The organism is Methyloceanibacter caenitepidi (assembly GCF_000828475.1).
GTDB classification, from domain to species: Bacteria; Pseudomonadota; Alphaproteobacteria; order Rhizobiales; family Methyloligellaceae; genus Methyloceanibacter; species Methyloceanibacter caenitepidi.
The window spans coordinates 57672-113445 of the sequence record NZ_AP014648.1; the positions used below are offsets into that span (position 1 = coordinate 57672).

The 55774-nt window shown below is 64.1% G+C and carries 61 protein-coding genes (2 of these 61 only partly in view); 46 read left to right on the plus strand and 15 right to left on the minus strand.

Annotation, left to right across the window (positions count from 1 at the left end; translation table 11 throughout):
- Nucleotides 1-430 carry the 3' portion of a DsbE family thiol:disulfide interchange protein gene (locus GL4_RS00300; RefSeq protein WP_244462726.1) on the plus strand. The gene continues 269 nt to the left of window position 1, outside the view, so 430 of the gene's 699 nt are visible here — the last part of the coding sequence; its start codon lies off the left edge, out of view; its stop codon occupies nt 428-430.
- On the opposite strand, the gene GL4_RS00305 is transcribed toward GL4_RS00300, so the two are convergent.
- The 6 genes from GL4_RS00305 to GL4_RS00330 form a co-directional block, all read right to left on the minus strand.
- Nucleotides 427-870: a MarR family winged helix-turn-helix transcriptional regulator gene (locus tag GL4_RS00305; RefSeq protein WP_045363297.1), complete on the minus strand. Its 444-nt coding sequence runs from the start codon at nt 868-870 to the stop codon at nt 427-429. The genes GL4_RS00300 and GL4_RS00305 overlap by 4 nt on opposite strands.
- Before the next feature lie 252 nt (nt 871-1122).
- Complete coding sequence (locus GL4_RS00310) at nt 1123-1749, minus strand: septation protein A (protein ID WP_082025362.1); 627 nt, start codon at nt 1747-1749, stop codon at nt 1123-1125.
- Nucleotides 1733-2698 (minus strand): signal recognition particle-docking protein FtsY, encoded by a 966-nt coding sequence (gene ftsY / locus GL4_RS00315; RefSeq protein ID WP_052463993.1) that lies wholly within the window; start codon nt 2696-2698, stop codon nt 1733-1735. Before ftsY ends, GL4_RS00310 begins: the two co-directional genes overlap by 17 nt.
- Entirely contained in the window at nt 2695-3969 is a 1275-nt protein-coding gene (gene mtaB / locus GL4_RS00320; protein WP_045363299.1) for a tRNA (N(6)-L-threonylcarbamoyladenosine(37)-C(2))-methylthiotransferase MtaB, read from the minus strand. Before mtaB ends, ftsY begins: the two co-directional genes overlap by 4 nt.
- 50 nt (nt 3970-4019) lie before the next feature.
- Nucleotides 4020-4892 carry a diaminopimelate epimerase gene (dapF, locus tag GL4_RS00325; protein WP_045363301.1) on the minus strand — a complete coding sequence of 291 codons (873 nt, stop codon included), beginning with the start codon at nt 4890-4892 and terminating at the stop codon, nt 4020-4022.
- Nucleotides 4893-4961: 69 nt separating this feature from the next.
- Nucleotides 4962-6161, minus strand: coding sequence for an MFS transporter (locus GL4_RS00330; protein ID WP_045363302.1), 1200 nt, complete (start codon nt 6159-6161; stop codon nt 4962-4964).
- Between the two features lie 111 nt (nt 6162-6272).
- Between GL4_RS00330 and GL4_RS00335 the strand changes: the two genes are divergently transcribed.
- From GL4_RS00335 to GL4_RS00400, 14 genes are all read left to right on the plus strand, one after another.
- A complete protein-coding gene (locus GL4_RS00335; protein ID WP_045363304.1) occupies nt 6273-7469 on the plus strand; it encodes an amidase in 1197 nt (398 codons plus the stop codon).
- Between the two features lie 48 nt (nt 7470-7517).
- Nucleotides 7518-7859, plus strand: coding sequence for an SMR family transporter (locus tag GL4_RS00340; protein ID WP_045363306.1), 342 nt, complete (start codon nt 7518-7520; stop codon nt 7857-7859).
- Nucleotides 7860-8079: 220 nt separating this feature from the next.
- On the plus strand, nt 8080-8505 hold the full coding sequence (locus tag GL4_RS00345; RefSeq protein ID WP_244462650.1) for an SH3 domain-containing protein: 426 nt from the start codon (nt 8080-8082) through the stop codon (nt 8503-8505).
- On the plus strand, nt 8505-10025 hold the full coding sequence (gene ffh, locus GL4_RS00350; RefSeq protein WP_045363308.1) for a signal recognition particle protein: 1521 nt from the start codon (nt 8505-8507) through the stop codon (nt 10023-10025). The genes GL4_RS00345 and ffh overlap by 1 nt, the downstream gene beginning before the upstream one ends.
- Nucleotides 10026-10071: 46 nt before the next feature.
- Complete coding sequence (gene rpsP, locus GL4_RS00355; protein WP_045363310.1) at nt 10072-10563, plus strand: 30S ribosomal protein S16; 492 nt, start codon at nt 10072-10074, stop codon at nt 10561-10563.
- A gap of 27 nt (nt 10564-10590) precedes the next feature.
- Nucleotides 10591-11124, plus strand: a complete 534-nt coding sequence (rimM, locus tag GL4_RS00360; protein ID WP_045363312.1) for a ribosome maturation factor RimM — start codon at nt 10591-10593, stop codon at nt 11122-11124.
- A 41-nt stretch (nt 11125-11165) separates the two neighbouring features.
- Entirely contained in the window at nt 11166-12464 is a 1299-nt protein-coding gene (locus GL4_RS00365; protein WP_045363314.1) for an adenylate/guanylate cyclase domain-containing protein, read from the plus strand.
- Nucleotides 12465-12477: 13 nt separating this feature from the next.
- A complete protein-coding gene (trmD, locus tag GL4_RS00370; RefSeq protein ID WP_045363316.1) occupies nt 12478-13182 on the plus strand; it encodes a tRNA (guanosine(37)-N1)-methyltransferase TrmD in 705 nt (234 codons plus the stop codon).
- A gap of 60 nt (nt 13183-13242) precedes the next feature.
- Complete coding sequence (locus GL4_RS00375) at nt 13243-13566, plus strand: c-type cytochrome (protein ID WP_052463994.1); 324 nt, start codon at nt 13243-13245, stop codon at nt 13564-13566.
- Between the two features lie 138 nt (nt 13567-13704).
- Nucleotides 13705-14454 (plus strand): 50S ribosomal protein L19, encoded by a 750-nt coding sequence (gene rplS, locus GL4_RS00380; RefSeq protein WP_425283177.1) that lies wholly within the window; start codon nt 13705-13707, stop codon nt 14452-14454.
- Nucleotides 14455-14639: 185 nt separating this feature from the next.
- A complete protein-coding gene (leuC, locus tag GL4_RS00385) occupies nt 14640-16046 on the plus strand; it encodes a 3-isopropylmalate dehydratase large subunit (RefSeq protein ID WP_045363318.1) in 1407 nt (468 codons plus the stop codon).
- 41 nt (nt 16047-16087) lie between these two features.
- A complete protein-coding gene (locus GL4_RS00390) occupies nt 16088-16846 on the plus strand; it encodes a class I SAM-dependent methyltransferase (RefSeq protein ID WP_045363319.1) in 759 nt (252 codons plus the stop codon).
- 347 nt (nt 16847-17193) lie between these two features.
- On the plus strand, nt 17194-17601 hold the full coding sequence (locus tag GL4_RS00395; RefSeq protein ID WP_045369110.1) for a metallopeptidase family protein: 408 nt from the start codon (nt 17194-17196) through the stop codon (nt 17599-17601).
- A gap of 99 nt (nt 17602-17700) precedes the next feature.
- Complete coding sequence (locus GL4_RS00400) at nt 17701-18309, plus strand: hypothetical protein (RefSeq protein WP_052463995.1); 609 nt, start codon at nt 17701-17703, stop codon at nt 18307-18309.
- A 30-nt stretch (nt 18310-18339) separates the two neighbouring features.
- Here the strand turns inward: GL4_RS00400 and GL4_RS00405 are convergent, their stop codons facing one another.
- Together GL4_RS00405 and GL4_RS00410 are read right to left on the minus strand one after the other, a co-directional pair.
- Entirely contained in the window at nt 18340-18660 is a 321-nt protein-coding gene (locus GL4_RS00405) for a hypothetical protein (protein ID WP_045363320.1), read from the minus strand.
- 39 nt (nt 18661-18699) lie between these two features.
- The gene (locus GL4_RS00410; protein WP_045363321.1) at nt 18700-19092 is read right to left on the minus strand and encodes a PH domain-containing protein; all 393 of its coding nucleotides are present in this window, start codon (nt 19090-19092) and stop codon (nt 18700-18702) included.
- Between the two features lie 123 nt (nt 19093-19215).
- On the opposite strand from GL4_RS00410, the gene leuD reads away from it, so the two are divergent.
- Nucleotides 19216-19821: a 3-isopropylmalate dehydratase small subunit gene (gene leuD, locus GL4_RS00415; protein ID WP_045363323.1), complete on the plus strand. Its 606-nt coding sequence runs from the start codon at nt 19216-19218 to the stop codon at nt 19819-19821.
- A 6-nt stretch (nt 19822-19827) separates the two neighbouring features.
- Here leuD and GL4_RS00420 read toward each other — a convergent pair whose 3' ends face one another.
- Complete coding sequence (locus tag GL4_RS00420) at nt 19828-20283, minus strand: hypothetical protein (protein WP_156137326.1); 456 nt, start codon at nt 20281-20283, stop codon at nt 19828-19830.
- Nucleotides 20284-20368: 85 nt separating this feature from the next.
- On the opposite strand from GL4_RS00420, the gene leuB reads away from it, so the two are divergent.
- The 3 genes from leuB to GL4_RS00435 all read left to right on the plus strand — a co-directional run bounded on the left by leuB (nt 20369) and on the right by GL4_RS00435 (nt 23450).
- Nucleotides 20369-21475, plus strand: coding sequence for a 3-isopropylmalate dehydrogenase (gene leuB / locus GL4_RS00425; RefSeq protein WP_045363327.1), 1107 nt, complete (start codon nt 20369-20371; stop codon nt 21473-21475).
- Nucleotides 21476-21480: 5 nt separating this feature from the next.
- The gene (locus GL4_RS00430) at nt 21481-22305 is read left to right on the plus strand and encodes a hypothetical protein (RefSeq protein WP_052463996.1); all 825 of its coding nucleotides are present in this window, start codon (nt 21481-21483) and stop codon (nt 22303-22305) included.
- Between the two features lie 116 nt (nt 22306-22421).
- Complete coding sequence (locus GL4_RS00435; RefSeq protein ID WP_045363329.1) at nt 22422-23450, plus strand: aspartate-semialdehyde dehydrogenase; 1029 nt, start codon at nt 22422-22424, stop codon at nt 23448-23450.
- Nucleotides 23451-23511: 61 nt separating this feature from the next.
- Here the strand turns inward: GL4_RS00435 and GL4_RS00440 are convergent, their stop codons facing one another.
- On the minus strand, nt 23512-24150 hold the full coding sequence (locus GL4_RS00440) for a carbonic anhydrase (protein WP_045363331.1): 639 nt from the start codon (nt 24148-24150) through the stop codon (nt 23512-23514).
- Nucleotides 24151-24596: 446 nt separating this feature from the next.
- On the opposite strand from GL4_RS00440, the gene GL4_RS00445 reads away from it, so the two are divergent.
- From GL4_RS00445 to GL4_RS00495, 14 genes are all read left to right on the plus strand, one after another.
- A complete protein-coding gene (locus GL4_RS00445; RefSeq protein ID WP_045363333.1) occupies nt 24597-25802 on the plus strand; it encodes an NAD-dependent formate dehydrogenase in 1206 nt (401 codons plus the stop codon).
- Nucleotides 25803-26117: 315 nt separating this feature from the next.
- Complete coding sequence (locus GL4_RS00450) at nt 26118-27521, plus strand: L-lactate MFS transporter (protein ID WP_045363335.1); 1404 nt, start codon at nt 26118-26120, stop codon at nt 27519-27521.
- Nucleotides 27522-27659 (plus strand): MFS transporter small subunit, encoded by a 138-nt coding sequence (locus GL4_RS17660; protein WP_172653257.1) that lies wholly within the window; start codon nt 27522-27524, stop codon nt 27657-27659.
- A 174-nt stretch (nt 27660-27833) separates the two neighbouring features.
- Complete coding sequence (gene pqqA / locus GL4_RS17050; RefSeq protein ID WP_045363338.1) at nt 27834-27923, plus strand: pyrroloquinoline quinone precursor peptide PqqA; 90 nt, start codon at nt 27834-27836, stop codon at nt 27921-27923.
- A 211-nt stretch (nt 27924-28134) separates the two neighbouring features.
- On the plus strand, nt 28135-28224 hold the full coding sequence (gene pqqA, locus GL4_RS00455; RefSeq protein WP_045363338.1) for a pyrroloquinoline quinone precursor peptide PqqA: 90 nt from the start codon (nt 28135-28137) through the stop codon (nt 28222-28224).
- A gap of 190 nt (nt 28225-28414) precedes the next feature.
- Complete coding sequence (gene pqqA / locus GL4_RS00460) at nt 28415-28504, plus strand: pyrroloquinoline quinone precursor peptide PqqA (RefSeq protein ID WP_045363338.1); 90 nt, start codon at nt 28415-28417, stop codon at nt 28502-28504.
- A gap of 271 nt (nt 28505-28775) precedes the next feature.
- Nucleotides 28776-29099, plus strand: coding sequence for a DMT family transporter (locus tag GL4_RS00465; protein WP_045363342.1), 324 nt, complete (start codon nt 28776-28778; stop codon nt 29097-29099).
- Nucleotides 29096-30166: a MaoC family dehydratase gene (locus GL4_RS00470; RefSeq protein WP_045363344.1), complete on the plus strand. Its 1071-nt coding sequence runs from the start codon at nt 29096-29098 to the stop codon at nt 30164-30166. The genes GL4_RS00465 and GL4_RS00470 overlap by 4 nt, the downstream gene beginning before the upstream one ends.
- A gap of 127 nt (nt 30167-30293) precedes the next feature.
- Nucleotides 30294-30815 (plus strand): superoxide dismutase family protein, encoded by a 522-nt coding sequence (locus GL4_RS00475; protein ID WP_045363346.1) that lies wholly within the window; start codon nt 30294-30296, stop codon nt 30813-30815.
- A 98-nt stretch (nt 30816-30913) separates the two neighbouring features.
- Nucleotides 30914-31069 (plus strand): hypothetical protein, encoded by a 156-nt coding sequence (locus GL4_RS17345; protein ID WP_156137327.1) that lies wholly within the window; start codon nt 30914-30916, stop codon nt 31067-31069.
- A 155-nt stretch (nt 31070-31224) separates the two neighbouring features.
- Complete coding sequence (gene sdhC, locus GL4_RS00480) at nt 31225-31629, plus strand: succinate dehydrogenase, cytochrome b556 subunit (protein ID WP_045363348.1); 405 nt, start codon at nt 31225-31227, stop codon at nt 31627-31629.
- Nucleotides 31630-31631: 2 nt separating this feature from the next.
- Nucleotides 31632-32006 carry a succinate dehydrogenase, hydrophobic membrane anchor protein gene (gene sdhD, locus GL4_RS00485; protein ID WP_045363350.1) on the plus strand — a complete coding sequence of 125 codons (375 nt, stop codon included), beginning with the start codon at nt 31632-31634 and terminating at the stop codon, nt 32004-32006.
- A 6-nt stretch (nt 32007-32012) separates the two neighbouring features.
- Nucleotides 32013-33854: a succinate dehydrogenase flavoprotein subunit gene (sdhA, locus tag GL4_RS00490; RefSeq protein WP_045363352.1), complete on the plus strand. Its 1842-nt coding sequence runs from the start codon at nt 32013-32015 to the stop codon at nt 33852-33854.
- Nucleotides 33855-33918: 64 nt separating this feature from the next.
- A complete protein-coding gene (locus GL4_RS00495; protein WP_045363353.1) occupies nt 33919-34707 on the plus strand; it encodes a succinate dehydrogenase iron-sulfur subunit in 789 nt (262 codons plus the stop codon).
- Between the two features lie 93 nt (nt 34708-34800).
- On the opposite strand, the gene GL4_RS17665 is transcribed toward GL4_RS00495, so the two are convergent.
- A complete protein-coding gene (locus tag GL4_RS17665) occupies nt 34801-35298 on the minus strand; it encodes a hypothetical protein (protein ID WP_045363355.1) in 498 nt (165 codons plus the stop codon).
- Nucleotides 35299-35419: 121 nt separating this feature from the next.
- On the opposite strand from GL4_RS17665, the gene GL4_RS17670 reads away from it, so the two are divergent.
- A complete protein-coding gene (locus GL4_RS17670) occupies nt 35420-35905 on the plus strand; it encodes a cupin domain-containing protein (protein ID WP_052463997.1) in 486 nt (161 codons plus the stop codon).
- 45 nt (nt 35906-35950) lie between these two features.
- Here GL4_RS17670 and GL4_RS00510 read toward each other — a convergent pair whose 3' ends face one another.
- Nucleotides 35951-36451: a hypothetical protein gene (locus GL4_RS00510; protein ID WP_045363358.1), complete on the minus strand. Its 501-nt coding sequence runs from the start codon at nt 36449-36451 to the stop codon at nt 35951-35953.
- A gap of 193 nt (nt 36452-36644) precedes the next feature.
- Between GL4_RS00510 and mdh the strand changes: the two genes are divergently transcribed.
- The 6 genes from mdh to lpdA all read left to right on the plus strand — a co-directional run bounded on the left by mdh (nt 36645) and on the right by lpdA (nt 45514).
- On the plus strand, nt 36645-37613 hold the full coding sequence (gene mdh / locus GL4_RS00515; RefSeq protein WP_045363361.1) for a malate dehydrogenase: 969 nt from the start codon (nt 36645-36647) through the stop codon (nt 37611-37613).
- 32 nt (nt 37614-37645) lie between these two features.
- Entirely contained in the window at nt 37646-38812 is a 1167-nt protein-coding gene (gene sucC, locus GL4_RS00520; RefSeq protein ID WP_045363364.1) for an ADP-forming succinate--CoA ligase subunit beta, read from the plus strand.
- 58 nt (nt 38813-38870) lie between these two features.
- Entirely contained in the window at nt 38871-39743 is an 873-nt protein-coding gene (sucD, locus tag GL4_RS00525; RefSeq protein WP_045363367.1) for a succinate--CoA ligase subunit alpha, read from the plus strand.
- 78 nt (nt 39744-39821) lie between these two features.
- Nucleotides 39822-42710: a 2-oxoglutarate dehydrogenase E1 component gene (locus GL4_RS00530; RefSeq protein WP_045363375.1), complete on the plus strand. Its 2889-nt coding sequence runs from the start codon at nt 39822-39824 to the stop codon at nt 42708-42710.
- Between the two features lie 72 nt (nt 42711-42782).
- Entirely contained in the window at nt 42783-44087 is a 1305-nt protein-coding gene (gene odhB / locus GL4_RS00535) for a 2-oxoglutarate dehydrogenase complex dihydrolipoyllysine-residue succinyltransferase (RefSeq protein ID WP_045363378.1), read from the plus strand.
- A gap of 23 nt (nt 44088-44110) precedes the next feature.
- The gene (gene lpdA, locus GL4_RS00540) at nt 44111-45514 is read left to right on the plus strand and encodes a dihydrolipoyl dehydrogenase (RefSeq protein WP_045363381.1); all 1404 of its coding nucleotides are present in this window, start codon (nt 44111-44113) and stop codon (nt 45512-45514) included.
- 33 nt (nt 45515-45547) lie between these two features.
- On the opposite strand, the gene GL4_RS00545 is transcribed toward lpdA, so the two are convergent.
- Nucleotides 45548-46522, minus strand: coding sequence for a tyrosine recombinase XerC (locus GL4_RS00545; protein WP_045363384.1), 975 nt, complete (start codon nt 46520-46522; stop codon nt 45548-45550).
- 96 nt (nt 46523-46618) lie between these two features.
- Between GL4_RS00545 and GL4_RS00550 the strand changes: the two genes are divergently transcribed.
- The 6 genes from GL4_RS00550 to GL4_RS00575 all read left to right on the plus strand — a co-directional run bounded on the left by GL4_RS00550 (nt 46619) and on the right by GL4_RS00575 (nt 53957).
- On the plus strand, nt 46619-48838 hold the full coding sequence (locus GL4_RS00550; protein WP_045363387.1) for a primosomal protein N': 2220 nt from the start codon (nt 46619-46621) through the stop codon (nt 48836-48838).
- Between the two features lie 225 nt (nt 48839-49063).
- Nucleotides 49064-49624, plus strand: a complete 561-nt coding sequence (locus tag GL4_RS00555) for a F0F1 ATP synthase subunit delta (protein ID WP_045363390.1) — start codon at nt 49064-49066, stop codon at nt 49622-49624.
- Nucleotides 49624-51153, plus strand: a complete 1530-nt coding sequence (gene atpA, locus GL4_RS00560; RefSeq protein WP_045363393.1) for a F0F1 ATP synthase subunit alpha — start codon at nt 49624-49626, stop codon at nt 51151-51153. Before GL4_RS00555 ends, atpA begins: the two co-directional genes overlap by 1 nt.
- A gap of 8 nt (nt 51154-51161) precedes the next feature.
- On the plus strand, nt 51162-52049 hold the full coding sequence (locus tag GL4_RS00565) for a F0F1 ATP synthase subunit gamma (RefSeq protein WP_045363396.1): 888 nt from the start codon (nt 51162-51164) through the stop codon (nt 52047-52049).
- Between the two features lie 19 nt (nt 52050-52068).
- Complete coding sequence (atpD, locus tag GL4_RS00570; protein ID WP_082025368.1) at nt 52069-53556, plus strand: F0F1 ATP synthase subunit beta; 1488 nt, start codon at nt 52069-52071, stop codon at nt 53554-53556.
- A complete protein-coding gene (locus tag GL4_RS00575; RefSeq protein ID WP_045363399.1) occupies nt 53556-53957 on the plus strand; it encodes a F0F1 ATP synthase subunit epsilon in 402 nt (133 codons plus the stop codon). Before atpD ends, GL4_RS00575 begins: the two co-directional genes overlap by 1 nt.
- Nucleotides 53958-54057: 100 nt before the next feature.
- Here the strand turns inward: GL4_RS00575 and GL4_RS00580 are convergent, their stop codons facing one another.
- Both GL4_RS00580 and GL4_RS16445 read right to left on the minus strand, forming a co-directional pair.
- Nucleotides 54058-54564 carry an RNA pyrophosphohydrolase gene (locus GL4_RS00580; protein ID WP_045363402.1) on the minus strand — a complete coding sequence of 169 codons (507 nt, stop codon included), beginning with the start codon at nt 54562-54564 and terminating at the stop codon, nt 54058-54060.
- A gap of 84 nt (nt 54565-54648) precedes the next feature.
- A protein-coding gene (locus GL4_RS16445) for a divergent polysaccharide deacetylase family protein (protein ID WP_082025369.1) crosses the window boundary here: on the minus strand, nt 54649-55774 show its 3' portion. It continues 101 nt past the right edge of the window; 1126 of the gene's 1227 nt are visible here — the last part of the coding sequence; its start codon lies off the right edge, out of view; its stop codon occupies nt 54649-54651.

Genomic DNA, 55774 nt, shown 5'->3' on the forward strand with positions numbered 1-55774 from the left:
CACGTCCGCCACGCTCGGCAAGGGCAAGCCCGCCGTCGTCCATTTCTTCGCATCCTGGTGCGGGCCGTGCCGAGAGGAACATCCGGACGTCATGGCGCTCTCCAAAGCGCTGCACGCTCAAGATCCGGACATTCCGTTCTTTGGCATCAACTACAAAGACGACGCGACCGCCGCCCGCCGCTTCCTCGGTGGCTACGGCGATCCGTATACGGGCATCGGGGTCGACCGCTCAGGGCGGACGGCCATCGATTTCGGTGTGTACGGCGTTCCGGAGCTCTACGTGATCGCGAGCGACGGAACGGTTGCGTTCCGCCACGCGGGGCCGCTGACCCGAGAGGTCGTCGAGACGAAAATCCTACCGCTCATCCAAAGCGGCGCGGCGTCCGCGCAGTCAGATCAACGGCAGGGTGAGGACGAGCCGTCAGGCTAGGCGTCGTCTCCCGCGGCCACGATCGTGGCCAGCGTAGCCAGAAACTCGTTCCGTTTCGTCGCGCTGAGGCCCGCCAGAAGCCGCGAATCTGCCGTGCTTGCGGCAGGCTTCGCCTTTGCCAAGGCTTTCGTCCCCTTCGCGCTCAGCTTGATGGCGTAGGCCCGGCCGTCCTCCTTGGCGCGCTTGCGCTGAATGAGACCCCGCCCAAGCAGCCGGGCGACGATGTCGGCCAAGGTCGAGCGATCGATGCCGGTGCGCGCAACAAGCTCCGCCTGCGGCAAGCCCTCTTCCTGAGAGACGGCGGTGAGGACGGCGTACTGTCGAGGCGTGAGTCCGCTCTTCTTCGCCTCTTCGGCAAAGATGTCTGCCGCCCGCTGACCCGCGCGGTGCAACAGATGCGTCGCCGAGCTCTCGAGCGGATTCTTAGATTTCGTCGTCATATGGACGTTCCCCGTGTGAAACGACGCCTCGTCCCAAGTCCACTGACCTCGGACCTTCCGGCGCCTGATGTTTTAGATCGCAAGCACACACCCGGTTGCACCATGCGGCAACGGGACATGCTGTCACCCCGCAACAAACCTCAGAGTACGGTCCCTACCAGAGACAAGCCGCACACTGAGCGCCTCATATCGGCACCGCGCGCGCATCCTGCAAGAGCCAATCTGGGCCGGATTCGCGCGAAATGTGCCACCTCAATGCTGTTGCGAGTTCTCTTCCACCCCGTAGCGCTGCATCAGCGGCACTTGGAGCATGGCAAATAGAAACGTGATCGGGAGAAATCCGAAGGCTTTGAAACTTACCCATGTGTCGGTCGAGAAACTGCGCCACACAAATTCATTGAGGACCGCCATGGCTACGAAGAATATCGCCCACCGTATTGTCAGTTTACGCCAACCCTCCTGCGTCAGATTGAACACGGGACCGAACAAAAGGGCGAGCACGGGCTTCCGCGCGAACAAACCGCCGATCAGCAGTATGGCGAACATCGTGTAGACGATCGTCGGCTTGAGCTTGATGAACGTGTCGTCGTGCAGGTAAAGCGTCAAACCGCCGAACGCGAGAACCAGACCCGCACTGACGACCGGCATCACCGGAATCTTCCGGTATAGCCACCAGGCAAGACCGAGCGAGACGATCGTCGCCACCATGAACGCCGCGGTGCCGGCAAAAATGCCATAAGCCGCGTTCACACCGAAAAACACAAGCAGCGGCCCAAGCTCGATCAGGAGCTTTCCGGCGACGGATTGCTCCGACTCCTTGCCCTTCTTGATCTCGGTCTTCGTCACCGGCTCCGTTGTGGCGTCAGGCGGCTGCGTCATTCTCTTGGTCTGCTCCTGCAATAGCGCGCGCATAGTCATGCGCATCGAACGGCTCGAAATCTTCGATACCCTCGCCGACTCCGATGGCATTTATGGGGAGACCGAACTTCTCTGCGATCGCCACCACGATGCCGCCGCGCGCCGAACCATCGAGCTTGGTTACGACGAGATTGGTGACGCCTGCGATCTCGCGAAACGTTTGGACCTGGCTCAATGCGTTCTGTCCGGTGGTGGCATCCAATACGAGCAGGACCGTATGCGGCGCGTCCGGATCGAATTTCTTCAACACGCGAACAACCTTTGCCAGTTCGGCCATGAGGTCGCCCTTGTTGTGCAACCGCCCTGCCGTATCGATAAGCAGGACATCCGTGCCGGCTTCCTTCGCCCGCTCGAGCGCTTCGAAGGCGACGCCGGCCGGATCCGCGCCGACATCCCGTGCAACCACTTCGGCCCCAACACGTCCGCCCCAGATCTTGAGCTGATCGATGGCGGCGGCGCGGAACGTGTCCCCGGCGGCGAGCAGGACAGTCTTCCCGTTCTTGACGAACTGGTGGGCAAGCTTGCCGATCGTGGTCGTCTTACCCGTTCCGTTGACACCGACGACCAGGATCACGTGCGGCTTGGCGTCCGCGTCGAGCTCGAGCGGCTTCGCGACCGGCTCCAGAACCTGCGCGACTTCTTCGGCCAGAACGGCGCGCACATCGGCGGCGGTGATGTTCTTGTCGTGCCGCCCCATCGAGAGGCGATCGCGGATGCGATCGGCCATGGCGAAGCCGAGATCGGCCTTGAGCAGAACTTCCTCGAGTTCGTCCAGTGTCTCCTCGTCGAGCTTGCGCTTGGTGAGTACACCGGTGAGGTTTTCACCCAGCGCGCTGGACGTGCGCGATACGCCTGCCTTGAGCCGCGCGAACCATCCCTGCTTCTCTTCGGGCCTCTCCTCGCCGCTCACCGCAGCGCCTCCGCAATCCACGCGGCGCCGTCGTCGCCCGCAACGACACAGTCGACGAGAGCGCCCGCGCCTATCGTGCAAGGATCGACACGGACCGGCGTGAAATCGGCGGAGCGGCCCTGGTTGTCCGTCTCCATGAGAACCTGGATGCGGCGGCCCTTCGCGCCTTCGAGATGGACGTGCAGTGCGGCCGCGCCCTTCTCCCGCAGCGCCCGGGCCCGCTCAGCGATGACGGTGCCGTGGACCTGGGGCATGCGCGCGGCGGGCGTACCCTCGCGCGGCGAAAACGGAAAGACATGCAGGAAGGTGAGGCCGCAATCGTCCACCAGCGACAGCGAGTTCTGGAACATGTCGGCGGTTTCCGTGGGGAACCCGGCAATGATGTCGGCGCCGAACACGATATCGGGACGCACGCGTCGCATCGCTTCGCAAAACGCAACGGAGTCGGCCCGCGCGTGGCGGCGCTTCATCCGCTTCAACGTGAGATCGTCGCCCGCCTGCAAAGACAGGTGCAGATGCGGCATCAGCCGTTCTTCTTCGGCGATGGCCGCGATGAGGTCCGGGTCCGCTTCGACGGAATCGATGGAGGAGAGCCGGAGACGCGGCAGCTCGGGCACGAGCTTGAGCACGGTCCGCACAAGCTTGCCCAGCGTCGAGACGCCAGGCAGGTCCTTGCCATAGGCTGTCATGTCGACACCGGTCAGCACGATCTCCTGATAGCCGTTCTCCACAAGGCGGCGAACTTGCGCCACCACTTCGCCCGCAGGCACCGACCGCGACGGCCCGCGTCCATACGGGATGATGCAGAACGTGCAACGATGATCGCAGCCGTTCTGGATCTGCACATAGGCGCGAGCGCGGCCGCCGAAGCCGTCGATCAGATGGCCCGCCGTCTCCGTGACCGCCATGATGTCGTTGACCGAGACCTTTTCCGTGTCCTCCGTCCCGAGACCTGGCATGCCGAGAGACTGGAACGTCCGCGCCTCAAGCTTTTCCTGGTTGCCGATGACGCGATCCACCTCGTCCATCTGCGCGAACTGATCCGGATCGATCTGGGCTGCGCAACCGGTCACCACGATCTTCGCATCGGGGCGCTCGCGACGCGCCTTGCGGATCGCCTGGCGCGCTTGGCGGACAGCCTCGCCGGTCACCGCGCAGGTGTTGACGATCACCGCGTCGGCAAGGCCGGCGGCGTTCGCGTGCTCGCGCATGACTTCGGACTCGTAAGAATTGAGCCTGCAGCCAAAGGTGATGATGTCCAGATCCGACATGTGGCGGCTTCTAACAGAATTCATCCAGTGTGTCAGACACCATAAGTGTCTCAGACGCCTTGCGCTTCTGAGCCAAGCAGCTCGGGCGGCAACGTACCCTCGAAATCCAGCGCGTAGGGGCCCGTCATCAGCACGTGACCATCGCCCTCGCGCCATTCGATCACGAGATCCCCGCCCGGCAGCGACACCGTGACCTTCCGATCGGTGAGCCCGCGCCGGACCGCCGCAACGGCGGACGCGCACGCGGCCGTGCCGCAGGCGCGGGTGAGCCCCGCACCCCGCTCCCAGGTGCGAAGGCGGATATGGCCCTCGTCCAGAACCCGCGCGACCGAGATATTGGCGCGCTCGGGAAACAGGGGATGGTGCTCAAGCATGGGCCCGATCCGGCCGAGATCGATGGCTTCCGCGTCGTCGACGAAGAAGATCGCATGCGGATTACCCATGCTGACCACGCCCGGCGAATGCAGCACCGGCGCATCGATCGGCCCGGCCTGCAACTCGATGCAGCTCGTGTCGTGAAACTCCTCGGTCAGAGGAATCTCATCCCAGGCAAGACGCGGCTCGCCCATGTCGATGGTGACGAGACCGTCCGGACCCGCATACGCGCCGAGCACCTGATCTTCGGTTTCGATGGTCACCGTAGGGCGGCCGAGCTCACCGGCCACGACGCCCGCCACGCAGCGTGCCGCGTTGCCGCAGGCGGCCACTTCGCCCCCGTCGGCATTCCAGATGCGCATGAACACGTCCGCCTCGGACGAGGGATCGAGCGCGATCAGCTGGTCGCAGCCGATACCCGTCGCTCGGTCCGCGATCGCGCGCACCGCATCCGCCGGCAAGGAAAGATCGTCGTGACGGCGATCGATCACGACAAAGTCGTTCCCGAGACCGTTCATCTTGCGGAAGCTGTGCGTGGTGGCGCTCATCGTCTTCAATCCCAAAGGTTCGGCTCTCTATAGCGCCGTCCTCGGCGGTGCCGCTAGGCCTGCTCGCAACTACGCCTGCTCGACCGGTCGCAGCGCCAGAAAGGCCACTAGGGCCGCGCCGGCGAACCCCGCGCCTGTCAGGAACGTGGCTTCCGGCGACACGGCATCCCACAGAATGCCAGCAACCAGGCTCGCCGCCAGCGTGGCGACCCCGACGGTGAGGCCGAAGACGCCGAAGGCCGTGCCGCGAAGCTTGGCGGGCGCCGCATGGGCCACCAGCGCCGACAGCACGCCCTGTGTCAGTCCCAAATGGAGACCCCAGAGCCCGATGGCAAGGAACACGGTCACGAGACCCGAACCAAACGCCAGCAGCAGGTCCGCGGCGATGAGGGCGGTCAACCCTGCCAAAAGTGGCGGCCGCGCGCCGAATTTGTCCTGGAGCCGGCCCACCGGATAGGCGGTGACCGCGAAGACAATGCTCATCACGGCGATCACCGCCGGCGCGAGCGCGAGAGGAAGACCTGCTCCATAGGCCCGGATCACCAGGAACGCCTCGCTGAACCGGGCCAGGGTGAACACGGCTCCCGCGCCCACCACGAACCAGTAGAACCCGCCGAGACCGCCCAAGTCCCGCAGTTTGATGGGCACACGTTTGGCGCCGTCCGCCGACAGGTGCTGGGGTCCGGGATCCCGGACAAAGATCAGAAGGATCGCGACAGAGATTACGGCGGGGATGACTGCGAACCACAACACGGTGCGGATGTCGTCGTTGAACAGAGCCATGAGCCCGATGGCCAGCAGCGGCCCGAGCGTCGCGCCGACCGTGTCGAGCGATTGCCGCAAGCCGAAGGCGGCGCCCCGTTGCGCCGGCGGCGTCACATCCGCGACCAACGCATCGCGTGGAGCCCCGCGAATGCCTTTTCCGATCCTGTCCACCAGGCGCGCGAACGCCACCAGCGCGACCGTGCTCGCCAAGGGAAACAGCGGCTTGGTCACGGCCGCGAGGCCGTAGCCCGCGACCGCCAGGGCCTTGCGGCGCCGGAGCGTGTCCGAAAGCCAGCCCGAGAAGACCTTCACGATCTGGGCGGCGGCTTCCGCGATCCCCTCCACAAGGCCGAGCACCGCGGCGCTGGCACCGAGATTGACGACCAGGAACAGGGGCAGCAGTCCGTGGATCAGCTCCGAGGACACATCCATGAAGAGGGATGTGAAGCCCAGCGCCCACACCGTCGGCGGGAGCGCCTTGCGGGTTGTCGTCGTTGCGCGCACCGGACCTTGGCCTTCGGCTGATCGGGGGTTTCAAGCGTTGCGGTGGGGGCACTTCTATGGCGTTGTGTCCGTCGCTGCACCTTCTTTTCAAAAGACGGAGGCAAATAAGAAATGCTGGGCATTCCGAAACACGACCCCGTTCATGCGCTCGTTCCCCATACGCTCGAAGAGCCGCTTGCGGGAGCCGAGGACGGACCCCTCGCGGGACGCAGCTTCATGGTGAAGGACCTCTTCGCCATCGAGGGCCGCAAGACAGGGAACGGCAATCCGGAATCCTATGCTGCCGCGACGCCCGCCCTTGCGACGGCGCCCGCCGTGGCGACGCTCCTGGACGCGGGCGCGACCCTGACCGGCATCACCATTTGCGATGAATTCTTCTACAGCGTGCTCGGCACCAACGCCCATTACGGCCAGCCGGTGAACCCGCGCTCGGGCCGCTACGTGACCGGCGGCTCCTCTTGCGGCTCGGCCGCCGCCGTGGCCGCGCAGATGTGCGATTTCGCACTCGGCTCCGACACGGGCGGCTCGATCCGCGTCCCGGCCTCGTTCTGTGGGCTGTTCGGGCTCCGTCCGACCCACGGCCGCATCGCCATGAACGGTGTGACGCCGATGGCCCCAAGCTTCGACACCGTTGGTGTCCTGGCGGCGGATGCCGAGCTGTTCCGGACCGTCTCCCGTCTCCTGTTGCAGGGAGACGGCCGCGAGGCACCGATCGAGCGGCTCATCCTCGCGAAGGACATCGTCTCCGAATGCGAGGCCAGCGTGGACCAGCTCGTCTGGCGCACCCTCGATGCGCTCGCGCCCGCCCTTCCGGACGTCCAGCAGGCCGACATCGCGGGAGAGACCATCGTCGCTTGGCGGTCGGCCTTCGCGACGATCCAAGGCTTCGAGATCCAGTCGACGCTCCTGCCCTTCGTGAGGGACAACGACGTCGAGCTCGGGCCCGGGATCAAGGAGCGCTTCGAGATCGCCGCGGGCATTCGTCCGGAGGACGCCGAGGAGGCGCGCCAAGTCCGCCAGACCGTGGCCGCCCATCTCAAGTCCATCCTCCAGCCCGGAACCGCGATCGTCCTGCCCACGACGCCCACCCAGCCTCCCGAGCGCAACATTCCGGACGGCGCCTCGTTCGCGGAGTACCGCACGCGCACGCTACAGAATACGTGCATGGCGGGCCTCGCCGGGCTGCCGCAAATTTCGGTTCCCGTGGGCGAAGCGTCAGGCTGCCCGGCCGGGCTATCCTTCATCGGCTGGGAAGGCGGCGACGAGGCCCTGTTGGACTTCGCGGTCGGCCTGTCGGATATGCTCTAGGACGGCAGCAAGAAGACACATCGCAAGGAGCAAGGAACAGACCGCGCCGTGACCTCACTCAAGCCATTTCTCTATCTGGCCCTTGCCATCGTGTTCGAGGTGATCGGCACCACGGCCCTCAAGGAGTCGAATGGCTTCACCCGGCTTTGGCCGAGCGTCGTCACGGCGCTGGCCTACACGGTCTCCTTTACCGCGCTCGCGTTCACCCTCAAGTCGATTCCCGTCGGGCTCGCCTACGCGATCTGGTCCGGCGTCGGCATCGTCCTGATCGCGGCGATCGGCTGGTTTCGGTTCCGGCAGACGCTCGACACGCCGGCCATCATCGGGCTCGCCCTGATCGTGGCGGGCGTCGTCGTCATCAACGCCTTCTCGAAGTCGCTGCCGCACTAGGGCGGCGTCCGGGCGCTTGACTTCTAGGGCGCCCTGACCGACATTCCGCGCGAAATTCATGGCAGCTCGATCCCGAGCCGCCGCCCTTTCCGGGGTCTTGGCCGTGCCGAGATTAGGAAAGGGGGGTCAACACCCGTCAGCGCGATGCGCCCACGGGTGCTTTTTTGGTTGCGTACTTGGCTTCGGACCGAGAACGCAGCGCCAGACCTTGATCCGCAAGATGGAGGCGGACGCAATGGTGTCGATGTTCAATAGCCGGACTTTTGGCTTGGCGGCGGCCCTGACGCTGACGGGACTGTCGGCGACCGCACTGGCCCAGCAGCCGCAGGTCCCGGTTTTGGTCGGCGGCGAGGCGGATTACGACGCCTGCGGCTCGCAGGGTGTGGTGCGGGGCCTCGACCCCAACGGCGACGGATTCCTTGCCGTGCGCGGCGGACCCAGCTCCAAGTACGGCATGCTGGATAAGATCTACAACGGCATGATCGTCAATCTTTGCGATCAGCGCGGGAGTTGGCTCGGTGTCGTCTATTCGCACGAGACCAGGGATTGCGGCGTCGGGACGCCCTGGCCGCGCCGGCAAGCCTATTCCGGCCCGTGCCGCTCCGGCTGGGTCTACAAGAAATTCGTAACGGACTACGCCGGCTGATGTTCGAGACCCTTTCCGATCGCCTTTCCGGCATTTTCGACAAGCTCACGCGCCGCGGCGCGCTAAGCGAGGAGGACGTGTCCGAAGCCATGCGCGAAGTGCGCCGGGCCCTGATCGAGGCCGACGTCGCGCTCGACGTGGTGAAGTCGTTCACGGACCGGGTGAAGGCCAAGGCCGTGGGCCAGGACGTGGTGAAGTCGGTGACGCCCGGCCAGATGGTGGTCAAGATCGTCAACGACGAACTCGTCCGCATGCTGGGCTCCGAGGCCCAGGGCATCGATCTCGCGGCCACCCCGCCCGTCGTCATGATGATGGTCGGGCTGCAGGGCTCCGGTAAAACCACCACCACGTCGAAGCTCGCCCATCGCCTCACGACCCGCGACAAGCAGAAGGTCATGATGGCCTCGCTCGACACGCGCCGTCCGGCGGCGCAAGAGCAACTTCGCGTGCTCGGCGAACAGGCCAATGTCGCCACCCTGCCGATCGTCGAGGGCCAGAGCCCGACCGAAATTACCGAGCGGGCCGTCAAGGCGGCCCGGCTCGGCGGCTTCGACGTGCTGATCCTCGATACCGCCGGCCGCACCCATATCGACGAAGAGCTGATGGCCGAGACGGCGGCGATCGAGAAGATCGCCCAGCCGCACGAGACACTGCTCGTCGCCGATGCGCTGACTGGTCAGGACGCGGTGAACCTCGCCAAGAACTTCGGCGAGCGGGTCGACCTGACCGGCATCGTTCTGACTCGCGTCGACGGCGACGGCCGTGGCGGCGCGGCGCTTTCCATGCGTGCGGTGTCAGGTAAGCCCATCAAGCTGATGGGTGTCGGCGAAAAGCTCGACGCCCTCGAAGATTTCCATCCAGATCGCATCGCCGGCCGCATTTTGGGCATGGGCGACGTGGTGGGCCTCGTCGAGAAGGCCATGGAGACGGTCGAGGCCGACAAGGCCCAGAAGATGGCCGAGCGCATGAAGAAGGGCGCGTTCGACCTCAACGACCTCTCCGAACAGCTCGGACAAATGCAGAAGCTTGGCGGCATGGGCGGCGTGCTCTCCATGCTGCCCGGCATCGGCAAGGTGAAGAAACAGCTCGACGCTGCCAATCTCGACGACAGTGTTCTCAAGCGCCAGCAAGCGATCATCAGCTCGATGACGAAGGGCGAGCGCAAGAATCCGAAACTGCTGAACGCCTCGCGCAAGAAGCGCGTCGCGGCGGGCTCGGGGACGAGCGTGCAGGACATCAACAAGCTCGTGAAAATGCACCGCCAGATGGCCGACATGATGAAGGCCATGGGCAAGAAACGCGGCGCGCTCGCGGGCCTGTTCGGCGGCGGCATGCCGCAAATGCCGGCCGACATGCCCGAGGGCGGAAGCCTCCCTAAGGGCGCGGAACTGCCCGCCAATTTTCCGGGCCTACCCGGCGGCGGACTTCCCGGCGGCTTGCCGGGGCTCCCGGGTACAGGCCTCCCAGGCGGCCTACCCGGACTTCGAGGACTTCCCGGACAGCGCAAGAAGAAGCGCTGACCCGAAACTCACCACCAATTCAACGATCACCTAGGAGTAAGAAACCATGTCACTGAAGATCAGACTGTCGCGGGGCGGCGCCAAGAAGCGCCCGTTTTACCGCATCGTCGTTGCCGACTCGCGCAGCCCGCGCGACGGCCGCTACATCGAGAAGGTCGGCACATTCAACCCGCTGTTGCCGAAGGACTCCGACGATCGCATCAAGCTCGACACCGACCGTGTAAAGCACTGGCTCTCCAACGGCGCGTTGCCGACAGACCGTGTGCTTCGCTTCCTGGACGCCGAAGGCCTGATGAAGCGCGAGCCGCGCAACAACCCGGAGAAGGCCAAGCCGGGCAAGAAGCGCCTCGAGCGCGAGGAAGCCAAGCGCGCCGCCGAAGAGGAAAAGGCCGCCGCGGCTGCCGCTGAGAAGGAAGCTGCCGAGCAGGCCGCCGCCGAGGCAGAATCCGCCGACGCAGATGCGGCCACCGAAGAGCAGGCTGACGAAGAGGCGACCGACGAGGTTGCCGCCGAGGAAGCCAAAGAAGCTTCCGAGTAGGCGTCCGAGCACGGGCGCGCACGCACGGTGGGCGGCGACACAAATCTGGTTCTCCTTGGCGAGATCGGCGCGGCACAGGGCCTGAAGGGCGAAGTGCGCGTGCGGTCCTACACGGAAGAGCCGGCCGACATCGCCGCCTACGGCCCCTTGCGCAATGAGGCGGGCACGAAGACGATTGAGATCAGCCACGTCCGCGTCACGCCCAAGGCGCTGATCGCACGCATCAAGGGCGTGACCACCCGCGAAGCCGCCGAGGCGCTGAACCGCACCAAACTCTATGTCGCGCGTGACGCGTTGCCCGAGGCGGCCGAAGACGAATGGTACGTTGCGGACCTGATCGGCCTTCTGGCGGTCTCGCCCGACGGCGCGCCGCTCGGCACGGTGGCGGCGATCCACAATTTCGGCGCGGGCGATATCATCGAAGTCGATCGTACCGACGGCGGCCCGTCTATGCTCGTCGCCTTTTCGGACGATACGGTTCCCGAGATCGACATTGCTGCGGGACGCCTGGTGCTGGTCCCGCCGGAAGAGATCGAAGCCTCCGAAGACGGCGACGCTTAGCGTCATGCGATACGGGCGTGTTACACGGTAGAGTGCTTCCCATGACACCCGGCCCCTCCCCGCAAAAAGATCGCCCGGCGCAGCGAAGCGCATCCGATCTGCCGATCCTAAATCGGCTCGGGCCGCTGCGGCGCTTCGCCGAGATCGGCATTGCGGGCTACCCGCGCGAGATCCGCATCCGGCTCGCGATCATCAACGTGATGGCCCTGCTGATCGCCTTCACGTCGATGACCTATGTGGCGACCTACGCAAGTTTCGGGGTCGTGAAATACTGGCCGCTGATCGTGGTCAATCTCGTCCTGGTCGCCATCGCACTGCTGGCGCCGTTGGCGCATCGCGTAAACGACTGCGCGGCGATGATCGTGATTTGGGTCGCCGAATATGCGGCGCTGTTCTTCTTCGTGCGCGAACTCGGTCACAACTCGGGCATTCAACTGAACTACATCATCGGCGCGGCGGTCGCCTTCGCGATCTGCGGCATGGGGCACATCCGGCTGGTCGTTGCGGCGGTACTGTCGGGACTCGCGCTGCATCTCGCCGCGTGGTTCCTGTACCCGCCCGGCAGCGCGCGCATCGTGGCCGACCCCGCGCTGCTGCATAATCTCTATGTCTCCTCTGCCGTCACGACGTTCGGCATCGTGGCGCTGGTCGTGGGCTACGCCCTCAACAAGGCCGACCGCGCCCGGGCAGAAGCCGACCGGCTGCTTGCGAACATCCTGCCCGAGCCCATCATCGACCGGTTGAAGTCAAACCCGGCCGAACGCATCGCCGACACCGTGCCGGACGCATCGGTGCTCTTCACCGACCTCGTCGGGTTCACAGGGCTCTCGCAGAAGCTCGGCGCGGCCCGGACCGTCGAGATTCTCGATGCGCTCGTGACCGAGTTCGACCGTCTGGCGGCCGCGTATGGCGTTGAGAAGATCAAGACCATCGGCGACGGCTACATGGCCGTGGCGGGAGTCAGCCGCGCACAGGCCGATCATTGCCAGCGCATCGCTCGGTTGGCGCTCGCTCTGCCGAAAGTGGTGGCGAAACTGTCGGAGGCCCACGATGTCGAACTGCGTATCCGTATCGGCATCGCCCGGGGCCCGGTCATGGCCGGGGTGATCGGCGCGGACAAATTCTCCTACGATGTCTGGGGCGAGACGGTGAACTTCGCTGCCCGGCTGGAATCGCACTCGCTCCCGGGGGAGATTCAGGTCTCGGCGGCGGTCTGCGACGCCCTTGGCGACAAGTTCCTGCTGACCGAGCGCGGGCCCGTCTCCATCAAGGGCGTGGGGACGCGCGAAACATGGTTCTTGATCGAAGAGGCCGGCCCGGCCCCTGAAGCCACGGCATAACTTGGACAGCGCTATGACCTGGAAGGCGACCGTGCTCACCCTGTTCCCGGAGATGTTTCCGGGACCGCTCGGTCATAGCCTGGCGGGGAAGGCGCTTGCCGACGGCGTTTGGCAGCTTGACGCGATCGACATCCGGGACTTCGCCCACGACAAGCATCGCTCCGTGGACGACACGCCCGCCGGCGGGGGCGCGGGCATGGTAATGCGCGCCGACATCGCCGCCGCCGCCATCGACACCGCAAAGGCGAAGGCCCCGGCAGGCACGCCCACAATCTACCTCTCGCCCCGCGGCACGCCGCTCACGCAGGCCGGTGTCGAGATGCTGGCCCACGGCCCCGGCGTGATCCTACTCTGCGGCCGGTTCGAGGGGCTGGATCAGCGCGTGCTCGATGCGCGCGAGATCGAGGAGGTCTCCATCGGCGACTATGTGCTTTCGGGCGGGGATCTGGCCGCACATGTGATTATGGACGCCTGCGTGCGCCTGCTCCCCGGCGTGGTCGGGAACGCGGGCACCCATGACGAGGAGAGCTTCGCCGCGGGCCTCCTCGAATACCCGCACTACACGAGGCCCCGGGAGTGGGAAGGCCATGCCATTCCCGACGTGCTTCTCTCCGGCGACCACGAGAAGATCGCGGCCTGGCGCCGCGAACAGGCCGAAGCGCTCACGAAGACGCGCCGGCCGGACCTTTGGGAAAAGCACGGCAAGGCCAAATCTTGATCGAAGTCAGGGCGTAACGGGCCCTACGGTTGAAGCTTCCCGAAAAACGAGGAGTTGGGCATGAAATCGATGATGTTGCTTGCCGCCGTGTTGGCGCTGGGACCGACCAGCGAAATTCACGCCCAGGACGCCGACATCGCAGCCGGAAAGGCCTATGCCGAAGCCGTCTGCGCCAAATGTCACGCAGTGCTGGCGGGCGAGGACCTCTCCTCCGAGTTCGGCGCCACGCCCTTCCAGGAGTTGGCCGAAAGACCCGGCATGACTGAATACGCGCTGTCGGTGTGGCTCCAGACCTCCCATCCGACCATGCCGGATATCGTCTTGGAGCAGGACGAAATGCGCAACGTCATCGCCTATATCCGGAGCCTCGACCGCAGGCCTTGAGGGCGCCGATCCCGCCCAAAAACCATCGACAAACCCCACATCCTGGGGTAGGACACCTCCGCTGGCTGCCGGGTAAACGCCTTGGGTGGCCTCGAACGTCTGGAAATTTCAAGTCCGGACACCGACCAATCAAAAAGAATGGCGTTCGCTCATGGGCCCCAAGTGACCCGGCAGGCGCCCGTGAAAGGTACCGAGATGAACATTATTGCCGAGCTCGAAAAGGAGCAGGTCACCGAGCGCCTCAACAAGCGTAGCGTGCCGGAATTCGGCCCCGGTGACACCGTCCGCGTCAACGTGAGGGTTGTGGAAGGCGAGCGCAGCCGCGTTCAGGCCTATGAGGGCGTGTGCATCGCCCGTGCCGGTGGCGGCATCCACGAGAACTTCACGGTCCGCAAGATTTCCTACGGCGAAGGCGTGGAGCGCGTGTTCCCGATCCACTCGCCGCTGATCGAATCCATCGAAGTGGTACGCCACGGTCGTGTTCGCCGGGCCAAGCTCTATTACCTGCGCGGACGCCGCGGCAAGTCGGCCCGTATCCCGGAGCGCCGCGATACACGCACCGACGCCAAGGGCAAGAAGGCGCACGGCTTCAAGGGCTTCACCAAGCCCAAGGGCGAGCCGGACGATCTGAAGCTCATCGCCGGCATTACCGAGGACATCGAGAAGAAGCTCAACAAGCTCGGCGTCACCAAGTTCGATCAGATCGCCAATCTCAGCGACGACGGCATCGCCTACATTGCCGAGAAGCTCTCGCTCGGCACCCAGATCGAAGACAACGACTGGAGCGCCAAGGCCGTCGCGCTTCTGGCCGAGACCACGGCCGACGAAGTCCCGGCGATTGAGGACGAAGCGGCTGAGTCCGACACGGCTGATAAGAAGGACGCATAGCGTCCCGAACGAAGGACCGGCCGGGTTCCGACCCGGCCGCCCCTCTGAAACAAGCCGATGCTTCCTCGGGCGGCTCTCCTGGGCGCCCCTGACGGGTGCCGTCCCAAGGTTTGTCGCGCAACTGGAATTTCCGGATTTCAATCGCCATCTGAGGCTTGGAAGTCCGAAAGGTTGAGTTCAGATCAATGGCAAAGCCCCGCACGCTCTACGACAAAATCTGGGACGAACATCTGGTCCACGAGGCCCCCGACGGGACCTCACTTCTCTATATCGACCGTCACCTCGTCCATGAGGTCACGAGCCCGCAGGCATTCGAGGGCCTGCGCATGGCCGGGCGTAACGTCCGCGCGCCCGAGAAAACGCTCGCCGTGGTGGATCACAACGTTCCGACCACGGACCGCTCCAAGGGCATCGACGATCCAGATTCGGCCACCCAGGTCGCGGCGCTCGCCAAGAACGCCAAGGACTTCGGCATTGACTATTATCACGAGCTCGACGAGCGTCAGGGCATCGTGCACGTGGTCGGCCCCGAGCAGGGCTTCACCCTGCCCGGCACCACCATCGTCTGCGGCGACAGCCATACATCGACCCATGGCGCGTTCGGCGCGCTGGCCCACGGCATCGGCACGTCCGAGGTGGAGCATGTGCTTGCTACCCAGACGCTGATCCAGCAGAAGGCCAAGAACATGCTGGTGCGCGTGGACGGCAAGCTGCCCGAGAACGTCACTGCGAAGGACATCATCCTCGCCATCATCGGCAAGATCGGCACCGCCGGCGGCACCGGCCATGTCATCGAGTATGCGGGCGAGGCTATCCGCGACCTTTCAATGGAAGGCCGCATGACCGTCTGCAACATGTCGATCGAAGGCGGCGCCCGCGCCGGTCTCATCGCGCCGGATCAGAAAACGTTCGACTACATCATGGGCCGCCCGCGTGCGCCCAAAGGCGCCGCGTTCGAAATGGCGAAGGCCCATTGGGAGACGCTGTTCACGGACGATGGCGCCCATTTCGACGCCGAGATCGTTCTGGACGCGGCCAACCTGCCGCCCATCGTCACCTGGGGCACGAGCCCCGAACAGGTGGTCGCCGTCGACGGCCGCGTGCCGAACCCGGCGGACATCGCCGACGAAACGAAGCGTCAGGCTGCGATCCGCGCGCTCGATTATATGGGTCTCAAGGGCGGCGAGAAGGTCACCGACATCGCGCTGGACCGCATCTTCATCGGCTCCTGCACCAACGGCCGCATCGAGGATCTGCGCGCCGTGGCGAAGGTTGTCGAAGGCCAGCACGTCAACGAGAACCTGAACGCGATGATCGTGCCGGGCTCTGGCCTCGTGAAGCTGCAGGCCGAGGAAGAGGGGCTCGACAAGATCTTCCTGGACGCAGGCTTCGAATGGCGCGAGCCAGGCTGCTCCATGTGCCTTGCCATGAACCCGGACAAGCTGGCCCCAGGCGAGCGTTGCGCGTCGACCTCGAACCGCAACTTCGAAGGCCGCCAGGGCCGTTTGGGCCGCACTCATCTGGTCTCGCCCCAAATGGCCGCCGCCGCGGCCATCGCCGGCCGCTTCGTCGACATCCGCGATCTGCACTAACGCAGCCGCTCGACTTCACCGCAGCTTTTTGGAGACACGGCATGACATCGCTGGTCCAGAAGAAGTTCGGTGAGGCGGCAAGCGACTACGCGGCCTGCGCCGTGCACGCGGAAGGGCCTTCGCTCGCCCGTCTCACGGAGCTGATCGAAACCAAGCCCACCTGGCGGCAGCTCGACATCGCGACGGGCGCCGGCCACACGGCGCTTGCCTTCGCGCCCGGCATCGCCAAGTCCACCGCGTCCGACATCACGCCGGAAATGCTGGCGCAGGTGAAGCGTCTGGCGAAGGAGCGCGGCTTGACGAATGTCGTCACGCGCAAAGCCAACGCCCAGGACCTGCCCTTCCCCGACACGAGCTTCCACCTCGTGACGTGCCGGCTGGCGGCGCATCATTTTCCGAAGCCCGAGAAATTCGTTGCGGAGTCCGCGCGCGTGCTGATCCCCGGCGGCATCTTCGCCCTGGTGGACAATGTCTCCCCGGACGATGCGGACACGGCCGCGACCTACAACGGCTTTGAGAAGCTACGCGACCCCAGCCATGGCCGGGCGCCGTCGCTCAAAGAATGGTGCGCGCTGATCGACGAGGCAGGCCTGGAGCTCCGGTCCGCCGAGGTTATGGATCAGGACATCGGCTTCGAAGCTTGGGTGGAGCGCATGCGCTGCACCCCGCAAACGGTGGCGCGCTTGCGCGAGATGCTCGGCGAGGAGCCGTTGCAGACCCTGCTCCGCCCGCGCGAGACCGCGGACGGACTCACCTTCACCTTGCGCGAAGCGATCGTCCTTGCGGGGAAGCCGGTCTAGCCGCGCTGGTCCATTTCGGGTCGGCGAAGAAGCTGCGGGGCTGTAGCCCCAGAAGCGTGTCCGGCAGAGACCGGGGCCCCGCGCAATACCCGTTCCAATCGCCGCAAGGCGGACGGCACCAATTGTTCCAGGCGCCGCAATCGGACGAGCATTCCGCCCCGGCCGGGCATTTCTGCTTGGCGTGCGCCGTCCCGGCGGCCGCGAGCGCCAGCAGCGCCAAGCCAAGCCATGCCGATATGTTGCGGGCGGCCATGGTGGCCAATCTACCACACCGCGCCGATTTGCCTCGCCGGGCCCGCGCCATCCCCTTGCCTTGGGCCCGCGGCGCCCTAAATGCACGAAGAACCATGACGCAGTCACACCAACATCGCATGCCGGACCTCGGCGATTTCAAAGCGATCGCGAACAGGACGTTCGCGCAGCTCCCCGCCACGTTCCGCGACATGACCCAGGACGTGGTCATCCGCGTCGAGGATTTCCCGGCATCCGAGGTCCTCGAGAGCCTCCATATCGACTCTCCCTATGGGCTTTTGGGCCTTTATCACGGTATCGATCTCACCCGGCAAAGCGTGCTCGACGTCTCGCCGCTGCCGGAGATGATTTTCCTCTACCGGCGTCCGATTCTGGCCTATTGGCAGACCCACGACGAAGCGCTCGAGGACATTATCGCTCATGTGCTGATCCACGAGATCGGGCACCATTTCGGCCTGTCCGACGACGACATGGAACGAATCGAGTCGGAGGCCGCGAACTAACGCATGCGCAGGCCGGTGCCGAACTTGAGCGAGGGCAAAGCGCCGCGGCAATGCGTGGTCATTGTCTAGACACCATTACACATCTAAACTGGGCGAAGGATGGGGTTCAAAGCGACAATATCGGGGTACCTGCTTTTGGCTGCCGCCGCATTTGCGGTGGCTGTCGGCTGGGGCCATGCAGCAAGCGCGCAGGAGTTCGTCTTCCGCGGCAATCGCGCCCAGGCGCCTAGCGTCAGCCAATATATGAAGCAGGCGGGCCCGCAGACCAAAGAGGTGCCGCACGGCGCGCTCAAGATCGACGGCGTGCCGGTCAACTGCGGCACGCGGCCGACCGTGCTGAACCCGGAATTCGATAGCTGGGGCGGCGCTTTTCCTGGCTTCCTCATCATGAACACCGCCAAGATTCAGGGGCTTTCCACACAGGTGAAGCTCTACATCTACTCCCATGAATGCGGGCACCAGTTCATTGGCGCCAGCGAAACGAAGGCGGACCTGTTCGCCATCCGCCGCGGGGTGAGATGGGGCTGGCTCGATGCCCAAGGCATGGAAGAGATCTGCACCTTCATCTCGAAGCTGAAGGGCGACGCGGTGCATCCGGCGGGCCCGAAACGCTGCACGACCATGCGGAACTACTACCGCGAATTGGTCAACGGCAGCCAGCAGGCAAGCTCCGGCTTGCAGCCCAATACGCTCGGACCGTCCAACTGACGGAACGCCTCTCTTGAGCCGCAACGGGTCCTAGAAGATCCAGGCGATCATCAGCCAGAAAATCACGAAGAAGATCAGAAAACCGAGAATCGTGAACGGCAGTTCGCCGAGAATGGCATCCCCACCGGACGCCACCGCCATCACCAAAATGACGGCCAGGGACACCGCAAACGAGATCAGCGCGGCGTTCTTCAGTCCGAGCCCGGCGGAGAACGGATCGGTCGAGCCCATCGCCGCGCCCAGATAGTAGAGCGCGCCAATCCCGACGAGTACGAGCAGGGCCAGCGCGACCGCGACCGCGACGAACAGCTTCGTCGCCTCTTTTCGGTCCTGCCGGTCACCCTCGCCCATAGGCCCTCCGATACGGTCGCCGATGCCCTCGCCCGCGTTCTAGTCCACCCCCATGGCCTGCGCCCGGCTGATCGCCTCGCGCACCTCATGGGGATCGGGCAATTCGCCGACGGAGAATTCCGGCTCGTCGCCCGCGGTGGCGATGATGACTTCGCCCACGCCGAAAATGCGGTTGAGAAAGCTCTGATTGACCTGGACGGAGCGCACGTGACGCAGCGCGACCGCGAGCCGCTCCTTGCTCAAAATGCCCTGCTCGTACAGCAACTCGTGGTCGGTGATGGTGAGCGATGTGGCCTGGCATTTGAGATACCAGTAGAGCAACAGGATGATGCCGAGGCCGAACACGGCAATCAGCAGCACGCAGAGGATGAAATAGAAGGGGCTGGCCCGGAACATCGCCGGATGGGCCTCGTAAATCACCGTGCCTGCCATGCGCTCGATCTCCCGTTAGGCCCTCGAAGTTCGGTCACACCATGCCCCGAACACAGTGCGGGACTGTGACAGTAGAAACTCGGTCCGGAAAGCTCTATATGGCTCAGCGAATAGAGGTTCATCATGGAAAAATTCACGACACTTACGGGCATAGCCGCCCATTTGCCGATGATCAATGTCGATACGGACATGATCATCCCCAAGAACTACCTGAAGACGATCAAGCGCACCGGCCTGGGCGAGGGCCTTTTCGCCGAGCTGCGCTATGACGAAAAGGGCACGAAGGATCCCGATTTCGTGCTCCACAAGGAGCCCTATACGAAAGCGCAGATCCTGATCGCGGGTGACAATTTCGGCTGCGGCTCCTCCCGCGAGCACGCGCCTTGGGCCCTGCTCGATTTCGGCTTCCGCTGCATCATCGCGCCGTCCTTCGCGGACATCTTCTACAACAACTGCTTCAAGAACGGCATCTTGCCCATCATCTTGCCGCAGGAGGAGATCAACAAGCTGATCGACGACGCCGAGCGCGGCGACAATGCGCGGCTGACCATCGACCTCGAGGCTCAGGAGATTTCCGGGCCCGATGGCGGCAAGATCCATTTTGACGTGGACCCGCATCGCAAGCACTGCCTGATCGAGGGGCTCGACGATATCGGGCTCACGCTGGAGAAGGCGGCGAACATCGATGCCTACGAGCAGAAGATCGCCGCCGGGAGACCCTGGGTCTAATCCGACCTACTCGAACGGGATCGGATCGGTTTCCTGCTCGGCAACCGTCTCGCCGTCGCGGGTGACGGTCACCTTCGCGGTGTACTGCCCTTTGGGCCAGCCGCCCGCGGGGACGCCCGTCTTGCCTGCCTGAATCAGCACGTCGGTGTCGTCCTCGGTGACCTCGTTGACGTTGTGCATCAAGGACTCGCCATCCAACGTAAGGTGGAGTTCAACGCGGTCGCCCTTCTTGGCGTGAGCAACCCAGCCGTACGCGACCCCGGGCGAATTGAAGCGGGGCTTGGGCAGGAGCATGCGCTTCATCAGCTCCGGCTTGTCCACCTTGTGATCGGTGATCCCGATGCTCACGACCGTGGTCTTGGCCTCCGCTGTGGCCGCCGAATCTTCCGTCTCATCCGCGGCAGCGGCCAGGCCGGAGCCGAACGCCACCATAACAACAGTCAAGAGTACCCTTGTCAGCATGTCCTACTCCCGCTACCCAAAGCGCCGCCGGACTGTTTCCGGCCTTTCCTCGGTGGCTGCTTTAGCATAGGGCGGACGTAAATTCATGGCTTCATTCAAACTCTTACTTCTTCCTGGCGACGGTATCGGCACCGAGGTGATGGACGAAGTCACCCGCCTCATCGAGTGGGCGAACGGCACCGGCGCCATCTCGATCGAGACCGAGACCGATCTCATCGGCGGCTGCGCTTATGACGAGCATGGAGAAGCCATTTCGGAAGCGGCGATGCAGACCGCGCATGCGGCCGATGCGGTCATGCTGGGCGCCGTGGGCGGACCGAAGTGGGACGGCGTGCCTTACGACAAGCGCCCCGAGGCCGGCCTCTTGCGCCTCCGCAAAGACCTTCAGCTGTTCGCCAATCTGCGGCCCGCAATCTGCTATCCGGCCTTGGCCGAGGCCTCCTCGCTGAAGCGCGAACTGGTCGAAGGCCTCGACATCATGATCGTGCGCGAACTGACCGGCGGCGTCTATTTCGGCGAACCCAAGGAGATCACCGATCTCGGCAACGGCCAGAAGCGCGCCGTAGACACGCAGGTCTATGAAACCTACGAGATCGAGCGCATCGCCGCCGTCGCCTTCGATCTGGCCCGCAAGCGCGGCAACCTGGTGCACTCCGCCGAGAAGCGGAACGTGATGAAGACCGGCGTGCTGTGGAACGAGGTGGTCACAAAGGTGCACAAGGACAGCTACTCGGACGTGAAGCTCGAGCACATCCTCGCCGACAACTGCGCCATGCAGCTCGTCCGCGCGCCCAAGCAGTTCGACGTGATCGTGACTGACAATCTGTTCGGCGACGTGCTCTCCGACGAAGCGGCCATGGCCACGGGGTCCCTCGGCATGCTGCCCTCCGCCTCGCTGGGCGCCGCCGACGAAAATGGCATGCGGCCGGCCATGTACGAGCCCGTACACGGGTCGGCGCCGGACATCGCCGGACAAGGCAAGGCCAACCCGATCGCCACCATCGCCAGCTTCGCCATGTGCCTGCGCTACTCGTTCGACCAAGGCGAACTCGCCGACAAGATCGAGGCCGCCATCGCCAACGTGCTGGACCAGGGCCTCAGGACCGGCGACATCGCGCAAAAAGGCTGCAAGACGGTCGGGACCCGCGAGATGGGCGATGCCATCATCGCGTCGTTAAACAATGCCAGTTAGGTGACATGAGACACACTTCCGTTTGGCTGCCCCTCACCCTCATCGTGTTGCTCGCGGCGCCGGCTGCCTGGGCAGCCGACGAGCCTGACGCCGCAGAGGCTGCACCCTCTGCATCGGACAATACAGCGGAGACCGGCGCGGCGGCCGGAACGGAGAGCGACAATGCCGGCGACAGGGCGGACGCCCCCGATCCCGAGGCCACGGAAACGGTGCCCGAAGACGAGACCGCGGTCCCGGATGCGCCCGTGCTCGGTCCGCAAGTCAGCTCCAAGGTCGAGCTGACGCCCGAGGAAAAGGCGGAGAAGGAGGCCCGCAAGGCCTGCAAGATCGAGATCTGCGATATCATCGCGACCCGCGAGCCGATGGGCGAAGACATCGCCTGCGACATCAAGAAGACGTGGCGGGCCGAAAGCCTGACGAAGATGCTCGGCGATCAGTTCTCCTGGCCCTGGGGCAGGGCCGTCTGCCAATCTAAGCTCAACCTGTCGCGCGCGGACTTGGCCGGCGCCATGCTCGAGCCCAACGCCACGATCAAGATGGAGAAGTTCGCGGTGTCGTGCGAGCTGCATACGGGCGAAGGAGAGCCCTATGTCGTCGAGGCGGAACTGTCTCCCGAGGTGACCTTCAAGAACGGCAAAGCCGTTTCTGCGAGCATCAATTGGGGCGACGTGTCGGCCCCGCTCATGATCTACCCGGTCCTCTATGCGGGCACCGGCCTCGACAACAGCTCGAACCTCCTCGGGTCGGAAGTGGTCGAGATGGTCAACGAGTTCACATACAAGAAATGCGCCGAGGTCAAGGACGAGCTGCCGGGCCGCCGGGTGAACTAGGGCGCCTTCCCGCGGGCTCTCGGCGGCTTTGACTTTCGCCGCGCCTTCACATACATCCGCGCCAATACTGCGCGCACGCCCCAGCGAACGGCCGTCGCGCCATCAGGAGTTCCGGAATGGGTTACAAAGTCGCCGTCATCGGCGCGACCGGCAATGTCGGGCGCGAGATGTTGAATATCCTCGAGGAGCGGGAGTTTCCCGCCGACGAGGTCATCCCTATCGCCTCGCGCCGCTCGGTCGGCCGGGAGGTGTCCTACGGCGACGCCCGCCTGAAGTGCCGCGACCTCGAGAATTTCGATTTCACCGGCGTAGATTTCGCGCTGATGTCCGCGGGCTCTGCAATCTCCAAGGAATGGTCGCCTCGTATCGGCGCGACCGGCTGCGTCGTGATCGATAACTCGTCCTGCTGGCGCTACGACCCGGACGTGCCGCTCATCGTGCCCGAGGTGAACCCCGACGCTATAGCCGGCTTCACCAAGAAGAACATCATCGCGAACCCGAATTGTTCGACGGCCCAGCTCGTGGTCGTGCTGAAACCGCTGCATGACGCAGCCAAGATCAAGCGTGTGGTCTGCTCGACCTATCAGTCCGTGTCCGGCGCGGGCAAGGAGGCGATGGACGAACTCTGGAACCAAACCAAGGGCATCTTCGTGACCGATCCTCCGTCGCCGGAGAAATTCACCAAGCAGATCGCCTTCAATGTCATTCCTCACATCGACGTCTTTCTCGACGACGGCTCGACCAAGGAGGAATGGAAGATGATGGCCGAGACCAAGAAGATCCTGGATCCCAAGATCAAGCTCACCGCGACCTGCGTACGCGTGCCCGTCTTCGTGGGCCACGCCGAAGCCGTGAACATCGAGTTCGAGAACCCGTTGAGCACCGAGGAAGCGCGGGACATCTTGCGGGATGCGCCGGGGGTCCTCCTGGTCGACAAGCGCGAGGATGGCGGCTACGTGACGCCGGTCGAATGCGTCGGCGACTACGCTACGTTCGTCAGCCGCATTCGCGACGATCAGACGATCGACAACGGGCTCACCCTCTGGTGCGTCTCCGACAATCTGCGCAAAGGTGCCGCGCTCAACACGATCCAGATCGCCGAGACCATGATCGAACGCGGGCTGCTTCAGAAAAAGGCGGCCTAGATTCGGGCCTCCCAGGCCCACATCACGATGGGGCGCCGGGCCTCGGTAGGACCCCGCGCACTCAGACCTCGACGGTCTCGGGCAGCGGCGCGAACGTGTCGGTATCCTCGTCGAGCGCAAGGACCACGCCGCTGCCGATGTCGAAATGCAGCCCGTGCAGGGCGAGCATGCCTGCGGCTTCCTTCTCGCGGACCGCGTCGAACATGCGCAGGTTCGACAGCGACTGGCGCACACCGGCGAGCTCGAAGGCCGTCTCCTCCCCGTGTCTTTCGATGTCGCTTTTCTTGACATCGAGCCCGTCTAGCTGCGTCAGCCATGTCCCGATGAAATCGGTGTCGTCCGGCTTTCCTTTCAGCTTGTCGCGGTAGGCAGCCATTCCGCCGCAATGGGAGTGACCCAGCACAATGATGTTGGGAACCTTGAGCACCGTCGCCGCATATTCGACAGCCGCGCTCGTGCCGTGGAACTTCCCGTCGGGCTGAAACGGCGGAACGAGATTGGCGACATTGCGGACAATGAAGAGATCGCCGGGCCCTGCGCCGAAGATCGCCGACACGTCCACGCGCGAGTCGCAGCAGGCCACGACCAGCGCGGTCGGGGCCTGCCCTAAACTAGCGAGTTGCTCGTAGCGTCCCTTGTCCGCCGGATGACTGTCGTTCCGAAACCGCCAATATCCATCGAGAAGTTTTTTGGTGAGCACGTTCGCTATCCCTGTCTTGTCCTAAGGCAACTCTTACTTTGGATCGGAATTGTCTAACCGGAGAACTGCGTCTGTTTAATTGATATTTTCTATCACGAGCGACGCTCAGTTTAGAGAAAGCTCGAAACCTCGGATCGCTCACGAAAACGTGCCAACGCGGGAGAGCGCTCTCAGCAACGTCGATAGAAAAAGCCGAACGGCCCTTTCGGAATGCCGGCTTGATCGGTCCAGCCGGAGCGCGCGTAATGCGCGTGTCGGCACCTTAGAAGCGCACCCGAAAACCCGCGCCAGCCGACAACAAGGAAACGCGGTCCCCAACCGAACTTCAGTTCGGGTTTTGGGACCCCCAACGCGCGACATGCCTGGCGCGTCGCACATCTCCGCTTGTGGGCGCTTGCGGGACGTCCACGAGCGCCCAGTCATGTCGCCACTAAAGGAGTGCCGATATGGCAAAAGTTCTCTGTGTACTCTACGACGATCCCATCGACGGTTTCCCGCCGAAATATGCCCGCGACTCCATCCCCCACATCGCGGGCTACGCGGACGGACAGACCGCCCCGACACCCGATGCCATCGACTTCACACCTGGGGAACTGCTCGGCAGCGTCTCCGGTGAGCTCGGATTGCGCGAGTTCCTGGAGTCCAACGGCCATGAACTCGTGGTCACGTCTGACAAGGACGGCGCGGATTCGACATTCGAGAAGGAACTAGTCGATGCCGACGTGGTCATCTCCCAGCCTTTCTGGCCCGCTTATCTGACGGCGGAGCGGATCGCCAAGGCGAAGAACCTTAAGCTGGCCCTGACGGCGGGCATCGGGTCCGATCATGTCGACCTGCAGGCAGCGATGGACAAGGGCGTCACTGTTGCCGAGGTGACCTTTTGCAACTCCATCAGCGTGGCAGAGCACGTGGTCATGCAGATCCTGTCGCTCGTTCGGAACTACATCCCGGCCTATCGGTGGGTAGTGAACGGCGGCTGGAATATCGCCGACTGCGTCGAGCGGTCCTACGACCTGGAGGGCATGGACGTCGGCACGGTTGCCGCGGGCCGCATCGGCCTTGCGGTGCTGCGCCGCCTGAAGCCATTCGACGTGAAACTGCACTACTACGACAAGCACCGCCTGCCTGTTGATGTGGAGGAGGAACTCGGGCTGACATTCCACCCGAATGTCGAATCCCTCGCCAAGGCATGCGACGTCGTCACTATCAACTGCCCACTTCATCCAGAGACGGAGCATCTGTTCGACGATGCCATGATCGGCAAGATGAAACGCGGCAGCTACCTGGTGAACACCGCGCGCGGCAAGATCTGCGATCGCGACGCCGTGGTGCGCGCGCTCGAGAGCGGCCAGCTCGCGGGTTATGCGGGCGACGTCTGGTTCCCGCAGCCGGCGCCCAAGGATCACCCGTGGCGTACCATGCCGCACCATGGCATGACGCCCCATATCTCGGGGACCTCGCTCTCGGCCCAGGCACGCTATGCCGCCGGCACGCGCGAGATCCTGGAGTGCTTCCTGTCCGGCAAGCCGATCCGCGATGAATATCTCATTGTTCAGGGCGGCGCGCTGGCCGGCGCCGGCGCGCATTCCTACACCGCCGGTGACGCCACCGGCGGCTCCGAGGAAGCCGAAAGGTTCAAGAAGGCAAGCTAAGCGCCTCCGATCGACGCAATCGGGGCGTGGCCCCGCGCTCTTCTCCCTGGTGCAGGCATTCCCCCTGACACCGTTCCGAGCGCGGGGCCTCTCTATTTTGGGCAAGTCCGGTCATTTTGGGCAAGCCCGGTTGTCGCCAAGTGTCGCCGTGGCGAAGTCCCGGGCCCCGTTGGCGATCTCCGCCGCGAGCGGCGTTGGCCAAGCCGTCCTTTTTGCTCTGCGGCGCCAAGAGCCTTGCGATGCGGCGCAAGCCCGTTCAGAGTAGCCCCCAATAAGCGCACAAATGCGCCATTCAAATGGGGGGAGTGTCCACTTATGACGACCGCAGTGAGCGCGGATTCTGGAGGCTTGTTCGGCTGGCTCGACCGGTCGCACACGGTGGCGAAACCGGGCTTCAGCCGATGGCTGGTGCCGCCTGCCGCACTTTGCGTCCATCTTTGTATCGGCCAGGTCTACGCGTTCAGCGTGTTCAACCTGCCGATGACCAAGCTGATCGGCATCACCCAATCCGCGCCCGACGATTGGAAGCTGACCCAGCTCGGCTGGATCTTTTCCCTCGCCATCGTCTTCCTGGGGCTCTCCGCGGCCTTCACCGGCACCTGGCTCGACCGCGTGGGCCCGCGCCGCGCCATGTTCACCGCCGCCTTGTGCTTCGGCGGCGGCTTCCTGATCTCGGCGCTCGGCATCCATCTGCACCAGCTCTGGCTCATTTATCTGGGCTATGGCGTGCTCGGCGGTTGCGGCCTCGGGCTCGGCTATATCTCCCCAGTGAAGACGCTGATCACCTGGTTTCCCGACCGGCCCGGCATGGCCACGGGCATGGCCATCATGGGCTTCGGCGGTGGCGCGATGATCGCCTCGCCCCTGTCGGTGTTGCTGATGAAGTATTTTTCCAGCCCCACCAATGTGGGCGTCATGGGCACCTTCATCACGCTCGGCATCGTCTATCTCGTCTTCATGATGATCGGCGCGGCCCTCGTGCGAGTCCCCCCGCAAGGCTGGCTTCCGGAGGGTTATAAGCCCCCCGCGCAACCGAAAAAGATGGTCACCACCGCCCATGTCCACGTGGACGAGGCGCTGAAGACCCCGCAGTTCTACCTGCTATGGGGCGTGCTCTGCCTGAACGTGACGGCCGGCATCGGCGTGCTTGGCCAGGCCTCTGCCATGAGCCAGGAGATGTTTCCGGGTCAGATCACGGCAGCGGCCGCGGCCGGCTTTGTCGGCCTCTTGAGCCTGTTCAACATGCTCGGGCGCTTCTTCTGGGCCTCGTCTTCCGACTACATCGGGCGGCGCAACACCTACATGATCTTCTTCGCGCTCGGCATGGTGCTCTACGCCCTTGTGCCCTGGACGGGTCGGATCGATTCCATCGTCCTCTTCGTCGCACTGTATGCCGTGATCCTGTCCATGTACGGGGGCGGGTTCGCCACCATCCCCGCCTATCTCCGGGACGTCTTCGGAACGCGTTATGTGGGCGCCATTCACGGGCGGCTGTTGACCGCCTGGTCCGCGGCCGGTGTGTTCGGGCCGGTTCTGGTAAACTACATCCGCGAATACCAGATCAATCACGGTGTGCCGAAGGCGGACGCCTATTCCGTCACCATGTACATCATGGCGGGACTTCTCTTCGTCGGCTTCATCTTGAATTGGCTGATGACGCCTGTGGACCACAAGCACCACATGACCGAAGAAGAACTGAAAGCGTCGATGGAGGCCTAAATGACCGAACCGACCCATCACGAGACCGTTTCAGGCGCCAACAAGGTCAAGCTGGTGCTGGCCTGGACGTTCGTGGGTGTTCCGCTTCTTTGGGGCGTCTACAACACCCTCGAAAAGGCGTCGCTGCTGTTCAAGTGAGCCGCAGTTTCTGACAAATTGCCGCAGATGACGATCTGCGGGAGATCGTAACTATCTGTTTTGCAAAGGTAATTCGTGTAACAATCTGTTAATGCGCCAGTCATGCGGTTCTCATCCGCAATCGCCATTATCTAGGGACGATAACGTTCACCGAACGAACCTAAGGAGACGACCATGAAAGAGTGGCTGAAGCCTGAGATCACCGAGTCCGAAGCTGGCATGGAAGTTACTTCCTACCTTCCGGCTGAGCTCGACCGCGCTTAATTCGCGCTGATCTAGCCTAGTTTTCGAAAATGGCGGTCCTAGCGATTTGCGGGGCCGCCATTTTTGTATGCGCGCTCCGTTGCCTTTCAGCGCGCCGCTTGACCGCGAGCGCCGCGCGTTAAATCTGTTCAGATTGTTTTCATTGACGCGTCATGCGCCGCTCATCCAAATTGTCGCACCCTAGGGTATCGTTTAACGAAAGGAGACGACCATGAAAGAGTGGCTGAAGCCCGAGATCACCGAGTCCGAAGCTGGTATGGAAGTGACTTCCTACCTTCCGGCCGAGCTCGACCGCGCTTAATCAGCGCTGATCTAGCAATCCATGAATGGCGGCTCTCGCGATGGCGGAGCCGCCATTTTCATTTGTGCATTTCTGCGGGCGATAGGCCCGCACTCCGTTCAGATAGTTTTCATGAGCGAGTCATGCGGTTCTCATCCGCCATCCCCATTATTGTAGGATGACTTCATTGATTGAACCGAAGGAGACGATCATGAAAGAGTGGCTGAAGCCCGAGATCACCGAGTCCGAAGCTGGCATGGAAGTGACTTCCTACCTCCCGGCCGAGCTCGACCGCGCTTAATCAGCGCTGATCTAGCCTAGTTTTCAAAAAATGGCGGTCCCAGCGATGTGCGGGGCCGCCATTTTTGTATGCGGCGCCAGGTCTTGTGCGGGCCGCTGCCACACAACCCTCTATGGAGGGTGACAGAGCCTCCCCCCGAAATTATGGTCCCACGGCGCTGAACGCCTCTCGCAGCCCAAGGCTTGCAGGCTCAAGGCTTGCAGGCTCAAGGCCCGAGAGGGCGCCGTCGCGGCGCGCGATTGGTCGCAAGCAGCAGAAGGGACCCCCTGCCATGCCCTGGGTGTATCTTGTCGCCGCCGGTCTCTTCGAGGTCGGCTTTGCCTCGACGCTCAAACTCACCGAAGGCTTCACGAAGCTCTGGCCGACCCTGATCTTCACCGTCTGCATTGTGCTTTCGTTCGTTCTTCTCAACAAGGCGGCCAGGGATCTGCCGATCGGCACCGCCTACGCGATTTGGACGGGGATCGGCGCCGCGGGCACTGCCATTGTCGGCATCCTCGTCTATAAGGAGCCCGTCACGGCGCTGCGCCTGTTCTTCATCGCAACGCTGATCGGTTCCATCATCGGATTGAAACTCGCAACAACGACCACATGACCCAGACACCAAAGATCGACCGCACCGTTAACGGCAACTATTTCGAGGACTTCAAAGTTGGTGAGGAGATCGTGCACGCCACGCCGCGCACCATCACCGTCGGCGATGTCAGCGTCTACACGGCGCTCTATAGCGGCCGCTTCGCCGTGCAATCCTCGGACGCCTTCGCCCAGAGCATCGGCTATCCGCGCTCGCCCATCGACGACACGCTCGTCTTCCATTTCGTGATCGGCAAGACGGTGCCCGACGTGTCGCGCAACGCCATCGCCAATCTCGGTTACGCGGAGTTCCGCTTCCTCGCGCCGGTCTATCCGGGCGACACCATCGCCTCGACCTCGGAGGTTATCGGCGTCAAGCAGAACTCGAGCGGCAAGAACGGCACGGTCTATGTGCGCACCACGGGCCGCAACCAGAACGGCGAGCCGGTTCTGTCCTTCGCGCGCTGGGTCATGGTAGTGAAGAAGGATCTCGACCTGCCCGCGCCGGAGGCGGTGATCCCGGAACTGGACAAGGAAATTTCGCCCGAGACGCTCGGCAAGGCGCTGCCGCCCCTGAAGCTCACGGTCTACGACTACGCGCTGGCGGGTTCGCCGCGCCGCTGGGGCGACTACGCGGTCGGCGACAAGATCGACCATGTGGACGGCCAGACCATCGAGGAAGCCGAGCATCAGATGGCGACGCGCCTCTATCAGAACACCGCGCGCGTGCACTTCAATCAGCACCGGGAGTCCCAGGAGCGCTTCGGGCGCCGCCTGGTCTATGGCGGCCACATCATCTCGATAGCGCGCTCGCTCAGCTTCAACGGCCTCGCCAACGCCTTCCATGTCCTGGGGCTCAACGGGGCACGTCACGCCGCGCCGTCCTTCGCCGGCGACACGATCTATGCGTGGAGCGAGGTGCTGGACAAAGCCGAGCTTCCGGGCCGGTCGGATGCGGGCGCGCTGCGCCTGCGCACCTTCGCCGTAAAGGACCGCAATTGCGCGGACTTCCCGGGCGTCAAAGAGGACGGTTCGCTGGAAGACGGTGTCGTGCTCGACATGGACTACTGGGTCGCCCTGCCGCGCTAGGGCGGCCGTGCTAGAGGGCGACGCGCGATCGCGCCGCCTCCCTTCGGCCTTGCACGCGCGTTAGAGTGCAGCCCTAAACTCAACCGGCCTCACCGGCGTGAGGCGCCCCCCTGAAGGAGTTTCCGCGATGAAAAACCTGTCTCGTCTTGCTGCCCTTTGTGCGGTCATGGTCACCCTCGCCTCTCCAGCCGTCGTTTCACCGGCGCTGGCCGCCGACACGGCCAAGGCGGTCCTCCAGAACCCGGACGGCAAGGATGTCGGCACGGTAACGCTGACGGCGGTGCCCTCGGGCGTCCTCCTCGATGCCGACCTGACCGGGCTGCCGGAGGGCACGCACGCCTTCCATATTCATGAGACGGGCAAATGCGAGGCGCCGGACTTCAAGTCCGCCGGCGGCCACTTCAACCCGGAGGAAGATGCGCATGGCCTCAAGAACCCGGCCGGGCCCCATGCCGGCGACATGCCAAATATTCATGTGCCGGAGAACGGCAAGCTGCACATCGAGGTGCTGAACCAGATGGTGAGCCTGCCCGGCCTTCTCACCGGCGAAGGCACGGCCATCGTGCTTCATGAGCAGGGCGACGACTACGTCTCGGACCCGGCCGGCGATGCCGGACCCCGGATCGCGTGCGGGGTCATCACCGAGTAGGCCGTTGTCCCCGTCACAATTCGTTAGTGTAAACCTTATGTAAAAGTTTTCGGACCCATTCTTGAGCCTGTTAGTTCCGCGACTTGGGGGAGTTGCCCATGGCTTGGGAAGGACCGTACGACGGCATGATGGGGGGCGTTGCCTACATCGTCGGCTCTCACGTTTGGGAGTCGCTCGACGGCGGGCAGACCTGGATCATGTCGAAGTTCGTCGACGACGAAGAAGCGTGCTACGAGATCGCAAAGCCCGCTTAGAGACCTGAATCTGCTGAAATTTTAGAGCCTACGGCGCGCGCACCCCGCGCTTCGGCAGCGTCGGCCCTGGGTCAAAGGGCCCAGGCTGTCGCGATTGCCCCTGTCTTCTCTGTGCGTTATGACAAGACGGGACTGGGCAACACATACAAAAACCAATGACAGATAAGCTTGGGGCGGAGCGGCCTCTTTCTCCGCATCTGCAGATTTACCGGCCGATGCTGACGATGATGATGTCGATTGCGCATCGCATCACCGGCGCCGGACTGGCCGTGGGCTTCGCGCTGCTGACCTGGTGGCTCGTGGCCGTGAGCATGGGGCCGGAAGCGTACGATTGCGTGCAAAGCTTCCTCGGCAGCCTTGTGGGCCGGGCGCTGCTCTTCGCCTTCACTTGGGCGTTGATCCACCACATGCTCGGCGGCATCCGGCACCTCGTCTGGGATACGGGGACGGGTCTCGATAAACCCACGGTGGAGCGCTTTGCGCTTGCCACCATTATCGGCTCGGTCGTGCTGACGGTCCTCGTCTGGCTGACCGCCTATCACGTCATGGGAGGGCTCTAGCCATGGCGACGCCGCTTAAGCGCGTGCGCGGCCTCGGCGCCGCCCATCACGGCACGGAAACGTTTTGGCGCCAGCGGCTGACGGCCGTCGCCAACGTTCCGCTTGTGATCTTTCTGATTTGGTTCGTCGTATCTCATGCAGGAGCGGGCTACGAGAAGGTCAAAGAGTGTCTCGCCAACCCGGTCGTGGCGGTGCTGATGCTGGCGCTTATCTGGTCCGCCGCGATCCATATGCGGATCGGCTTGCGCGAGATCATCGAGGACTATCTCCACAACAAGCTCTGCAAGACCGCCTCGCTCATGCTCGCCACGTTTTTCGCCGCGGTGGTCGCCATCGCCTCGACCCTCGCCATTTTGAAAATCAGTTTCGGAGGCTGATGCGAAATGCCTCAAGACGCCACGCCAAACACGCCGCACAATGCCGTCAGTGTGAACGGCCGAGCTTACGAGATCACCGACCACGCCTATGACGTCATCGTCGTGGGCGCAGGCGGATCGGGCCTGCGCGCCGTGGTCGGCGCCAGCGAGGCGGGCCTGCGCACGGCCTGTATCTCCAAGGTCTTCCCGACGCGCTCGCACACGGTCGCGGCCCAAGGCGGCATCGCCGCGGCTCTCGGAAATATGGGCCCGGACGACTGGCGCTGGCACATGTACGACACCGTGAAGGGGTCGGACTGGCTCGGCGACCAGGATTGCATCGAATATCTCTGCCGCAACGCCCCCGAGGCCGTCTACGAGCTGGAGCACTGGGGCGTTCCCTTCTCGCGCACTGAAGACGGCAAGATCTTCCAGCGCGCCTTTGGCGGCATGACCACGGAATTCGGTAAGGGTCAGGCGCGGCGGACTTGCGCTGCCGCCGACCGCACCGGCCACGCGCTGCTGCACACCATGTACGGTCAGGCGCTGCGCCACTCGGCGGAGTTCTTCATCGAGTATTTCGCCATCGACCTCATAATGGACGACGAAGGCGCCTGCCGTGGCGTCATCGCCATCAACATGGCTGACGGGTCGATCCACCGCTTCCGCGGGCACCAGACGATCCTGGCGACGGGCGGGTACGGCCGCGCGTATTTCTCCTGCACGTCCGCCCATATCTGCACCGGCGACGGCAACGGCATGGTGCTGCGTGCGGGCCTTCCCCTGCAGGACATGGAGTTCGTGCAGTTCCACCCGACCGGCGTCTATGGCGCCGGCGTGCTGATCACGGAAGGGGCGCGCGGCGAAGGCGGCTTCCTGCGCAACTCCGAAGGCGAGAAGTTCATGGAGCGCTATGCGCCCTCTGCCAAGGACCTCGCGTCACGCGACGTGGTGTCCCGCGCCATCACCATCGAGATCCGCGAAGGCCGCGGGCACGGTCCCGACGGCGAATACATGCATCTGCATCTCGACCACCTGGATCCGGACCTGATCGACGAACGCCTGCCGGGCATTTCCGATCTTGCCCGTATCTTCGGCGGCGTCGATGCGCGGAAAGAGCCAATCAAGGTCATTCCGACCTGCCATTACAATATGGGCGGAATTCCCACGAACATGCATGGCGAGGTAATTGCGCCCAAGAACGGCGACCCTGACGCGATCGTGCCGGGGCTCATGGCGCTGGGCGAAGCGGCCTGCGTGTCGGTGCACGGCGCCAACCGTCTGGGCTCGAACTCACTGATCGACCTCGTGGTCTTCGGCCGGGCGGCCGGCCTTCGCTGCGCCGAGCTCATTCCGAAAGGCTCCGCTATTCCGGAACTGCCGAAGGGCGCGGGCGAAGCGTCCATCGCGCGTTTCGACGGGTTCCGCTATGCCGACGGCGGAACGCCGACCGCCGAACTGCGGCTCGCCATGCAGAAGACCATGCAGCGCGACTGCTCTGTTTTCCGCACCAAGGAGGTGCTCGAAGAGGGCGTGAAGGGCATCAAGAAGGTCTGGGACGATGCGGCGGACATCAAGGTCACGGACCGGTCGCTCATCTGGAACACGGACCTGATCGAGACGCTGGAGTTCGACAACCTGATCTCTCAGGCGGCCGTGACCGTACAGGGTGCACTGGCCCGTGAGGAATCCCGCGGCGCCCATGCGCGTGAGGATTTCCCCAAGCGCGACGATACCAACTGGATGAAGCACACCCTATCCTACGCCGATTACGGCAAGCACACGGTCAAGCTCGATTTCCGCCCCGTGCACACCTACACGCTGTCGAACGAGGTGGCTTACATCGAGCCGAAAGAACGGGTCTACTAGGAACGCGGGTCGAACGCTGACCGGGCGAGGGTTGGGCCCGGCCGGCGCAAAGGAAGAAGCTGAGATGGTTCAATTCACACTTCCCAAGAATTCGAAGATCAAGAAGGGCAAAGAGTGGAACCCGCCCGCCGCGGACGCCGAGCCCGGCCGCTGGCGCGAATACCGTGTCTACCGCTACGACCCTGACACCGGCGACAACCCGCGCGTCGACACCTATTGGGTGGACATGAACGATTGCGGGCCGATGGTTCTGGACGCGCTCCTCTGGATCAAGAACAAGATCGACCCGACGCTGACCTTCCGCCGCTCCTGCCGCGAAGGCGTTTGCGGTTCGTGCTCGATGAATATCGACGGCACCAACACGCTCGCCTGCACCATGCACGCCGAAGAGGCCAAAGGCGCGGCCGTCGCCATCTACCCGCTGCCCCACATGCCCGTGGTCAAGGACCTCGTGCCCGATATGACGCAGTTCTATGCGCAGCATCGGGAGATCGAGCCCTGGCTTAAGACGGACAGCCCGACGCCGCAGAAGGAATGGCGCCAAAGCCATGAGGACCGCGAGAAGCTGGACGGCCTCTACGAGTGCATTCTGTGCGCCTGCTGCTCGACCGCCTGCCCGTCCTATTGGTGGAACGGCGACCGCTATCTCGGGCCAGCCATCCTGCTGCAGGCCAATCGCTGGGTGGAGGACTCCCGCGACGAGCGTACGGGCGAGCGGCTGGACGATCTGGAAGACCCCTTCCGGCTCTATCGCTGCCACACCATCCTCAACTGCACCAAGGCGTGCCCCAAGGGTCTGAACCCCGCGGCCGCGATCGCCAATCTGAAGCGGAAGATGGTCGAGCGGATGTAAACGCGACCGGCGCCCGCGCCGGTCCAATCGATAATCTCTTGCAGAACGCCCGGCCCCGGCCGGGCTTTTTCGTGGCAGGGCGTCTCATTGAGACTATTTCGGGCAGCGCGGCAGCGAGAACACGCAGGTCGGCGTCCCCTCGCGCTTCATCTGCGCTTGCTTCTCGGGGTCTTTCTCCGCCTGCCAGGCATAGGGGCTGCGGCCTTCCTTGTGCGAATAGTTCACGCGGATCAAGTTGCCGCCTTGGAAGGTCAGGCTCGCGGTGCAGGTGGCGTCCTTCGGCGTGCCGCCCGGAACCGGCCCGGCCCCTTTGTAGTGGTAGATGAGCGTTTCGGCGCCGCCGCTGGCCGGGATCTGGGAGCGCGGCTGACCGGCGCATTGCAGGACCTGCTGCTTGCTCATGCCGATATAAGGCTTGCCGTAATCGACGCGTGTAAGATCCTGGATGGCCTGTTCAGGACCCGAAAAGCCGCCGCCGCACCCGGAGGCAAACATTGCCAGCGCGGCCGTCAAGGTGACGCGCAACGCCGACCGTGCCGAAAACGCATCCCGTGCTGCGCCTAAGATTTCGCGAAATGCGCCCAAGTTCATGTCTTCCCATAAGCCTCGAACACGCCGTAACGCGAGATTGCGGGCCATTTGCGGCGGGGCAAACGCCCCCCTCGCCATAGAAATCCCTAGGCCCGGACAGCTCCTGGGCTATTCTGCCCCAATGACCCTGACGAAGACCACCCGCGCCCTCGCCGGCGCCTTATTTCTGCTCGCGCTTTGGGCCGGCGCACCCGCCGTGCACGCCCGCGAACCGGGCGCACCGCCCAAGGTCCAAGCCGAGCACATTGCGACGGAGCCTCTCGCCACCGACCCCGACAAGGAGGTCGATATTCAGATGTATACCTTCCCGCCCCAAAGCGCGGTGCCCTGGCACATCCATAAGGACGCGGTCGAGATCGAATACGCGCTCCACGGATCGATCATGCTCGAGGAGGAGGGCAAGCCCCCTTACGAGGTCGCCAAAGGCAAGACCAACGTCCTTGCGCCGAACGTGGTGCATCGCGGGTGGAATCCGAGCAAGACGGAGGCCGCCACGCTCTATGTGGTTCGGATCAAGCCCAAGGGGGCGCCGCTCGCGACAATCGTTCCGGCCCCGGCCGAGACAGCCGGCGCGCCCGCGGCAAGCGATTATCCCGAGGACGACTAGGGCTGGAGACGAATAGTCAGCCTGCGGTTCATCGCGGGGGCCTGGCTAGCTGGTATCACTCCGCTTGAGCAGTGCATTGAGCCCCGCGGCCCAGGCGAACGCCACGACCACCCAGTAGAAGATTTTGGCGGACGTCCCCAGCTGCATCCCGAGCGCCGAGCCCTCGAACGTGCCAAAGCCGGCGACGATGGTATAGAAGGCGGCAAAGGCGAGAACGAACGCGGTGGCATGGCGCGGGCGGAAGAAACCGATCAGGGTCCCGGCCGCGCCCCAGATCAAATTGACCAACGCCTGGAGCGGGTTCAGCCGAAAGCCTGGCGGGAAACTATTGGGATCGGTGTCGAACCCGTATACGGCATAGGACACGAGCATGATTCCGCCGAGCGCCAGGAAGTAACTTGCGCAGCGCGCAGCCCACACCACCATCGGCAATGGCGGGGTCGCATCGAGCTCCTCGTCCGTGGGGGCGCGACGCTCCTCGTCGGGTCCGGGCCCCGAGCCGGAATCCGGCCCGGAACCGCTCTTTGCAGGCTGGTCGCCGGTCATCGTCCCTCCGGGATGTGCTTTTTCTCGACCGAGACTAACCTCTAATGTGCCCGACTGCGAACCAAAGATGCAGGCGATTTTCATCGCAAACTTGCGCGCAAGCACGATTACATCTAACCATCAAACGATGTCGTAGCGGTTGGAAGTAATGACGGCGCGGCCTCCAAGACCGCGCAAGTCGGGAGGGATAGTCATGGCGCGTAATAAAATTGCTTTGATCGGTGCTGGCCAGATCGGCGGCACGCTCGCTCACCTTGCTGGCATCCGGCAACTGGGCGAAGTGGTGTTGTTCGACGTCGTGGACGGCGTACCGCAAGGCAAGGCCCTCGATCTGTCCCAGTCGGCACCGGTGGAAGGCTACGCTCCCAAATTCAAGGGCGCCAACGAATACGCCGAGATCAAGGACGCCGACGTGGTGATTGTCACCGCCGGCGTCCCGCGCAAGCCCGGCATGAGCCGCGACGACCTCATCGAGATCAACCTCAAGGTCATGGAGCAGGTTGGCGCAGGCCTGCGCAAATATGCGCCCGAAGCCTTCGTCATCTGCGTGACCAATCCGCTGGACGCGATGGTCTGGGCTCTGCAGAAGACGTCCGGACTGCCCCGCAACAAGGTGGTGGGCATGGCCGGCGTATTGGACAGCGCACGCTTCCGTTACTTCCTGTCGGAAGAGTTCGATGTGAGCCCGCAGGACATCCACACGATGGTCCTCGGTGGCCACGGCGACACCATGGTGCCGCTGATCCGCTACTCCTCCGTGGCGGGTATCCCGCTGGCGGACCTCGTCAAGATGCGGTGGATCACCCAGAAGCGGCTCGATGAAATTGTACAGCGCACCCGCGACGGCGGCGCCGAGATCGTCGGTCTTCTGAAGACCGGCTCGGCCTATTACGCCCCCGCCGCGGCCGCGCTCGACATGGCCGAGTCCTACCTGCACGACAAGAAGCGCGTGCTTCCCGCCGCCGCTTATCTCAACGGCGAGTATGGCGTGAAGGGTATCTATGCCGGCGTGCCCGTAATCATCAGCGCCAAAGGCGTCGAGCGCGTCATCGAGCTCGACCTCACCTCCGCCGAGAAGGACGCGCTGCTGCATTCGGTTCAGGCGGTCAAGAACCTGGTGGAGATCTGCCAGCGCATCGCCCCCAACCTCGCAGCCTCTTAAAGCCTGTACAGTTCCCGCCTCCGGAGACTTTTATGAACATTCACGAATACCAGGCGAAGGACCTGCTCAAGGCCTTCGGCGCCCCCGTCGGCAACGGCGTGGTCGCCACCACCGCCGACGAAGCGGTTGAAAAGGCCAAGGCGCTCAACGGCGACGTTCTCGTCGTGAAGGCGCAGATCCACGCCGGCGGACGCGGCAAGGGCGGCGGCGTAAAGATCGTAAAGACCATCCAGGAAATGCATGCGGAAGCTGATCGGATGCTCGGCAAGCCGTTGATCACGCCGCAGACGGGCCCGAAGGGGCGGATCGTGCGCAGCGTCTTCGTCGCCGAGGGCACCGCCATCGACCGCGAGCTATACCTATCTCTTTTGGTCGACCGGGCCACGGGGCGGATCGCCTTCGTCGCCTCGACGGAAGGCGGCGTGAATATCGAGGAAGTGGCGGCGGAAACGCCCGAGAAGATCACCACCGTCGATGTCGATCCCGCGTCCGGCCTCAGCGGCTTTCATGGTCGCGTGATCGCCGACGCGCTGGAGCTCAAAGGCGATCTCGCCAAACAGTGCGGCAAGCTCATCAAGACACTCTACACGCTCTTCGTCGAGAAGGACGCCAGCCTGATTGAAATCAATCCACTGGTCGTCACCAAAGACGGCCAGCTCGAATGCCTCGACGCAAAGATCGGATTCGAAGACAACGCGCTCTTCCGCCATCCCGACATCGAGGCCCTTCGCGACATCCACGAGGAGGACCCGGCCGAGGTCGAAGCGTCAAAGCACGACCTCTCTTACGTCAAGCTCGACGGCAATATCGGCTGCATGGTTAACGGCGCCGGCCTCGCCATGGCGACCATGGACATCATTAAGTACTATGGCGCCGAGCCCGCGAACTTCTTAGACGTTGGAGGTGGTGCAACCACGGAGAAGGTCACCGCGGCTTTCAAGCTGATCCTCTCCGACCCCAATGTTAAGGGAGTGCTGGTGAACATTTTCGGCGGCATTATGCGCTGTGACACGATCGCCGAGGGCATCATCGCCGCGGCCAAGGAGACGAATATCGGCGTACCGCTGGTCGTCCGCCTCGAAGGAACCAATGTCGAGCGCGGCAAGGAACTCCTGTCGCAATCTGGTCTCGATATCATCCCCGCCGACGATCTGGACGACGCTGCCAAGAAAGCGGTGGCCGCCATTGGAGTCGCCTAGCGTCCACGCCTTGAACCGGTGTCACACATCCTTCCTCAAAACGGCTTAGCTTTGAATCATGTCAGTCCTCGTCAATAAGAACACGCGCGTCATCTGTCAGGGTTTCACGGGCTCTCAAGGCACCTTTCACACAGAACAAGCCATTGCCTACGGCACCAAGATGGTCGGCGGCGTCACCCCCGGCAAAGGCGGCACGACACATCTCGATCTGCCGGTCTTCGACACGGTGCGCGATGCCGTCGCGGCGACGGGCGCGACCGCGTCGGCCATCTACGTTCCACCGCCCTTTGCGGCCGATGCCATCCTCGAGGCGATCGACGCGGGCATCGAGCTTGCGGTCTGCATCACCGAGGGCGTTCCGGTCCTCGACATGGTCAAAGTCAAGCGCGCCCTCATCGGATCGGGCACGCGCCTGATCGGCCCGAACTGCCCGGGCATCATCACGCCGGGCGAGTGCAAGATCGGCATCATGCCGGGGCACATCCACAAACCCGGACGTGTCGGCATCGTCTCCCGGTCCGGTACGCTGACCTACGAGGCCGTTGCGCAGACCACCGCTGTTGGATTTGGCCAGACCACCTGCATCGGCATCGGCGGCGACCCCGTAAACGGGACGAATTTCATCGACGCGCTCTCGCTCTTCCTCGAGGACGACGCCACCGAAGCCATCATCATGATCGGCGAGATCGGCGGCAGCGCCGAGGAAGAAGCCGCGGAATTCTTGGTTAAGGCCGGCAACAAGAAGCCGATCGTAGGCTTCGTGGCCGGCGCGACTGCGCCCCCCGGACGCCGCATGGGACATGCCGGTGCCGTTATTTCGGGCGGCAAGGGCGACGCAAAGAGCAAAATTGAGGCAATGCAGGACGCCGGCATCGTGGTGTCCCATTCCCCTGCAGCGCTTGGAACAACGCTTGCAGGAATATTCAGCTAAAGGTGCGCTGGGCGCCAAACGCTTGCCTTTATTGCCCGGCACGCCGGAGGTCCGGATAAGGACCCTTAGGTTGGTGCCATGACACGTTACGAAGCCAGCGACGTTTTCGCCCAGACCTCTTTTCTGGATGGTGCCAACGCCACCTATCTCGCCGAACTTTACGCGCTGTACGAGGCCGACCCGTCGTCGGTGTCGGAGGACTGGCGCCACTTCTTCGCCAATCTCGGCGACGACGCCAAGAACGTCATCGCCGATGCCCAAGGTCCCTCGTGGGGCGCATGGAACCGTGCGCCGTCGTGGAAGAGCGGCGCGCAGACCACTTCGTTGGCAGTCGCCCCGGCCGGCGCGCTGACGCAAGCCGAAGCGCTCGATGCCGCCCGCGACACACTTGGCGCGCGCATGCTGATCCGCGCCTACCGCACCCGCGGTCACCTGATCGCGAAGCTCGATCCGTTGCGCCTCATCGAGCGCGGCGCCCATCCGGAGTTGAACCCCGAGACCTATGGCTTCACGCCGGCGGACTATTCGCGGCCGATCTATATCGGCGGCGCGCTCGGCTTCGAGTTCGCCGATCTCGCCCAAGTGCTCGCGGTTCTTGAAAAGACCTATGGCGGCACGATCGGCTTCGAGTACATGCACATCTCCGACCCCGATCAGCGGGCCTGGCTTCAAAAGCGCATCGAAGGCTCGGAGATTCAGTTCACCGCGGAAGGCAAGCGCGCAATCCTGAACAAGCTGATCGAATCCGAAGGCTCCGAGCGCTTCCTCAATGTGAAGTACACGGGCACCAAGCGCTTCGGCCTCGACGGCGGCGAATCGATGGTTCCGGCGCTCGAGCAGATCATCAAGCGCGGGGGTCAGCTCGGCGTCCGCGAAATCGTGATCGGCATGCCCCATCGCGGGCGGCTGAACGTCCTTGCCAACGTGATGGCCAAACCCTGGCGCGCCATCTTCAACGAATTCCGCGGCGGCTCCGCGCACCCCGACGATGTCGAGGGATCGGGCGACGTGAAATACCATCTCGGCGCCTCGTCGGATCGCGAGTTCGACGACAACCGGGTGCATCTGTCGCTGACCGCCAACCCCTCGCATCTCGAAATCGTCGATCCCGTTGTCCTCGGCAAGGTGCGGGCCAAGCAGGATCAGGCGGGCGACACCAAGCGCAAGACGATCATGCCGCTGGTGCTCCACGGCGACGCGGCCTTCGCCGGCCAAGGCGTCGTGGCAGAATGCCTCGGGCTGTCCGGCCTGAGGGGCCATCGCACGGGCGGATCGATCCATTTCATCGTGAACAACCAGATCGGCTTCACCACGGCGCCGCGCTTCTCGCGCTCCTCGCCCTACCCGTCCGACGTCGCCAAGATGATCGACGCGCCGATCTTCCATGTGAACGGCGACGATCCGGAAGCCGTCGTCCACGTCACGAAGATCGCCACCGAGTTTCGCCAGCGGTTCGGCAAGCCCGTCGTCATCGACATGTTCTGCTACCGCCGCCACGGCCACAACGAAGCCGACGAGCCGGCCTTTACGCAGCCACTGATGTATCAGCGGATCGCCGAACATCCCCGGGTGGTCGAGATCTACGCGGACCGCCTGGTGAAGGAAGGTGTCCTCACGCAGGAGGAGGTCGACGGGCTCCAGGCCAAGTTCCGCGACTACCTCGAAGAGGAGTTCAAGGCCGGCGAGACCTACCGGCCGAACCGCGCCGACTGGCTGGACGGGCGCTGGTCGGGCATTGGCTTCGCCGACGAAGGGGCCCGCCGCGGACTGACGGGCGTCGACCTCGATGTCCTGCGCGAAGTCGGGCACAAGCTGACGAAGATTCCGGCGACACTGACGCCGCACAAGACGATCGCCCGCATCATGGCCGCGCGGCGCCAGTCGATCGACGAAGGTACGGGCATCGATTGGGCCACTGCGGAGTCGCTGGCCTTCGGCACATTGCTGGTCGAGGGCTTCAAGATCCGCCTCTCGGGCCAGGACTCCGAGCGCGGCACCTTCTCGCATCGCCATTCGGTGCTGATGGATCAGGTCAACGAGAACAAGTACACGCCGCTCAAGCATCTCGGCAAAGAGCAGGGCGACTTCGAGGTCATCAATTCGATGCTCTCCGAAGAGGCCGTGCTCGGCTTCGAATATGGCTACAGCCTCGCCGAGCCCAACGCGCTCGTCCTCTGGGAAGCCCAGTTCGGCGACTTCGCCAACGGCGCGCAAGTGGTGATCGATCAGTTTATCTCGTCGGGCGAACGCAAGTGGCTGCGCATGTCCGGGCTCGTGCTTCTATTGCCCCATGGCTATGAGGGTCAGGGACCGGAACACTCCTCCGCCCGGCTCGAGCGCTATCTCCAGCTCTGCGCGGAAGACAATTGGCAGGTCGTCAACTGCACCACGCCCGCCAACTACTTCCATGTGCTGCGGCGTCAATTGCACCGGCAGTTCCGCAAGCCGCTTGTGCTCATGACGCCGAAATCCCTGCTGCGGCACAAGAAAGTGAAATCCGACATCGAGGACTTCGGCCCCAAGTCCAGCTTTCACCGGCTGCTCTGGGACGACGCCCAACGCCTCGAGGACTCGCCCATCAAGCTCGTCCCCGACGAGGAGATCCAGCGCGTCGTGCTCTGTTCCGGCAAGGTCTATTACGACCTCGAGGCCGAGCGGGAGGCGCGCGGCATCGACGACATCTATCTGCTACGTATGGAACAGCTCTATCCGTTCCCTGCGCGCGCGCTGATTCAGGAACTCGGACGCTTCAAGCAAGCGGAGATCGTGTGGTGTCAGGAAGAGCCGAAGAACATGGGGGCTTGGACTTTCGTAGAACCAAATTTGACTTGGGTTCTGGAGCATATCGATGCCAAATCTAAGCGGGCTCGCTATGCTGGCCGCCCAAGCTCCGCAGCGACGGCCACGGGCCTGATGTCGAAGCATACGAGAGAGTTGAAAACCCTGCTCAACGAAGCTTTGGGCTGAGCCGGGAAGGCGCCACCTTCCAGGGTACGGTTGAGCAAGGAACTGGTTGGGAAGGACGGACGATAGGCTGCCATGACGACAGAAATCCGGGTACCGACATTGGGCGAGTCCGTCGTCGAGGCGACGGTGGGCCAGTGGTTCAAGCAAGCGGGCGAGGCTGTCGCCGCCGACGAGCCGCTGGTCGAGCTCGAAACCGACAAGGTGACGGTCGAGGTGCCGGCCCCTGCTGGCGGCGTTCTTTCTGAGATCGTCGTCAAGGAAGGGGACACCGTCGAGGTCGGCGCGCTGCTTGGGTCGATCGCCGCCGGGGACGGAGCTGCCGTGGCGCCCGCCCCGAAGGTCGAGACCAAGTCGGCAGACTCTGCGCCCAAACCAGCGGAATCGGCTCCCGCACCGCAGCCGGCGCCGGCGCCTGCCTCCGATGCCCCCGCCCTCAAACGCGAGCCGTACACGCGCACGGAGATCGCTCCGACCTCCATGCCGCCTTCGCCGGCCGCTCAGAAGCTTCTCGCCGAGAAGGGCCTTTCCGCCGACGAGCTGACCGGGACGGGCCGCCGCGGTCAGATCCTGAAAGGCGATGTAATCGCCGCCACGGCCGCGGCCGAAACCTTGCGCGAGACCCCGCGCGCGCCGAAGCCGCCGGCACCCCCGCGCGCGCCCGTGACCCAGGACGACGAGGCGCGCGAGGAGCGCGTGCGCATGACGCGGCTGCGCCAGACAATCGCAAAGCGTCTGAAGGACGCGCAGGACACGGCCGCGATGCTCACCACGTTCAACGACGTGGACATGAGCCAGATCATGACGCTGCGCAAAGAGTACAAGGACGATTTCCAAAAGCGCCACGGCGTGAAGCTCGGCTTCATGGGCTTCTTCGTGAAAGCTTGCGTGCAGGCGCTGAAGGACATTCCCGCCGTCAATGCGGAGATCGACGGGAACGACCTCGTCTACAAGAACTACTACCATGTGGGCGTCGCGGTCGGCACGGAGCGCGGCCTCGTCGTTCCAGTGATCCGGGACGCGGACCGCATGAGCCTCGCCGAGATCGAGAGCACGATCGCCGATTTCGGCGTGCGCGCCCGCGAGGGCAAGCTCGGCCTCGCGGAGATGCAGGGCGGCACCTTCACCATCTCCAACGGCGGCATTTACGGTTCGATGCTCTCGACGCCGATCTTGAACGCGCCGCAATCCGGCATTCTCGGCATGCACCGCATCGAGGAACGCCCGGTGGTCCGCGACGGTCAAATCGTGGCGCGGCCAATGATGTACCTCGCGCTGTCCTACGACCATCGCATTGTTGACGGCAAAGAAGCCGTGACGTTCCTAGTGAACGTGAAGGATTCGCTTGAGAACCCCGCCCGCCTGATCCTCGATCTGTAGACTCCGACGTCAGAGACAGTCCTATGAGTACCTCCTACGACCTGATCGTCATCGGCACCGGCCCTGGCGGCTATGTTTGTGCCATCCGCGCCGCTCAGCTCGGCATGAAAGTGGCAGTCGTGGAGAAACGCGCCACCCATGGCGGCACCTGTCTCAACGTGGGCTGCATCCCGTCCAAGGCGCTGCTGCATGCGTCCGAGGCCTATGCCGAGGCGTCCGAGCACTTCGCCGCGATGGGCATCAAGGTGAAGCCGGAGCTGGACCTTGCCGCCATGCTCGCCTTCAAGGACGAAGGCGTGAAGGGCAATGTGGACGGCATCGAGTATCTCCTGAAGAAGAACAAGATCGACGCCTATGTCGGGCTCGGAACGATCCTCGCCCCGCACCAGGTCGAGGTAACGCCGGAGAAGGGCGACAAGCAGACGTTGGAAACCAAGGCCATCGTCATCGCCACCGGATCCGAGGTCGCGCACGTGCCGGGCATCGGTGTGGACGAGAAGCGCATCGTGTCGTCGACCGGCGCGCTGTCGCTGCCGAAGGTGCCGAAGCGCCTCATCGTCATCGGCGGGGGCTACATTGGGCTCGAGCTCGGCTCGGTCTGGTCGCGGCTCGGCTCTGAGGTGACCGTGGTCGAGATGCTGCACACGATCACGCCGGGTCTCGACGGCGAGGTGGCCAAACAGCTGCAGAAGATCCTGAAGAAGCAGGGGCTGACCTTCAAGCTCGGCGCCAAGGTGACCGGGGTCGACACCGCGGGCAAATCGGTGAAGCTCACTATCGAGCCGGCGGAGGGCGGCAAGGCCGAGACGCTCGAATGCGACGTGGTCCTGGTCTCGATCGGGCGCGTGCCGAATACGGAAGGCTTGGGGCTCGCCAATATCGGCGTCGAAACCCACGCGCGCGGGCGTATCGTCGTTGACCACCATTTTCAGACCAACGTGCCGGGCATCTATGCGATCGGCGATGTCATCGCCGGGCCCATGCTGGCGCACAAGGCCGAAGAAGAAGGCGTGGCCGTCGCCGAGATCCTGGCCGGCCAGGCCGGACACGTGAACTACGACGTGATCCCGTCTGTGGTGTACACCGCGCCGGAAGTAGCTTCCGTCGGCAAAACCGAGGAGCAGCTCAAGGAGGACGGCGTCGCCTACAAGACCGGCAAGTTCCCCTTCACCGCCAACGGCCGCGCCAAGGTGAACCGCACCACCGAGGGCTTCGTCAAAGTCCTCGCCGACGCTGTCACCGACCGCGTGCTCGGTGTGCATATCATCGGCCCCGACGCCGGCACGATGATCGCCGAAGCCGCCGTATTGATGGAATTCGGCGGCTCGGCGGAGGACTTGGCGCGCACGTGCCACGCCCACCCGACGCTCAACGAAGCGGTGAAGGAAGCGGCACTCGCCGTCGACAAGCGTCCCATTCATATGTAGCGGCTTGCGCTACGGGCCCGCCGCCCTCAAGCCTCAAGCTCGGGGGTGGGCGCTCTCGTAAGCCTTCAAGAGGTGCGCGCGGTCGACCTCCGTATAGCCTTGGGTGGTCGACAGGCTTGCATGGCCGAGCAATTCCTGAATCGCGCGCAAATCCGCACCCGCGCCTAAGAGATGTGTGGCGAAGGAATGACGCAGCGCATGGGGCGTCGCCGTCGAAGGCAGCCCCAGCGCGGCACGCGCCTTCTCCAAGCGGAGCTGGATAATCCGTGGGCTGAGCCTTTTTCCGCGCACGCCGATGAAGAGCGGATCGTCAGGGCCCAGCTTCTTCGGGCACAAATCAAGATAGCGCTCGACCGCCGCGCGGGCGACCGGCAGCACCGGCACGACCCGCGTCTTGTTGCCCTTGCCGGTCACGCGAAGCGTGTCACGGCCCTTGATCGGCGCGTCGCAGACCTGAAGGCTTAGCGCCTCGGAAATGCGAAGCCCTGAGCCGTACAGCAATGTCAGCACGGCGGTATCGCGGGCGAGCGTCCATTCGGGTGCGTCGGGCGCGGCAATGTCGGCCCCCTCCATCAGCGCGGTGGCCTTTTCCTCCGGCAGAGGCTTCGGCACCGCATGGGGCAGCTTCGGCATGGACACGGCGCGAACGGCATCGTTCTTGCCGTAACCGCGCCGCTCCAGGAACTGGAAGAACATGCGTAGCGCACTCAAAGACCGGGAGAGGCTGCGGCTCCCCACGTCCTGGCCGCGCCGGTAGGCGAGGAAGGAGCGCACATCGCGGGCCGACACCGACAGAAGTCCTGCCATATCCGGCGCGCCGCCGAAATGCTGGCCCAAGAAGAATAGGAACTGCCCGAGATCGCGGGTATAGGCCTCGACCGTGTGGGCGGCGAGATCGCGTTCGGTGGTGAGATAGGCAAGCCAAGCCTCGACGGCGGCGGCCACATCCGGCGCCGTCCCGATCGCCGCGAGGCCTGGATAGGCCCCCTCTTGCGGTTTCGAAGCCATCTTGCTCCCCCAGAACACCTCAGGCGCTACTATGGCGGGGTGAGTCGTTAACCCCCCGCTAACCCCATTGGCGAAGCGCAACCGAAACGCCCGATCTTGGCCAAGTCCGAACCAGACCAGACCCAGCTGATCCCCGAGGAGACGCCCGAGACGGTGCCGGTGCTGGTCCCGCTCGCGCTGCCCGCGCCGTACGACTATCTCGTGCCCGAGGGTGCAGATGTTCGTCCCGGGTCCTTCGTGGTCGCCCCGCTTGGGCCTCTGAAATACGTGGCCGCGGTCTGGCGGCGCCCCGAAGGCGCGGCCGCGCCGAACATCCCCAGGTCCAAGCTGCGCGCACTGGTAGACGTGCTGGACGATGTCCCGCCCCTGCCGGAGATCTCCTTGGATTTCGCCGAATGGGTCGCGGACTACACGCTGACCCCGCCCGGCATGGTCCTGCGCATGATGATGAGCGCCAGCGCAGCGTTTCAGCCGCCGCCCCCGCGCTATGGCGTGCGCCTCGCCGGGCCGCCGCCCGAACGCATGACGCCGGCCCGGACCCGCGTGCTGGACGCGGCGGGCAACGGGCTGATCTGGGTAAAGTCGCTGCTGGCGGAGGCTGCGGGCGTCAGCCCCGGCGTGATCGACGGCCTAGTCGATGCCGGTACGCTTGTGGCGGAGCCTTTGCCCGACACCATCGCGCGCGAGCTCGATCCGTCTCTGCTGCGCGCCGAACTCTCGGACGAGCAGAGACGCGCGGCGGAGCAGCTCCTCGACAACACGCGTGACGGGTTTGCCGTCTCGCTGCTCGACGGCGTCACGGGCTCGGGCAAGACGGAAGTCTATTTCGAGGCCATCGCTCAGGCGCTTAGCGACGGCAAGCAGGCTCTCGTCATGATCCCGGAAATCGCGCTGACCGCCGCGTTCCTTACCCGTTGCGAGGAGCGCTTCGGCGCGCGTCCCGCCGAATGGCATTCGGGTCTCACCCAGTCCGCGCGGGGGCGCACGTGGCGCGCGGTGGCCGAAGGCAAGGCACAGCTCGTCGTCGGCGCGCGTTCGGCACTGTTCCTGCCGTTCCCCAATCTTGGGCTCATCGTGGTCGATGAAGAACACGACCAGGCCTACAAGCAGGAGGACCGCGTCTCCTATCAGGCCCGCGACATGGCCGTGGTGCGGGGGCATCTCGGCAAATGTCCCGTCGTCCTGAGTTCGGCAACGCCCTCCATCGAAAGCCTGGTCAACGCGGAACAAGGCCGCTACCGGCACATTCCGTTGCGGGCGCGCTACAAGGCGGCCGGCCTGCCCGACCTCAAAGCCATCGACATGCGCAAATCCCCGCCCGAACGCGGTTCCTGGCTGTCGCCGGTGCTGACCGAGGCCATGGCGGAAACGCTGGCGCGCGGGGAACAGGCGCTGCTGTTCCTGAACCGGCGAGGCTATGCCCCACTCACGCTTTGCCGGAAATGCGGCTATCGCTTCGAGTGTCCGAACTGCTCTGCCTGGATGGTTGAGCATCGATTCCGTCACCGGCTCGAATGCCACCATTGCGGCAAGTTCGCGCCCATCCCCGACGAATGCCCGAGCTGTGGGGCTGAGGAATCCCTCGTCGCCTGCGGGCCCGGCGTCGAGCGCATCGCCGAAGAAGTGGAGGCGCTGTTTCCGGAGGCGCGCCGCGCCATTCTCTCTTCCGACCTCACACCGCGCATCGCGGATCTGCGCGAGACCCTGCGGGAGATCGAGGATCGCGAGGTGGACATCGTCATCGGCACGCAGCTGGTCGCCAAGGGCCACCACTTCCCGGGGCTGGCGCTGGTGGGTGTGGTCGATGCCGATCTCGGCCTTGCCCAAGGGGACCCGCGCGCGGCAGAGCGCACCTTCCAGCTCCTGAGCCAGGTCACGGGCCGGGCCGGCCGCGAAGCCATCGCCGGGCGCGGCCTGCTCCAGACCTATATGCCCGAGCACCCTGTGCTCCAGGCCCTGGTCGCGGGCGACCGCGACGCCTTCTACGCGCAGGAGATCGAGGCCCGCCGCGAAGCGGGCATGCCGCCCTTCGGCCGGCTCGCCTCTCTTCTTATATCGGGGAGCGACCGGGCCGCGGCGGAAAGCTATGCCCGCAGTCTCGCCCGAGCGGCCCCACCCGCCGAAACGATCGAGGTTCTGGGACCCGCCGAAGCGCCACTCTCGGTGGTCCGGGGCCGCTATCGCTACCGCATTTTGGTGAAAGCACCCCGCGAGGCCGACATCCAGGCGTACCTGCGCCTCTGGATGGCGGACGCTCCCAAGGCGCGCGGCTCCATCCGCCTCTCCATCGACATCGATCCCTATAATTTCCTCTGAGGGCTGACCCAAACCGGCGCGTGCGGCGTTAGAATCGCGCACCTCTGTTGCGCGCCCGTCACCCCTATGTTACAGGCAGCCCCGGGTATCCAAGGAGCGGTTCGACGGGGCCTTTTTCAGGCGCTTTTTCCGTTGACGCGGGGGCTCTAATCCCAGCATTTACCGGACTGTTAGGGTGGGTCGGCAGAGGTCTGCGCCTGCCTCAAAGGGAGAGGTTTGAGGGACGTGGCATCTGAGGATCATACCGTATCGGGCGTTGCAGGCCGTTATGCCACGGCGCTTTTCGAGCTCGCGCTCGAAGAGAAGGCTCTCGAGAAAATCGAGACCGATCTCAACACGTTCGGCGAAGCGCTCGATGCCTCCGAAGACCTCGCCCGGCTGGTCAACAGCCCCATGTTCTCCTCCGAGGAGCAAGGCCGGGCCCTCGAAGCCGTCCTCGACGAAGTCAAGATCGACGGCCTTACCAAGAATTTTCTGCTGCTGGTTTCAAAGAACCGCCGGCTCTTCGCCGTGCCGGGCATGATCGGGGCCTTCCGCGCGCTCCTCGCCGACCATCGCGGTGAAATCAGCGCCACGGTCGCCTCCGCAACGGCACTCAACGACACACAAGTTACAGCCCTGAAGCAGGCCTTGAAGGCCGCCCTCGGCAAGGACGTCATGCTCGATCAGCGTGTCGATCCGAGCCTGCTTGGCGGTCTCACGGTGAAGGTCGGCAGCCGCATGATCGACACCTCGCTTCAAACGAAACTCACCCGTCTCAAGCACGCCATGAAAGAGGTTGGCTAATGGATATCAGAGCCGCCGAGATCTCCGCGATTCTCAAGGACCAGATCAAGAATTTTGGGCAGGAAGCCGAAGTGGCCGAGGTCGGCCAGGTGCTTTCCGTCGGTGACGGCATCGCCCGTGTCTACGGCCTCGACAACGTTCAGGCCGGTGAAATGGTCGAATTTGCCGACGGCACGCCGGGCATGGCCCTGAACCTCGAAGTCGACAATGTCGGCATCGTGATTTTCGGCGACGACCGGAACATCGGCGAAGGCGACGTCTGCAAGAGGACCGGCAACATCGTGGAAGCCCCTGTCGGCAAGGGTCTGCTCGGCCGCGTTGTCGACGGTCTCGGCAACCCGATCGACGGCAAGGGCCCCATCGACGCCACCGAAATGCGCCGCGTGGACGTGAAGGCGCCGGGCATCATTCCCCGCCAGTCGGTGCACGAGCCCATGCAGACCGGCCTCAAGGCTGTCGATGCGCTGATCCCGGTCGGCCGCGGCCAGCGCGAGCTGATCATCGGCGACCGTCAGACCGGTAAGACCGCGATCATTCTCGACACGATCCTCAATCAGAAATCGATCAACGATCGCCCTGACGAATCTCAGCATCTGTATTGCATCTACGTCGCCGTCGGCCAGAAGCGCTCGACGGTCGCGCAGTTCGTGAAGGTCCTCGAGGAGAACGGCGCGCTGCCCTACTCCATCGTCGTTGCCGCCACGGCGTCCGACCCGGCCCCGATGCAGTTCCTGGCGCCGTTCACCGGCTGCACCATGGGCGAGTACTTCCGCGACAACGGCATGCATGCCCTCGTCAACTATGACGATCTTTCCAAGCAGGCCGTTGCCTACCGCCAGATGTCGCTCCTGCTTCGCCGTCCGCCGGGACGTGAAGCCTATCCGGGCGACGTGTTCTACCTTCACTCGCGTCTGCTGGAGCGCGCGGCCAAGCTCAATGCCGACAACGGCTCGGGCTCGCTGACCGCCCTCCCCGTCATCGAGACGCAGGCCAACGACGTGTCGGCCTATATCCCGACCAACGTGATCTCGATCACCGACGGCCAGATCTTCCTTGAGACCGATCTGTTCTATCAGGGCATTCGTCCCGCCGTGAACGTCGGTCTGTCGGTGTCCCGCGTGGGATCTTCGGCTCAGATCAAGGCCATGAAGCAGGTTGCCGGTAAGATTAAGGGTGAGTTGGCCCAGTATCGCGAGATGGCGGCCTTCGCCCAGTTCGGTTCGGACCTCGACGCCACGACGCAGAAGCTGCTGAACCGCGGCGCGCGTCTGACCGAGCTCCTGAAGCAGCCGCAGTTCTCGCCGCTCACGGTCGAGGAGCAGGTTGTCTCCATCTACATGGGTGTGAACGGCTATCTGGACGCTTTGTCGGTGTCCGACATCGGCCGGTTCGAGGACGAATGGCTTCGCTACATGCACACCGAGCACCAGGACCTTCTCGACACGATCCGTGATGAGAAGAAGATCTCCGACGAGTCCGGTGATAAACTGAAGGCCGCTGCCGACAAATTCTCGAAATCCTTTGCGTGAGTTGATTCATGGCCTCGCTAAAGGAGCTTCGGAACCGTATCGCCTCGGTTAAGGCGACCCAGAAGATCACCAAGGCCATGCAGATGGTGGCCGCGGCGAAGCTTCGCCGGGCGCAGATGGCAGCCGAAGCGGCGCGTCCCTATGCCGAGCGCATGGAGGCCGTGCTTTCAAACCTGGCCGAAGCTCTGAAAGGCCTCGAGGGCGAAGGCTCGCCGCTGATGGTCGGAACGGGCAAGGACGATGTGCATCTCTTGGTGGTGTGCACCTCCGAGCGCGGCCTTTGCGGCGGCTTCAACTCGTCGATTGTCCGCAAGGCGCGTGAGAAGGTGCTGCAACTGACCGGACAAGGCAAAGAGGTGAAGATCCTCTGTGTCGGCAAGAAGGGCTACGATCAGCTTCGCCGCCAGTTCAAGGCGCAGATCATCGACGTCATCGAGTTCCGCGGCATCAAGCAGCTCTCCTTCGAGCATGCCGATCAGGTCGGGCAAAAGGTCCGGGCCATGTTCGAGGCCGGCGAGTTCGACGTGGCGACATTGTTCTACGCGGAGTTCAAGTCGGTCATCAGCCAGACCCCGATCGCCCAGCAGATCATTCCCGCCTCTATCCCCGAGGGGAAAGAGAGTGGCGTGGACCTGAATGGCGCGATCTACGAGTACGAGCCGGAGGAATCGGAGATTCTCGCCGACCTCCTGCCGCTCAACATCACGACCCAGATTTTCAAGGCGCTGCTTGAGAACGCCGCGTCGGAGCAAGGCGCTCGCATGAGCGCCATGGATAGCGCGACGCGCAATGCCGGCGAGATGATCGGCAAGCTGACGCTGAACTATAACCGGACCCGCCAGGCCCAGATCACCAAGGAGCTGATTGAGATCATCTCCGGTGCTGAGGCCCTCTAGTCAGTCAAGGAACGGAACGATGGCAAAAAAACCCGTGGTGGCAGAGACCAAGAAGCAAGAGAAGCGCATCGCCGAAGGCAAGGGGCCCAAAGGCCATATCCGCCAGGTGACCGGCGCTGTCGTCGACGTGCAGTTCGACGAGCATCTGCCCGAAATTCTGAACGCGCTCGAGACCGAGAACCAGGGCAACCGCCTCGTTCTTGAGGTCGCCCAGCATCTTGGCGAGAACACCGTTCGCACCATCGCCATGGACTCGACCGAAGGTCTCGTCCGCGGCCAGCAGGTGGTCGATACGGGCGAGCCGATCGCCGTTCCGGTCGGCGCGAAGACGCTCGGCCGCATCATGAACGTCATCGGCGAGCCGGTGGACGAGCTGGGGCCGATCGAGACTTCCGACAGCCGCCCGATCCATGCACCGGCGCCGTCCTATGTGGACCAGGCGACGGAATCGGAAATTCTGGTCACGGGCATCAAGGTCGTCGATCTGCTCGCGCCTTACGCCAAGGGCGGCAAGATCGGCCTGTTCGGCGGCGCGGGCGTCGGCAAGACCGTGCTCATCATGGAGCTGATCAACAACGTCGCGAAGGCTCACGGTGGTTACTCCGTGTTCGCCGGCGTCGGCGAGCGTACGCGCGAGGGCAACGACCTCTATCACGAGATGATCGAGTCCGGCGTGAACAAGGATCCGAAGGAAGGTTCCATCGAGGGTTCGAAATGCGCCCTCGTGTACGGCCAGATGAACGAGCCTCCGGGAGCCCGCGCTCGCGTGGCCCTGTCGGGGCTGACAGTCGCCGAGTCCTTCCGTGACGAAGGTCAGGACGTGCTGTTCTTCGTGGACAACATCTTCCGCTTCACCCAGGCCGGTTCCGAAGTGTCCGCCCTGTTGGGCCGCATTCCCTCGGCCGTGGGCTATCAGCCGACGCTGGCCACGGACATGGGCGCCCTGCAGGAGCGGATCACCACCACCCAGAAGGGTTCGATCACGTCCGTGCAGGCCATTTACGTGCCGGCCGACGACCTGACCGACCCGGCCCCGGCGACCTCGTTCGCCCATCTGGACGCCACCACCGTGCTGTCGCGCACCATCGCCGAGAAGGGTATCTACCCGGCCGTGGACCCGCTCGACTCCACCTCGCGCATGCTCGACCCGCGCATCCTCGGTGAAGAGCACTACGCCGTGGCCCGCCAGGTGCAGGAGATCCTGCAACGCTATAAGGCCCTGCAGGACATCATCGCCATTCTCGGCATGGACGAGCTTTCCGAAGAGGACAAGCTCACCGTGGCCCGCGCCCGTAAGATCGAGCGCTTCCTGTCGCAGCCGTTCCACGTTGCCGAGGTCTTCACCGGTTCGCCGGGCGTCCTCGTCGACCTCAAGGACACGATCGCGGGCTTCAAGGGCCTGTGCGACGGCGACTACGATCACCTGCCTGAGGCGGCGTTCTACATGGTCGGCACCATCGAGGAAGCCGTCGCCAAGGCCGAGAAGCTTGCAGCCGAGGCCGCTTAATGCCCGATCCGTTCAAGTTCGAACTGGTATCGCCCGAGAAATTGCTGTTCTCGGGCGACGTTGAGCAGGTGCTCGTGCCGGGCGCCGAGGGCGACATGACCATCATGGCTAAGCACGCCCCGCTCATCACGACGCTGCGCCCCGGGTTGCTCGAGATCGACTTCCCGGGCGGCAAGCGTCAGCGCTTCTTTGCGCAGGGCGGTTTCGCCGAAGTGATCCCGGCCGGGCTCACTGTTCTGGCGGAGACGGCGATCGATCTGGACGAGATGGACCCGTCCGAGCTCGCACAGTCGATCAAGAATGCAGAGGAAGATGTTGCTGACCTCTCGGGCGAAGCCAAGGACAAGGCTCAGATGACGCTCGAGCATCTTCGGCAAGTGCAGTCGGCCTTGGGCGCATAAGCTGCGCGGAGCGCGATACGCCGGATGCAGAGGGAGGCCTGACGCCTCCCTTTTTTGTTGGCTTCTCCGTCTGCGGCTGGCGGCTGATCGGGCCGGCCAGCTATTTGCTGACGAGATGGGAGAACGCGTCGACGACGGCGGTGTAGACGGCCTGCTTGAACGGCACCACCAATGACGGCAATTCGGCCATGGGCACCCAACGCCACGCGTCGAACTCCGCCTTGTGATCGGGACGTGGCCGCAGATCGATATCGCTCTCAGGTCCCTCGAAGCGCGCGGCGAACCACATCTGTTTCTGACCGCGATACTTGCCCTTCCAGGCCACGCCCACGAGTTCCGGCGGCAGATCGTAGACGAGCCAGTCCTCGGTCTGCGCGAGAAACGTGACCTCACGGACGCCGGTCTCCTCCCACAGCTCGCGCCGGGCAGCGTCCTCAGGCGCCTCGCCCTTGTCGATGCCCCCTTGCGGCATCTGCCACCATTTCCCGCGTCCCTCGGCATCCCCGTCGCCACGGTCGGGACGCCGTCCGACGAAGACGTGCCCGTCCGCATTCAACAGCATCACGCCCGCGCACGGCCGGTAGGGAAGACTGGTCGAATCGGTCATGGTCTCGTCTTTATCGCTTGGAGATGGCAGGGGCTGAACGCATCCGTTGAGCCACGCGCCGCAGCATCGAGTCAAGCTCTCAGATCAGCTTTGCCGCCGCGCCTGGAAGGCGGCGCTCACCGGCACGAGGACAAGCCCCTTGCTTTCCAGCGAGCCGGCCCAATCGGTGATCTGCTTGACGGTGCCGGGCGCCGCCTTCGCGACTCCGATCGCGGCCCCGTTTTCCTTCGCGGCCGCCTCGAGTTTGGCGAGCTGGCTGTCGATCCGGCCGGCATCGAGTTGGACGTCGGCGACGTCGTATTCGAGCTCGAGGGCGGAGGCGACCCTTTTTGTCACAGCGGCGTCCGTTGAGCCATCAGACAGATACAGGAGGCCCCGGCGCTTGAGTTCTTCGAAGACCGGGGCGACCGAGCCGAGGTCGGATTGGAACTTCGCCCCCATATAGTTCGTCACGCCGATATAGCCTGAATAGCGCGACATCGCCCATTGCAGGCGCTTGATGTTGTCTTTTGGGGGGAGTGAGGTGAGGAGAGCGTGGGGGCCGGGGTCGTTCGTCGGGTAGTCGTTGGGCTCCAGGGGAATTGCGAGGAAGACCTCGTGCCCGGCCGCGCGAGCGTCTGTTACGCGCTCTTGGAGCCCGCGCCCATAGGCGCCGTATGCGAGACTGACTGGCGGCGGCAGTCCCTTGATGATGTCGCCGTCTTGGTCCCCCGGCACCCCTAAACCGTTGAGGAGCACGGCAACTCGTGGCGGACCGCCCTCGACGTCGGCATAGTCGGACGGCCGCGCATAGACATCCGCTGGACGGCTTCCGTCGGCGGCGACTTTCGGCAAGGGGCCGTAGGGGGAGTCTTCGACGATGGCGGGCAGCGGGGCCTCGGGCAGCGGCTCGTCAGCCGACCGGTCGATCCCCGGCACAAGGCTCGCGAGGGCGACATTGCCGCCACGCTCCGAAGCCTGCGCAACGTTCTCGTCTTTGTCGTCAACCGCGCCGCTCTGACCGGGAAACGCCGGTGCTGCCGGCGCCGCGGGCATTTGAGGCGCAGCCGGCGCCGTAGCGGGGCCCTGACCGGGCGGCGCCATTCCCGGAGGCGAAACCTGGGCGGGCGGCGCTTGAATCCGCGGAGCTGTCACGGAAAAACCCGGCGGCGGCATGATTCCGCCCGGACTCGCTGCCGCTGGCGCCTCGGCCGGCGCCGACTCGATCTGG

Coding starts and splice junctions, on each gene's coding strand:
- sdhD (WP_045363350.1), top strand. CDS start 31,632: ATGGCGACGCCGCTTAAGCGCGTGCGCGGCCTCGGCGCCGCCCATCAC.
- GL4_RS17660 (WP_172653257.1), top strand. CDS start 27,522: ATGACCGAACCGACCCATCACGAGACCGTTTCAGGCGCCAACAAGGTC.
- atpD (WP_082025368.1), top strand. CDS start 52,069: ATGGCAAAAAAACCCGTGGTGGCAGAGACCAAGAAGCAAGAGAAGCGC.
- GL4_RS17665 (WP_045363355.1), bottom strand. CDS start 35,298: ATGAACTTGGGCGCATTTCGCGAAATCTTAGGCGCAGCACGGGATGCG.
- GL4_RS00395 (WP_045369110.1), top strand. CDS start 17,194: ATGACGCAGTCACACCAACATCGCATGCCGGACCTCGGCGATTTCAAA.
- mtaB (WP_045363299.1), bottom strand. CDS start 3,969: ATGTCGGATCTGGACATCATCACCTTTGGCTGCAGGCTCAATTCTTAC.
- sucD (WP_045363367.1), top strand. CDS start 38,871: ATGTCAGTCCTCGTCAATAAGAACACGCGCGTCATCTGTCAGGGTTTC.
- GL4_RS00465 (WP_045363342.1), top strand. CDS start 28,776: ATGCCCTGGGTGTATCTTGTCGCCGCCGGTCTCTTCGAGGTCGGCTTT.
- GL4_RS00530 (WP_045363375.1), top strand. CDS start 39,822: ATGACACGTTACGAAGCCAGCGACGTTTTCGCCCAGACCTCTTTTCTG.
- GL4_RS00310 (WP_082025362.1), bottom strand. CDS start 1,749: ATGACGCAGCCGCCTGACGCCACAACGGAGCCGGTGACGAAGACCGAG.
- ffh (WP_045363308.1), top strand. CDS start 8,505: ATGTTCGAGACCCTTTCCGATCGCCTTTCCGGCATTTTCGACAAGCTC.
- pqqA (WP_045363338.1), top strand. CDS start 27,834: ATGAAAGAGTGGCTGAAGCCTGAGATCACCGAGTCCGAAGCTGGCATG.
- mdh (WP_045363361.1), top strand. CDS start 36,645: ATGGCGCGTAATAAAATTGCTTTGATCGGTGCTGGCCAGATCGGCGGC.
- GL4_RS00430 (WP_052463996.1), top strand. CDS start 21,481: ATGAGACACACTTCCGTTTGGCTGCCCCTCACCCTCATCGTGTTGCTC.
- GL4_RS00470 (WP_045363344.1), top strand. CDS start 29,096: ATGACCCAGACACCAAAGATCGACCGCACCGTTAACGGCAACTATTTC.
- GL4_RS00450 (WP_045363335.1), top strand. CDS start 26,118: ATGACGACCGCAGTGAGCGCGGATTCTGGAGGCTTGTTCGGCTGGCTC.
- leuB (WP_045363327.1), top strand. CDS start 20,369: ATGGCTTCATTCAAACTCTTACTTCTTCCTGGCGACGGTATCGGCACC.
- GL4_RS17670 (WP_052463997.1), top strand. CDS start 35,420: ATGACCCTGACGAAGACCACCCGCGCCCTCGCCGGCGCCTTATTTCTG.
- GL4_RS00495 (WP_045363353.1), top strand. CDS start 33,919: ATGGTTCAATTCACACTTCCCAAGAATTCGAAGATCAAGAAGGGCAAA.
- GL4_RS00565 (WP_045363396.1), top strand. CDS start 51,162: ATGGCCTCGCTAAAGGAGCTTCGGAACCGTATCGCCTCGGTTAAGGCG.
- leuC (WP_045363318.1), top strand. CDS start 14,640: ATGGCAAAGCCCCGCACGCTCTACGACAAAATCTGGGACGAACATCTG.
- leuD (WP_045363323.1), top strand. CDS start 19,216: ATGGAAAAATTCACGACACTTACGGGCATAGCCGCCCATTTGCCGATG.
- GL4_RS00335 (WP_045363304.1), top strand. CDS start 6,273: ATGCTGGGCATTCCGAAACACGACCCCGTTCATGCGCTCGTTCCCCAT.
- GL4_RS00545 (WP_045363384.1), bottom strand. CDS start 46,522: ATGGCTTCGAAACCGCAAGAGGGGGCCTATCCAGGCCTCGCGGCGATC.
- GL4_RS00375 (WP_052463994.1), top strand. CDS start 13,243: ATGAAATCGATGATGTTGCTTGCCGCCGTGTTGGCGCTGGGACCGACC.
- GL4_RS00575 (WP_045363399.1), top strand. CDS start 53,556: ATGCCCGATCCGTTCAAGTTCGAACTGGTATCGCCCGAGAAATTGCTG.
- GL4_RS00435 (WP_045363329.1), top strand. CDS start 22,422: ATGGGTTACAAAGTCGCCGTCATCGGCGCGACCGGCAATGTCGGGCGC.
- GL4_RS00405 (WP_045363320.1), bottom strand. CDS start 18,660: ATGGGCGAGGGTGACCGGCAGGACCGAAAAGAGGCGACGAAGCTGTTC.
- GL4_RS00510 (WP_045363358.1), bottom strand. CDS start 36,451: ATGACCGGCGACCAGCCTGCAAAGAGCGGTTCCGGGCCGGATTCCGGC.
- dapF (WP_045363301.1), bottom strand. CDS start 4,892: ATGAGCGCCACCACGCACAGCTTCCGCAAGATGAACGGTCTCGGGAAC.
- GL4_RS00445 (WP_045363333.1), top strand. CDS start 24,597: ATGGCAAAAGTTCTCTGTGTACTCTACGACGATCCCATCGACGGTTTC.
- pqqA (WP_045363338.1), top strand. CDS start 28,135: ATGAAAGAGTGGCTGAAGCCCGAGATCACCGAGTCCGAAGCTGGTATG.
- GL4_RS17345 (WP_156137327.1), top strand. CDS start 30,914: ATGGCTTGGGAAGGACCGTACGACGGCATGATGGGGGGCGTTGCCTAC.
- GL4_RS00365 (WP_045363314.1), top strand. CDS start 11,166: ATGACACCCGGCCCCTCCCCGCAAAAAGATCGCCCGGCGCAGCGAAGC.
- trmD (WP_045363316.1), top strand. CDS start 12,478: ATGACCTGGAAGGCGACCGTGCTCACCCTGTTCCCGGAGATGTTTCCG.
- sdhC (WP_045363348.1), top strand. CDS start 31,225: ATGACAGATAAGCTTGGGGCGGAGCGGCCTCTTTCTCCGCATCTGCAG.
- sdhA (WP_045363352.1), top strand. CDS start 32,013: ATGCCTCAAGACGCCACGCCAAACACGCCGCACAATGCCGTCAGTGTG.
- rplS (WP_425283177.1), top strand. CDS start 13,705: ATGGCGTTCGCTCATGGGCCCCAAGTGACCCGGCAGGCGCCCGTGAAA.
- rpsP (WP_045363310.1), top strand. CDS start 10,072: ATGTCACTGAAGATCAGACTGTCGCGGGGCGGCGCCAAGAAGCGCCCG.
- GL4_RS00475 (WP_045363346.1), top strand. CDS start 30,294: ATGAAAAACCTGTCTCGTCTTGCTGCCCTTTGTGCGGTCATGGTCACC.
- atpA (WP_045363393.1), top strand. CDS start 49,624: ATGGATATCAGAGCCGCCGAGATCTCCGCGATTCTCAAGGACCAGATC.
- GL4_RS00400 (WP_052463995.1), top strand. CDS start 17,701: ATGGGGTTCAAAGCGACAATATCGGGGTACCTGCTTTTGGCTGCCGCC.
- odhB (WP_045363378.1), top strand. CDS start 42,783: ATGACGACAGAAATCCGGGTACCGACATTGGGCGAGTCCGTCGTCGAG.
- GL4_RS00305 (WP_045363297.1), bottom strand. CDS start 870: ATGACGACGAAATCTAAGAATCCGCTCGAGAGCTCGGCGACGCATCTG.
- sucC (WP_045363364.1), top strand. CDS start 37,646: ATGAACATTCACGAATACCAGGCGAAGGACCTGCTCAAGGCCTTCGGC.
- GL4_RS00580 (WP_045363402.1), bottom strand. CDS start 54,564: ATGACCGATTCGACCAGTCTTCCCTACCGGCCGTGCGCGGGCGTGATG.
- GL4_RS00390 (WP_045363319.1), top strand. CDS start 16,088: ATGACATCGCTGGTCCAGAAGAAGTTCGGTGAGGCGGCAAGCGACTAC.
- pqqA (WP_045363338.1), top strand. CDS start 28,415: ATGAAAGAGTGGCTGAAGCCCGAGATCACCGAGTCCGAAGCTGGCATG.
- GL4_RS00410 (WP_045363321.1), bottom strand. CDS start 19,092: ATGGCAGGCACGGTGATTTACGAGGCCCATCCGGCGATGTTCCGGGCC.
- GL4_RS00420 (WP_156137326.1), bottom strand. CDS start 20,283: ATGCTGACAAGGGTACTCTTGACTGTTGTTATGGTGGCGTTCGGCTCC.
- lpdA (WP_045363381.1), top strand. CDS start 44,111: ATGAGTACCTCCTACGACCTGATCGTCATCGGCACCGGCCCTGGCGGC.
- GL4_RS00345 (WP_244462650.1), top strand. CDS start 8,080: ATGGAGGCGGACGCAATGGTGTCGATGTTCAATAGCCGGACTTTTGGC.